We start from the raw sequence: 57,671 nt of genomic DNA, 5'->3' as shown, positions 1-57,671 counted from the left end.
AACCAACCCCGCACCGGCCCCTCGGCGGGGTTCCGCGTCCTCGTTACGGGTTCTCGTTCTGCGTTCTCGTTCCGCGTTCTCGTGCCGCGCCTGTCAGGGCGTCACGATCCGTGCCAGATCCTCCGGTACGCCTCCCGGTAGCCCTCCGGGTCCCAGGAGGTGGCCCCGCCGCTGTTCCGCGCCGTCACCACGTGCACCGGGGCCACGTACCCGCTGGCGGGCCGCCCGGCGAAGGCGCGGTTGAACTCGTCGACGATCTGCCAGCCCTGCTGGTTCAGCGGCTCTGGGACCGTGGCCGCCTGGAAGCCGCGGCTGTTGATGCGCTGGAAGGCGGACGGGTCCCCGTCGCCCGCCCCGATGTTGAAGGGCGGGCCCCCGCCGGGCCGCCCGGCGGCGCGCAGCGCCGGGGCCGCGTCGGCGAAGTAGAGGTCGTTGATGGCGACGGAGTCGGTCCAGCGGTCCCCGAACCGGGCGAGGAGCGAGGAGACCTCCTGGGGGGTGCGCTGGCCGGCGTCCGGGATGGGGATGTTCTCGGTGGCGAGCAGGGCGACGCCCGGGCACTCGGCGAGGCGCCGCCGGATCAGCTCCGCCTTGGTACGGGCGAACGGGATGGAGTCGTCGGTGAAGACCACCGCCCCGCCGGACCCGCCGGAGCGGGCGACGACCCAGTCCGCGCTGATCCCCGCCACCTCCTCCAGCCGCGTGGTGATGTTGGTGAAGAGCCGGGGGTCCGTGCTCGGGCCGGGGGAGCCGACGGCGTGCCAGCCGATCAGGGGGATGCCGTCGGCCTGCGCGTGAGCCGTCTCCCGCTCGGTGAGCCGCGGGTCGAACCCGCCGATGACGATGCCGTCGGGCTTGAGGGTGACCGCCTGGCCCAGCGCGGCCTGGATCCCGGCCGGGGTGCCCTCCCCGTCGATCACCCGGACGTTCCAGCCGATGTCCGCCGCGGCCTCCCGCACCCCCTCCGCGACCTTGGCGACCCCGGGGTTGGTCATCGTCTGGGCGACGTAGACCAGGGTCTTGCCGGGGACCGCCGCCGGGCCGGTGGTGGGGCCCTTCCAGGCGGTGTCGGTCCGCTCGGCCTGCGCCACGGCCGCCCGGGCCTTCGCGAGCGCGGCCGCGCAGCCGGTCGCCGAGGGCGCGGCGGGGGTGCGCCCGGGGTGGCCCGCCCCGCAGCCGGGGGCGAGGACGGAGGCGGCCGCCCACAGGGCGGCGGCCGCGAGGAGGCGCTTGCGGGTCGGGTACACGGTGCTCCTGATCAGGGGTGCGCGGGCGGCTGGTGCGCGGGCGGGGTGCCGCCGGCGGGGGAGGGCGGCCCGTCCTGCGCGGCCCGCGGGCGCAGCCGCCGCCGCGCCGCGTAGCCGGCCAGGCCGACCGCCACCAGCAGGGTGCAGCCGTTGAACAGCGGGGTGGCCCAGAACGCGGCGCCGAGCTGTCCGATCCCGGCGAGCCCGACGGCGAGCACGCCGACGGCCACCAGGGTCCCGGGGGCGTTGGCGCGTCCCGGTGTGACGGTGGTGGAGCCCAGCAGCGCCCCGACGAACGCGGGCAGCAGGTACTCCAGGCCGACGCTGGGGTTGCCGATCTGCTGCTGCGCGGCCAGCAGCACCCCGGCCGTACCGGTGACCAGGCCCGCCGTGGCGAAGGCGTAGACCGAGTACCGGCGGGTGGGGATGCCGAGGACGGCGGCGGCCCGGGGGCTGGAGCCGGCGACGTACAGGCAGCGGCCGAAGGGCAGCCGCTCCAGCACCACCCACAGGACCAGGGCGACGGCGAGGACGTAGAAGGCGGGCAGCGGCAGGCCCAGGAACACGGTGTCGTAGAGGGCGGTGAAGGCGGACGGCAGCCCCTCCGGCCCCGGCACGATCCGGCTGCCCTCGGTGAGCCATCCGGTGAGGGCGTACATGATGCTGCCGGTGCCGAGCGTGGCGATGAAGGAGTCGATGCGGGCGAACTCGACCACGATCCCGTTCACGGCGCCGGCCAGGCCCCCGCCCACGACCACGGCGAGGCAGGCGAGCGGCCAGGGCGTCCCCCCGTCCACGATCAGGTGGATCACCAGGACGTGGGCCAGGCCCAGGCCGTAGCCGAGCGACAGGTCGAACTTGCCGGCGGCGATGGGCACCGTCGCCCCGAGCGCCAGCAGGGCGGGGATGGACTGGTTGGACAGGATCGCGGACACGTTGTCGCGGGTGGGGAAGGTGTCCGGCAGGGCGAGGGAGAACGCCGCGAAGAGCAGCACGGCCAGGGCCGGCAGGCCGTAGCTTCCGACGAGGTGCCCGTGCGGGGGCCGGTGGGTCACGGAGCCCCCGTGCTGCCGGTGATCGGGGGCATGGCCGAGGCGGTGCGGGTGAGTTCGGCCGGGGTCAGGCGGGCCCCGGACAGTTCGGCCGCGACCGCTCCGCGGACGAAGACCAGTGCGCGGTGGCACAGGTCCGCGACCTCCTCGAAGTCGGTGGACACCAGCAGGATCCCCGTCCCTCGGGCGGCCGCCCCGTCGAGCATCCGGTGGACCGCCGCCTTGGCGCCGACGTCCACGCTCGCGGTCGGCTCCTCCAGGACCAGCAGCCGCGGGCGCCCGCGCAGCCACCGGCCCAGGACGACCTTCTGCTGGTTGCCGCCCGACAGGGTGGCGACGGGCGCCTCGGTGTCCCGGGGCCGCACCGAGAACCGGTCGAGGAGGGCGGCGGCCTCGCGCCGCTCGCGCCGGGGCCCGAGCCAGCGCCACGCGGGCACCCCGGCGGCCCGCGGATTGGCCAGCAGGTTCTCCCGGACCGTCAGATCGGGGGCGCACCCCTCCTCCTGGCGGTCGGCGGCCACGAACCCGACGCCCCGGCCGACGGCCCCGGCCGCGCCGCGCGGCCGGTACGGCCGGCCGTCGAGCAGCACCCGTCCGCCGCGCAGCGGCAGGACGCCGGCGAGGGCCCGCCCCAGGTGCGCGTGGCCGGCGCCGGTCAGCCCGACCATGCCCAGGATCTCCCCGGGCGCCAACTCCAGGCTGACGGGCCCGCTGCGGTCGGTCGTCACGGCGTCGAGGCGCAGCACGGGGGGCCGCCCGGGCGCCGGCCCGCCGGGGGCCGCCGGCCCGTGCTCCGCCGGGACCCCGCCGGTGATGTCCCGGACCAGCCGGCCGGGGTCGTAGCCGGGGAGGGCGCCCCCGGCGGCCAGGCGGCCGTCGCGCAGGACGGCGAAGGCGTCGGCGACCCGGTACACCTCGTCGAGGCGGTGGCTGACGTAGAGGATGCCGTGGCCCCGGTCGCGCAGCGCGTGCAGCACGTCGAAGAGCCGGGCGCAGTCGGCGGCGGGGAGGGTGGCGGTGGGCTCGTCGAGGACGAGGAGCCGGGTGTCCCGTGCGAGGCCCCGGGCGATGGCCACCAGGGAGCGCTCGGCGGGCGCGAGGTCGGCGAGGCGGGCGTCGGCGTCGAGGTGCCCGGCGACGGCCGCCAGGGCCTCGGCGCACCGCTCCCGGGTGCGCCGCCAGGAGATCAGGCCGTGGCGGCGCGGGTAGCCGGTGCCCAGGGCGATGTTCTCGGCGACGGTCATCCAGTCGACGAGGCCCGGGTCCTGGTGGATGAAGGACATGGCCGCGGAGGCGGCCTCGGAGCCGAGCGGGTGCCCGGCCACGGCCACCTCGCCCGTGTCGGCCCGGTGGACCCCGGCGAGCACCTTGATCAGCGTGGACTTGCCGGCGCCGTTGGGGCCGAGGAGGGCGAGGACGCTGCCGCCGTGCAGGTCGAGGTCCACCCCGTCCAGGGCCACGGTGCCGCCGAACCGCTTGCCGAGACCCCGGATCCGCACGAGCGGCTCCGCGCCCGGAGTGCGGGGCGGGCGGCCCGGTGGGGCGTCGTTCTCGTCATGGGCGTCGTGCACGGACGTCTCCGGGGCCGGCCTCGGATCCCGCGGGAGGGCGGGACAGGGGGATGCTACTGGCCGTCGGCGCCCTTTTCCGGATATGACGGACGTTATGCGGCATCCAGGGCGCATTCGGCCCAGATCACCTTGCCCCGCGGGGTGTAGCGGGTGCCCCAGGCCTGGGCCAGCTGTGCGACGAGGAACAGGCCGCGGCCGCCCTCGTCCGTGCTGGCCGCCCGCCGCAGGTGCGGGGCGGTGCTGCTGCCGTCCGAGACCTCGCAGATCAGGGCGCGGTCGTGGATGAGGCGGACCTGGATGGGCTCGCCCCCGTAGCGGATCGCGTTGGTGACCAGCTCGCTCAGCAGCAGCTCGGCGGCGAACGCGAGCTCGTCCAGCCCCCAGTCGGTCAGGCGCCGGGTGGCGGCGGCGCGGATGTCGCCGACCTTGGAGGGGTCGGCCGGCAGGTCCCACGCGGCGATCCGGTCCGGGGGCAGGGTGTGGGCGCGGGCGACCAGGAGGGCGATGTCGTCGTCGGGGTGCTCGGGGGCCATGGCGTCCATGACGGCCTGGCAGGTCTCCTCGGGGCCCCGGTCCGGGTGGGCCAGCACGCCGCGCAGCCGGTCGAAGGCGACGTCGATGTCGCGGTGGCGGTCCTCGACGAGCCCGTCGGTGTAGAGGACCAGCGTGCCGTCCTCCGGCAGCTCGATCTCGGCGGTCTCGAAGGGCAGGCCGCCCAGGCCCAGCGGCGGTCCGGCGGGCAGGTCGGGGAAGGTGACGCGGCCGTCGGGGTGGACCAGGGCGGGCGGGAGGTGGCCGGCCCGGGCCATGGTGCACTGGCGGGTGGTGGGGTCGTAGACCGCGTACAGGCAGGTGGCGCCGACGATGCCGGTGCTGCCCGGGGCCTCGTCGCCGCCCTCCTCCCGGTCGAGGCGGACCATGAGGTTGTCGAGGTGGGTGAGGAGCTCGTCGGGGGCGAGTTCCAGCTCGGCGAAGTTGCGCGCGGCGGTCCGCAGCCGGCCCATGGTGGCGGCGGCGTGCAGCCCGTGGCCCACGACGTCGCCGACGAGGAGGGCGACGCGGGTGCCGGACAGGGGGATGACGTCGAACCAGTCCCCGCCGACCCCGGACTCGGCCGGCAGGTAGCGGTGGGCGACCTCGACGGCGCCCTGTTCGGGCAGGCCGCGCGGCAGCAGGCTGCGCTGGAGGGCCAGGGCCAGGTTGTGCTCCCGGGTGTAGCGGCGGGCGTTGTCGATGGACAGGGCGGCGCGGGCGGCGAGCTCCCGGGCCAGCCGGGTGTCGTCGTCGCCGAAGGGGGCGGGGTCCTGGGAGCGGTAGAAGCTCGCGATGCCCAGGAGCACGCCGCGCGCCAGCAGCGGGACGACGATCAGGGAGTGCACGCCGTGGTCGAGCAGGTTGCGGGCCCGCTCGGGGTTCTGCGCGATCCAGCCCGCCGCGGAGGCCAGCTCGGGCTCCAGGACGGCCTGCCCGCCGGTGAGGCAGCGCATGTGGGGGGTGCCGGCGAGCAGCTCCACGTTCTGCCCGGCCGGGTAGAAGGGGCAGTCGTCGCGGATCCCGTGGACCACGGTGCGGTGCAGTTCGGCTCCGGGGGCGGCGGACTCGTCGCCGCGCAGCACCGATTCGGGCAGGTCGACGGTGACGTAGTCGGCCAGGCGCGGGACCGCCGTCTCGGCGAGCTCCCGGGCGGTGCGGCCGACGTCCAGGGTGGTGCCGATGAGGGTGCTGGCCTCGGCCAGCAGCTCCAGGCGCCGCCGGGCCTCGACGGCGTACCGGCCCACCTCGGGCTCGCCGACCAGCACCAGGCCCCGGACGGGGCCTGCGGGCCGGTCGGGCCGGTCGGGCGGCGGGTTCGGCGGCGGCGGGCCGTCGCCGCCGATGACGGCCTCGACGACCATGCCGTCCACCCCGGTGCCGCTGGTGAGGGGACGGCTGAGCAGGGTGGCCTCGCCGCCGTGGCGGAGGGTCACGCCGAAGGCGCCGGGGCGGCCCGAGGAGATCAGCTCCGTGGCCCGCTCCTTGAGGACCGCCCGGTCGTGCGGGTCCAGTCCGAGGCCGGCCGGAGCGGGGAGCCCGTCCGGCGGCTGCGCCCCGTCCGGCCCGTGCGGCCCGTCGGGCCCGGCCGCGGCCGGGCCCGCGCTGCGTTCGGCGTCGAGGTAGGCGTGCAGCAGCCCGCGCTCGCGCGCCGAGCTCTGGGCCATCAGCCGCCGCTCGATCGTCCCGACCGCGCGGCCGAGCACGCCGGCCAGGTCCGGGTGCTCGTAGGCGTACGGGTACCCGAAGCAGAGCACGCCGACGATGTGCCCGCTGAGCTGGTCGCGGATCGGGGCGGCGCAGCAGGCGTTCGACTGCGCCCGCTCGGCGAAGTGCTCGGCGCGGTAGACCTGGACGGGGCGCCGCTCGGCCAGCGCGAGACCGATGCCGTTGGTCCCGCCGTACCGCTCGGCGAAGACGAAGCCGGGCACGGTCTGGATCGGGGCGAGGCTGCGGGCCAGGGAGGGGTCGCCGAAGCGGCGTTGCAGCACCATGCCGTCCGCGTCGGTGACCGCGATGTTCATCCGGCTGCCGGAGAACCGGTTCTGCAGCTGGTCGAGGACCGGTCCGGCGGCCCGTACGAGCCGGCTGTCGGGGTCGAAGTCGTCCCGGTAGGGCAGCTCGGCCTGGTCGGGGGAGAGCCCCAGCAGGCGGCAGCGCAGCCAGGAGTTCAGGATGGGGCCGCGCACCCCCGTCTCGACCGGCCCGCCCTCCAGGAACCGCTCACGGGAGCGTGCGGGGCCGGTCTGGTCGCCCGTGAGCCCCATCTGCATCACTTCCCCTTGCCGGTGTGGCCCGTGCGGTGAAAGTTGAATAGGTGCTTTTTGAGTATATTCCGGGTGTTTTGCAGCTTCACAGGACGGCGACCGGATTGACCGGAGACCCCGTCCCGCCGGGGACGTCGAGGGGCGTCACGACGAGCAGGAACTCGTGGCGCCCGGCCGCGGCGCACGCCGCGGACAGCCCCTCCAGGTCCAGGTTGTCCAGCAGGGGCACCCCCATGGCCGTGATGGCGAGGGTGTGGACGGGGGAGTGCAGGCCCTCGACCGGCGAGGGGCGCAGGTCGTTGTCCCCATCGGAGCCGAGCAGGCCGACGCCCCGCTCGGCCAGCAGGGGCACCGCGTCCACGTGGAAGCCCGCGCTCGCGGCGTCGAGGTCCCAGGGGCCCAGCTCCCGGCGGCGCCGGAACCGGCCGGTGCGCAGCAGCACCGCGCAGCCCTCGTCGATCCGGGCGCCCAGCTCCCGCTCGGCGGCCAGGACGTCACCGGCCCGCACCGCCCGCCCGGGCTCCAGCCAGTCCGTCCCGAGGACGGCCGGCAGGTCCAGCAGCACCCCCCGGGTGACGAGCGGGCCCAGGGCGGCCACCGAGCCGAAGCGGACGCCGCCCGCCCCGACGGCCTCCCGGGCCGGCACGCCTCCGTAGAGCTCCCCCCGGTAGGCGATGTGCGACAGCGCGTCGAGGTGGCTGACGGCCTTGCCGTGGTAGTCGGCGCCGAGGAAGTCCTTGTGCGCGGAGGGCTCGGGGGGCTCCACGTCGCCCGGGTCGGTCATGTGGTGCAGGGCGGGCCGGGGGTTGTCGGGGCCGGGCCGGGTGTCCCACGGCCGGCCGAGGGCGACCGGAGTGCCGTCGCGGACCAGGGCGGCGGCCCGGCGCACGTGGCCGGGGGCGACCCGGTTCCAGGCCCCCCGGTCGGCCGGGTCCCAGCGGCCCCAGGTGCGGACCGCGGCGAAGAGGGCGTCGAACTCCCGGCGGGAGACCCGGGGGACGTCCGCGGGGTCGGTGCTCATGGGGCGCTCCAGGGTCGCGGGGCCGGCCGACGGGCCGCTCCCGCATCCCTACCCGGTCCGGGCGGCACCCGGGCGGCGCCCGGGGGCGACGCGCCGTACGAAGTGGCGGCCGTACGCCCGGGCGAGGCAGGCTGTAGTCATGAGAGCGCCCCTGCGCTCGCCCCCGGGAGCGGGAGACGGCGGCCGCCACCAGGTCCTCTTCGTCCTCGCGGAGGCCCTGCCCTTCGCGATCGCCCTCGTGGTGCTCGTCATCGAGTTCAGCCCCGCGCACGTCGTCTACACCGGCCCGCTGCTGGTCGCCACGCCCGCCCTGGCGGCCGTGACCATGGGCCCCGCGGGCACCCTCGCGGCGGCCGGACTGGCCCTGGGCGTCAGCATCGCCACCGCCACGTACAACCACGCCTGGGGCGGCCAGCAGGTCTACACGAACTTCCTGGCCCTCTTCCTGGTGTCCGCCGCGAGCCTCATGACCAGCCGCGCCGTCCGCACCCGCCGGGACATCGAGCTGGGCCAGGTCCGCCGGATCGCCGAGGCCGCCCAGGAGGTGCTGCTGCGGCCCGTGCCGGCCCGGCTGGGACCCGTACGGGCGGCCAGCATGTACCTGGCGGCCGAGACGGGAGCGCAGATCGGCGGGGACCTGTACGACGCGGTCCAGACCCGGTACGGGGTGCGGCTCATCGTCGGGGACGTGCGCGGCAAGGGGCTGCCCGCCGTGCGGGCCGCCGCCGTCGTCCTGGGCGCCTTCCGGGAGTCCGTGCACTACGAGCGCGACCTGGTGGAGGTCGTCGACCACTGCGGAGCGGCCCTGCGGCGGGACGCGGCCACCGCGAGCGCGGGCCTGGCCGCCGGCGACGACGCGCTCCTGGAGGGGTTCGTGACCGCGCTCGTGGCGCAGATCCCCGACACCCTCCACGTCCAGGTCGTCAACCGGGGCCACCCGCCCCCGCTGCTGCTGCACGAAGGCGGCGTCCGGCCCCTGATGCCCACCGCCCCCCTGCCCCCGCTCGGCCTGGAGGAGTTCATCAGCGGCCCGCCGGGCAGGACGGACAGCTATCCGTTCGCGCCGGGGGACCGGCTGCTGCTGCACACCGACGGGGTCATCGAGGCACGCGACGGCGACAACGCCTTCTTCGACCTCGCCGCGGCCGCCGAGACCCTGCGCGACCGCACCAGGCAGTCCTTCCTGGAGGGGCTGCGCCAAGCGCTGCTGCGCCATGCGCGGGGCCGTCTGGCCGACGACGTGGCGGTCGTCCTCGTCGACCGGCTCGGCTGAGAGCCGGCTTTTATCCGCAGTCCGCGGTGCTGTCAAGTCCCGACTTTCCGGAACGTGACCCTGCCGTGCGCGCTGGGGCTTACTTGAGGTGCGGAAAGGAAACGAGGAAACAGGAAAGAGAAGGAAATCCTCCCCGAGGAATTCCCGCTCGATCCCCCTCGCCGCACCGCCCCGAAATTCCGGGGCCCCTCGATAAATCCCATGCACAGTCAGGAGAAAGTCATGAACCGCAAGTTTGACACCACCGCCGTTCGTCCGCAGCGCCGGGGCTTCCGCCTCGCGACCCTCGCCGCCGCGGCGGCCATCGTCACCGGAGGCGTCGTCCTCCCGGCCTCGGCGGCCATGGCGGCCCCCGCTCCGGCCCACGTGGTCACCGCCCTCCCCGACGGCGGCGGCAAGGGCGGAGACGGCGGTGCGGGCGGCGGCGGTCTCGTCGGCGGCGGCGGCGGCTCGGGCGGCTCCGGCGGCGGCAGCGTCTTCGGCGTCGGTGGAGACGGCGGCAAGGGCGGCAACGGCGGCAACGGCGTCCTCTCGGGCGGCGGCGGCGGTGGCGGCGGTGGCGGCGGTGACGGCGTCATCGGCGGCAACGGCGGCGGCGGCGGCAAGGGCGGCTCGGGCCTCTTCGGCGGGAACGGCGGCGGCGGCGGTGGCGGCGGCGACGGCATCCTCAAGGGCGGCAACGGCGGCAAGGGCGGCGGCGGCGGGTTCGGCGTCTTCCAGGGCGGCGACGGAGGCAAGGGCGGCATCGGCGGCCTCGGCATCTTCGGCGGCTCCGGCGGTGGCGGCGGCGAGGGCGGCGGCAGCATCTTCTGACCGCGGCCCGACGTGACGGGGCGGAGGCCTCCGGGCCTCCGCCCCACCCCCCCTCGACCCCATCCACACCTCTGACACGAACGTTCTCTGAAACGGAGAAACCCCCATGTTCACGATCCCCTTCCAGCGTCCGCTCATCCTGGCCGCGGCCTCCCTGGCCCTCGTCACCGGTACCGCCTGCGCCGCGCAGGCCGCGGTGTCCCACGTCCCGGCGGCCACCAGCGCCTCGGTCCCGGGCCTCCAGGCCACGAACTGCGCGGCGGGCGGCGCGGGTGGCGAAGGCGGCAAGGGCGGCGAGGGCGGTCAGCCCGGTCAGCCGGGCGAGCCCGGGAAGCCCGGCGGCACGGCCTGCCTCGGTTTCGCCGACCTGCCCGACAAGCCGAAGTCGGAGCTGACGGTGGTGGACAGGGTGCGCATCGCGCTCACGGTGATCGCCGACGACTCGAAGGAGCTGAAGGACAAGATCGCCGACAAGTACAAGATCACCCCCGAGCAGATCGACACCTGGAAGAAGCAGTACATGGACGGCGACTGGCTCGGCCTGATGACCGGTCCCGTCAGCTGATCCGGCGAGGCGGCGAGCGGAGACGGAAAGGCTCCCGGGCGCCCCGGCTCGAAGAGAGGCCGGGGCGCCCCCGCACATCCGAACGGAAAAAGAATTCCCACCCGTACTGGAAACCATTCCCCAGCAAGGAAGAAATGCCATGCGTGTACGTTCTTGGAAGCTGCGTCTCGGTCTCGTCGTCTCGACCACCCTGCTCGGCGCCGGCGCCCTCGCGCCCGTCGCCTCCGCCGCCCCGGCCGCCCCGGCCGGCCACACGGCACAGGTCCTCACCGGACACCACGGCTCCGGCTCCGGCTCCGGCAGCCGGATCGGAAAACTCCTGGGCAGCGGATCCGGACTCGGCGCCGGGGGAGTGAACATCGGCAACGGAAGCGTCCGCGTCGGCGACAACGTCTGCGCCGGCCGCTGCAACGGAACGGTCAACGGCACCAACGGCAGCAACGGCGGCGTCTGCGCCGGCCTCTGCAACGGCAGCGCCAACGGCGGCGACGGCACCGACGGCACGCTCGGCGGCAACGGCAGCAACGGAGGCAAGGGCGGCGTCTGCGCCGGGGTCTGCGGCGGCAGCGCCAACGGCGGCGACGGCGGCAACGGCGGGGCCGCGCCGGCCGGGGGCGACGGCGGCGACGGCGGCCGGGGCGGCGACGGCGGCATCTGCGTCGGCGTCGGCTGCGAGACCAGTGGAGGCGGCGGGCGCGGTGGCGACGGCGGCTCCGACTGACCCCCGCCGGCCACCCCTCGGACGCCCTCCGGAGCACCCCGCCCCGGAGGGCGCTGCGCGCGTACGGACCGCCGTCGCCGACGAGGGGCACCCGTGTCGATCACTGGATAGACTTTCGATGAGCGAAGAGCGGCCCGCCGCACCCCCTGTGCGTCCGCGGCGGCCGGGTGAGGGCGGCGCCTGATGGGCACGGCATCCAATCTGCACCTGTACGCGGGCCGGGCCTCCGGGCTCATCGGCCGGCAGATCGCGGGCTACCTGGTCGAGCGCATGATCGGCCGCGGCGGCATGGCCGTCGTCTACCAGGCCAGGGACCTGCGGCTGGACCGCGCGGTCGCGCTGAAGCTGATCGCCCCCGAACGCGCCCGCGACGAGACCTTCCGGCGCCGCTTCACCCACGAATCACGGGTGGCCGCCTCCATCGACCACCCCCACATCGTGCCGGTGTTCGAAGCGGGCGAGACCGACGGCGTCCTCTACATCGCCATGCGCTACGTCTCCGGCCTGGACCTGCGGGCCCTGCTGGACCGGGAGGGCCCGCTCCCCGTCACCACCGCCCTGCGCATCGCCGGCCAGGTGGCCTCCGCGCTCGACGCGGCCCACGACCACGACCTGGTCCACCGGGACGTCAAGCCCGGGAACATCCTGGTCGCCGCGGGCACCGACAGCGACCACCCCGAGCACATCTACCTCACCGACTTCGGGCTCACGAAGAAGAGGCTGGCCCCCACCGGGTTCACCACCGCGGGGGAGTTCGTCGGCACGGTCGACTACATGGCGCCCGAGCAGATCTCCGGCCGCCCGGTGGACGGCAGGTGCGACCTCTACAGCCTCGCCTGCGTGGTCTACGAGACCCTCGCGGGCGGGCCGCCCTTCGGACGCGACGCCGATCCGGCCGCCCTGCTGTGGGCGCACCAGTACGACCAGCCGCCTCCCCTCACCGGGAAGCGGCCGGACATCGCCCCCGCCGTCTCCGAGGTACTGGCCAAGGGCCTGGCCAAGGTGCCCGAGGACCGGTACGCCACCTGCCTGGAGTTCGTCGCCGCCCTGCGCGCCGCGACCGGGACGCCCGCCCGGCGCGTCGACCCGGAACCCGCGGGTGGTCCCCCGCGGACCGCGGGGGACCACCCGGCCACCGAGGTCTCGGCGGTCCCCGAGCCGCCGCAGGAGCCCCCCGCCTGGGCCCTGCCCGTCTTCCGGGCGCAGCAGGACGGCCCGTACGGCGCGATGCCGTACGGGCCGTAGGGCCGGGTTGCGTGGTTCGGGTTCCGGGGTCGGGGCTGCGCGTCAGAGGCCCATCGAGATGGCGAGGCGGGTCAGCTCCGCGGTGGTGTTGACACCGAACTTGGCGCGGATGCGGCGCAGGTAGGCGTCGACCGTGTGCTTGGAGAGGCCCATGTTGCGGGCGGCCTGGAGGTAGGTGCACCCGGCGGCGATGTGGCGCAGCGCCTCCTGCTCACGCGGGGCCAGAGAGGCGGTGGTCGAGGGGGCTTCGACGTGCTCCATGACGAGGGTGAGGCTCATGGGATTTCCTCCGCCGTGTCGGCTCGGTCATCGCTGCTGCTCACACCCTTGGAAGCAGGGGGACATATGTCGGAATATCGCTGTATGTCCTTGATAAAGAGCCTGAAGGCGCCACTTCATGGAGTTGTCCGTCGACTGTCACAGGCGCGTCACAGGGGGTCGGACGGGGGAACCCGCGCCCCGGGCCTCAGAACCCCACGAGGGACTGCTCGGCCCAGATGGTCTTGCCGGTGGGGGCGTGCCGGGTGCCCCAGCGCTGCGCCAGCTGCGCCACCAGCAGCAGGCCCCGCCCGCCCTCGTCGAAGGTCCGCGCGCGCCGCATGTGCGGGGCGGTGCTGCTGGCGTCGGAGACCTCGCAGATCAGCGTGTTGCCCTCGTGGATCAGCCGCAGCTGGATGGGCGGCCGGCCGTATCGGATGGCGTTCGTGACCAGCTCGCTGACCACCAGCTCCGCGACGAACGAGGCCTCGTCCAGCTCCCACGCCGTCAGCTGTTCGGTGGTGTACCGGCGGGCGTCCGCGACGACCGAGGGGTCGGACGCCAGGTCCCAGGCCACGACCTTGTCGGCGTGCAGGGCCCGTGTCCGGGCGATCAGCAGCGCCACGTCGTCGTCGGGACGATGGGTCAGCAGGGCCGTCAGCACCCGGTCGCAGACCGTGTCCAGGGTCGAGGCGGGCCGGGTCAGGGCCCCGAAGAGGGTGTCCAGGGCCTCGTCCAGGTCGTGCTCGCGGGCCTGGAGCAGGCCGTCCGTGTACAGGGCCAGGAGGCTGCCCTCGGGCAGTTCCACCTCCACCGTCTCGAACGGCAGGCCCCCCAGGCCCAGCGGCGGGCCCGCCGGTACGTCGAGCAGGTACACCGAGCCCTCCGGCGACACCACCGCGGGCGGCGGGTGCCCCGCCCGCGCCACCGTGCAGCGGCGGGTCACCGGGTCGTAGACCACGTACAGGCAGGTCGTGCCGATGCCCCCGGCGGACTCCTCGGGCACCTCCGGGTCGGCCTCGTCGGCCGACAGGTGGATGATCAGGTCGTCGAGGTGGGTGAGCAGCTCGTCGGGCGGCAGGTCGACGTCCGCCAGGGTGCGTACGGCGGTGCGCAGCCGGCCCATGGTCGCCGAGGCGCGGATGCCGTGCCCGACCACGTCGCCCACCACCAGCGCCACCCGCGCCCCGGACAGCGGGATCACGTCGAACCAGTCGCCGCCCACGCCCGCCTCCCCGCCGGCGGGCAGGTAGCGCGAGGCGATCTCCAGCGCCCCCTGCTCGGGCAGCGTGTGCGGGAGCAGGCTCCGTTGCAGCGTCATGGTGGTGGTGTGCTCGCGCTGCTCCCGGGCGTGCGGCTGCGCCTCCGCGGCGTCGTGCGCCGGCCCGGCCGTGAGCTCCTGGGCCAGCCGCAGGTGCTCCGGGTGCGGGGTGCCCTCGGCCCCGCGGCGGTCGTGCGCGGCCAGGCACACGGCCCGCACCCGGCCGTCCCGGTCGCGCAGCGGGGCCAGCGAGGTCTCCCAGGCCTGCTCCCGGTCCTCGCCCGCCGGGGGGACGAAGGCGGTCAGCCGCTGGGACTCGCCGGTCTCCACCACGAGCCGCATCCTGCGCTCCGTCTCGTCGCTCACGGGGTCCGGGGCGATCTCCGGCAGCCGCAGCCCGCGCATCTGCTCCTCCGTGAGGGAGAGCGTGCGCTGCATGCCGGCGTTCGCCCGCAGCAGCCGCAGGTCCGCGTCGAAGACCGCCAGGAAACAGGGCGACTGGGCGAAGGCCCACTCGTTCAGCGGAGCGTCCCAGGGCTCCTCGGCCGGACCCGCCACGGCGGACACCACGCTCCATTTGACGGTCCCGCCCGTGGACGTCCAGCGGTGCGCCAGCAGCGGTACCTCGACGCGCCGGCCGTCCCGGTGCCGCAGCGCCACCGTGCCGCTCCACCGGTCCTGCTCCGGACCGATCCGCGTGCCGGCCCCGCCCTCCTCGGCCAGCAGCCGGGCGGCGGGCCGTCCCACGACCTCCGAGGGCGCGTAGCCGAGGAGCCGGGCGGCGCCCTCGCCCCAGTCGGTCACGACGCCGTCGTCACCGATCGTGGCCGTGGCGGTGTACGCCGCCCCGCCCGGGGCGCTCGTCTGCTGCGGCCGCTCACCGGGAAAGGTGGGAAGTTGCGCCATCGCCGCTCATCTCGCCCTCGCTAGTCCGGCCAGGGTGCTCCACTGACAAGGATGATCCGGCCGGGCGGGGAGCACCAACGCAGTACCGCCCGCCGCGTCACGGGTGCGCGAGGACGAGGGCCACGACCGCGTCCCCGGCCCGCCAGGCCATCGCCCGGCGCGGGCCGCCGAGCGCGGGCGGCCGCAGCCCCAGGAGCGGGATCCGGCGCGGGGCCCCGCCGAAAACCCCGCTGCGGTCGGCCTTGACGGCGGCCTCCTTCAGGGCCCAGGCGCCGGCCAGGGCCTCGTCGCGGTCCGTGCCGACGAGGGCGAGCTCCCCGGGGGAGAAGGCGTGGCCCGCGACCCGGCGCACGGTGTCCGCCGAGGCCGTCTCGCACAGGTCCACGCCCACCGGCTCCGGTGCCAGGGCCGCGGCGGCGTGGCGGGGGGTGTGGCTGACGGAGACGTGCAGGGAGGGCAGCGGACGGCCGCCGACCAGCAGGTGCGGGCTGCCGTCGTCGCGGGGGAGGACCTCCACCTCCCGCGCCCGCGCCCCGACGAGCTCGCCGGCCAGGCGCTTGGCGAGCAGCCGGCCGGCCATCCACTCGGACCGCCGCCAGGCAGGGAGGGCGCGGGCCACCCGCTGTTCGGCCGCCGAGAGGCACAGCGGCAGGTGGGTGAGGTCGGGGCGGCGGGCCACGAGGAGCCCCGCGCCGCCCCAGCGGTGGACGAGGCCCGGTGCGAGCGTCCGGAAGACGGTGTCCATGGCGGACCCCCGTTCAGGCGGCGGCCGGGGCCGCGTCGGGGGCGTCGGGGGCGTCGGCGCCCGCCGCGTCCGGCCGGCGCAGCTCCTGCGCCAGCGCGGCCACCGCCCGGCGGATCTGGTCGGGCGTGTGGTCGCGGGTGACGAAGAACCGCAGCCGGGCCAGCTCCTCCGGGACGGCCGGATGGAGGATGGGGTTGACGCTGATGCCCCGCCGGAAGAGGGCCTGCGCCAGGCGCAGGGTCCTCACCGAATCCCCGACGACGCACGGGACGACGGGCGTGTCGTGGCTGTCCCCGATGTCGACGCCCGCCTCGCGCGCGAGGCGGGCGAACAGGGAGGCGTTCGCCGCGAGCCGGGTCACGCGCTGCGGCTCGGCCCGCAGCAGGCGCACCGCGGCCAGGGCGGCGGCCGTGTCGGCCGGGGTCATGCCGGCGCTGTAGACGAACCCCGGAACGGTGTAGCGCAGGTAGTCGACCACCTGCCGGCTGCCCGCGACGTAGCCGCCGCAGCTGCCCAGCGCCTTGGACAGGGTGCCCGCCCAGAGGTCGACGTCCTCGCGGTCGACGCCGTGGTACTCGCCGATGCCGCCGCCCGCCGGGCCGATCGTGCCGACGCTGTGGGCCTCGTCGACCATCAGCAGCGCACCGTGCCGCCGCTTGACCTCGATGAGGGCGGGCAGGTCGGCGATGTCGCCGTCCATGCTGTAGACGCCCTCGACGACGACGAGCACCCGCCGGTACCCGTGTCGGACCTGCCCGAGGAGGGCGTCCAGGGCGGCCGCGTCGTCGTGCGGGAACGGCCGTCGCGTGGCGCCGGAGAGCCGGCAGCCCTGGAGGATGCTGTCGTGGGCGAGGGCGTCGTGGACCACGAGGTCCCCGGGGCCGATGAGGTGCCCGATGGTCGTGACGTTCGTGGCGTGGCCGTTGGCCAGGGTGAGGGAGGCCGCGCAGCCGAGCAGGTCGGCCAGTTCCGCCTCCAGTTCCAGGTGGAGGGGGCGGCTGCCGGAGAGCAGCCGGCTGGCCGACACGGAGGTGCCGAAGCGTTCCACGGCCTCCCGGGCGGCGGCCGTGACCCGCGGGTCCGTGGCCATGCCGAGGTAGTTGTAGCCGGAGAAGGAGAGGAGCTCCCGGCCCCCGACCACGGTGGTGTCGGTCATGCCGCCCTCGTGGACGAGGAAGTACGGGTTGGCCAGCCCGGTCCGGGCGAGCAGGGCGAAGCGCTCTCCGTGGGCGACGACCTCGGGGAAGCGCTCGATCCGCGTGTGCGCCTCGGGTACCGGGCCGGGGTCCGGGTCCGGCGCCGCTTCGGCGGCCGGGCGCACGGGTGCGGGTGCCGGTGCCGGTGCGGGGGTCGGGGCGGCGTCCGGCACGGGGGTCGGGGCGTCGTCCGGTGCGGGGCCCGGGGCCGCGTCCGCGATCATCGCGGCCAGGCCGGCGACGGTCGGCCGGTCCGCGGCCGTCTCGTCGAACGCCCACTGCGGCCATTCCCGGGCGAGGGCGGTGAACAGGTCGGTCAGCATCAGCGAGTCGAAGCCGAGGTCGTCGACCAGCAGCTGGTCCCCGCGCAGATGGTCGACGGGGAAGGCGCTGATCCGGGCCACCTGCGCGAGCACGGACGCGGTGGCCGCGTCGACCCCGCCGGCCGGTGCGGAAGCGGGGTCCCCCGGCGCCGGCGCGCGGGCTCCGGACGGGGCCACGCTCCCCGCCGGGGCGGGCACGGGCTCCTCGCGGACCGGTTCCGGGGCGGGCGCCGCGGGCGGGGCGGAGGGCGCCGCCGGTACGGGACCGGACGCGGCCGCCCTGCGGTCCGGTGACGGGGCGTTCCGGGTCGCGGCTGCGGGGTCCGGTGACGGGGCCTCCCGGGTCGCGGCCGGGGCGTCCGGTGCGGGGGGCGGCGCGGGGGTGGCCGCCGCCCGCCGCGTCTGAGCCCGGGGAGCCGGTGCGGGGCCGACCGGAGCCGGTGCGGGGCCGGTCGCGGCCCGGGGCTCCGGGGTGGTCCCGGGGGTGCGGGGCGGGGCGGGGAGGGCGCCGGTGAGGTGGGTCAGGAGGGCGACCTGCTGGCGGATCAGCCCGAGGAGCTCGTACGGGGTGTCGTCCGTCGGCCTCCCCCCGGTGGGAGCGGGCCGCGGCGGCGGGACGGGGGCCTCGGCGCGGCCGTCCTCGGCGGGTGCCCCGGGCACCCAGTACGACCGGGTGTCCAGACCCGCCGGGGGCAGGTCCAGCAGACGGCGCTCCTCGGCGGGGACCAGGCCCCGCGGGTCCACCGGAACGCCCAGGACCGCGAGCCGGGCCAGGGTGCGCACGAAGCCGCGCCCGTCGTCCCCCGCCGCGGCCGCCTCGTCGGCGGCGAGGACGTGGACGTCGTCGTGGTGGTAGAGCGTGCGGCGGACCGGGGTGAGCAGCGAGCCGCCGCCGCTCACCTGGAGGAAGACGCGGGCACCCCGGTCGTAGGCGGTGCGGACGGCGTCGGCGAAGCGGACCGGCGCCGAGGCGTGCCGGACCCACAGTCCGCGCAGGACGGCGGGGTCCGTGCAGGGCTCCGCGTCCACCGTCGACACGAACGTCAGGGCGGGAGGGGCGACCCGCAGCCCGGCGAGGGCCGCGCGCACCTCCTCCTCGGCCGGGGCCACCAGCGGGGAGTGGAAGGCCCCCGCCACCTCCAGCGCCGCCGTGACCACCCCGGCCCCGGCGCAGGCCCGCCGCAGGGCGGCCAGGCCCTCCGCGGTGCCGCTGACCACGGTCTGCCGCTGTTCGTTGAAGCAGGCGAGCCACACGCCGCCGATGCCCTCGACCAGCCGCCGGCAGGTCTCCTCGTCCGTCTGCACGGCGAGCATCCCGCCCGGCGGACCGCTCCGCGCGGCCCGCCGCAGGGCCGCGCCCCGGGCCGCCAGCAGCCGTACGGCGTCCTCGCCGGTCAGGGCCCCGGCCGCGGCGGCCGCCGCGAACTCGCCGACGCTGTGGCCCAGGGTGAGGTCGGGGACGACGCCGCAGTCGGCGAGGAGGCCGGTGGCGGCGAGCTGCACGGTGCCGAGCACCGGCTGGCAGACATCGGTGGCGGTGAGCCGCCGCGCTGCCTCCCCGGCCCCGCCGCGGGAGCCGGCCGTCCCGTACAGCAGGGCGGCCGCGTGGTGTCCGGCCACGGCGCCCAGGGTGTCGACGGCCGCGCGGAAGGCGGCGTACCCCTCGTACAGGCCCCGCATCATGCCGGGCCGCTGGCTGCCCTGGCCGGGGTAGAGGAGGGCGATCCGGCGCCGGGCCGCCGGCAGCGGGGCCCCGGCGGCGAAGGCGTCGTCGCCGAGGTCGCCGAGGGCGCCGTCCTCCAGCTGCCGCCGGGCCCGGCGCAGGCGCTGCGTGAACTCCGCCGTGTCGGCGGCCACGATCGCGAGCCGGGCCTTGAGCGGCTCCCGCGCGCCCAGGGTGTGGGCCAGAGCCCCGAGCGGGGGCCGGTCCGCCGGGTCGAGGGCCTCCAGGGTGTCGAGCACCTCGCCGATGTGCCGGTCCAGCAGTCGCACGCTGCCGGCCGACAGCAGGACGAGCTGGGGCGCCGGGCCCGCGGCGCCCCCGGCCCGCACGGCCGGGCGGACCGGGGCCGGCTCGGGCCGCTCCTCCAATACCACGTGGACGTTGGTGCCGCCGAAGCCGAACGAGCTGACGGCGGCCCGGCGCGGGGCGTCCCCGTCCGACCACGGCAGGGCGGTCCCCGCGAAGCGCAGCCCGGCCGCGGCGACGCCCAGGTCCGGGTGCGGGGCGGTGCGCGGCTGCGGGACGATCGTGCGGTGGTGGACGACGAGGGCCGTCTTGATCAGGCCCGCGATGCCCGCCGCCGACAGGGAGTGCCCGATGAGGGCCTTGCCCGAGCCGAGGTAGCACAGGCCGGGGTCGTCGTCCGGCCACTCGGTGCGCAGCCGCCGCAGCGCCTCGATCTCCGCCCGGTCCCCGGCGGCGGTGCCGGTGCCGTGCGCCTCCAGGAAGCCCACCGCGGACGGGGGGAGCCCCGCGTCCTCGTAGGCCCGGCGCAGGGCGCGCAGCTGGCCCTCGGCGGTGGGGACCAGGGGCCCGGGGGAGGCCCCGTCGTTGGCGGAGCCGATGCCCTTGATCACGGCGTAGACCCGGTCCCCGGCGGCGAGCGCGTCGGCGAGGGGCCGCACGACGACGGTCCCGGCGCCCTCGCCGAGGACGAAGCCGTCGGCCTCCTCGTCGAAGGGGCGGCACACCCCGGTGGCGGACAGCGCCCGCAGCCGGGAGAAGCCGACCAGGCTGTCGGGCGTGAGGCTGAGGTAGACGCCGCCGACGACGGCGATCCGGCAGGTGCCCCGGTGCAGCTGGGCGATCGCCTGGTCGAGGGCGACCAGCGAGCCGGAGCAGGCGGCGTCGACGGCGAGGCTGGGCCCGCCGAGGTCGAACTGTCGGCTCACCGTCCCGGACGCCATGTTGAGCAGGCTCCCCGGGAGGCCGAAGGACTGCACCGCGCCGGAGCGCGGCGCCCGCCCCTCCGCGGCCGGGGAGGCGGTGCGCAGGGGCGCCGCCATCAGGTCCTTGTAGTCGGACACCGAGATGCCGAAGAAGACCCCGGTGTTCTCGCGGTCGAAGTCGCCGCGCCCCATCCCCGCGTCGTCGAGGGCCTCGCGGGTGACGTCGAGCATCAGCCGGTGCTGCGGGTCCATGGCCCGGGCGCGTGCGGGGGGCACCCCGTAGTGGAGGGCGTCGAAGCGGTTCACCCCGTCCAGGAAGGCGACCTGGTCGGTGTACGCGGCGCGGGGGGCGGAGCGGTCGCCGGGCGCGTGGAAGTCCCGGTGGTCCCAGCGTTCCGCGGGGACGGCGGAGAACTGGCGTTCTCCGCTGATCAGGAGCTTCCAGTAGGCGCGGGCGTCGCGGGCGCCCGGGAAGCGGCAGCCGAGTCCGGTGATGGCGATGTCGGTCATGGCGGTCTTCCTTCGGTCTTCCGTGTCGTGGTCACGGGGCGGGGTGTGCGGGGGGTCAGGGCAGTGCGGGTCGCGGGGGCGCGGCCAGGAGGGCCCGGGTGGGGCACCGGCCGGCCGTCGGTGGCGGCCGCGGCGGTGGGCGGGACGCCGGGCGCGCCGCGGTGACGGGCCAGGGAGCCCACCAGTTCCAGGCGCCCGCCAGCCGCATCAGGGCCGGTACGAGCACGCCCCGCACGAGGGTGGCGTCGAGGAGGACGCCGAGGCCGGCGCCGATCCCGAAGAACTGGAGGAGGGAGACCCGCGAGGTGCCGAAGCCGAGCAGGGTGAAGGCGAGCAGGGCGCCGGCGGTGGTGACGATGCCGCCGGTGCGGGCGATGCCCGAGACGATCGAGGCGGAGTTCCCCTCCCCGGCCTCGTGCGCCTCCTTGATGCGCGCGAGGACGAACACCTCGTAGTCCACCGAGAGTCCGAAGACGATGCAGAACAGCAGCACCGGCATCGTGGTGCTGAGCGGACCGGGGGTGAAGCCGAGCAGGCTCCGCAGATGGCCCGACTGGAAGACCCACACCATCGCGCCGAGGACGGCCGCGAGGCTCAGGGCGTTCAGCGCGATCGCCTTCAGCGGCAGGAGCAGGCTGCGCGTGAAGCCGAGCAGCAGGGCGAACGTGGTGAGGGAGATCAGGTAGAGCGCGAGCGGGAGCCGCGCCCCGACCGTGGCCTTGGCGTCGACCAGGACGGCGCTCGGCCCGCCGACGAGGACGGAGGCGCCCGCCGGGGCCGGAGTGGCGCGGACGTCGTGCACGAGCCGCTGGGCGGCGCTCGACCGGGGGTCCGACAGCGGCACCACGGAGAGCCGTTCCGGGCCCCCGCCGACGGCGCCGACCCCGCCGGACCCGGAGCCCGGTCGGGAGGCCGGCCCGGTATCGGGCCCGGAGGCGGCCCCTGGGGCGGGTTCCGGCAGGCCCTGCCGGAACCCGCCCCAGGGCCCCACCACCCGGGCCGCCTGCGGCAGCCGCGACAGCCTCAGCGCGTAGTCGGCCCGCTCCGACGGGGACACCGCGCCCGTCAGCACCACCGTCAGCGCGCTCGCGCCCTGCGGGTCGAACCCCTCGCGCACCAGGTCGCCGGTCTGCCGGGCGGACGAGCCCGCCGGCAGCGCCCGGTCGTCCGGAGTGGCGAAACCGGCGTGCGCGAAGGGCGCGGCGAGCACCATCAGCAGGCCGATCACCGGCAGCGCCGCCAGCAGCGGCCGGCGCACGACGAACCGCGCCAGCCCCTCCCACAGGCGCGAGCGCGACCCGGAGCGCACCCGCCGGCGCCAGGGCACCGGCCAGGCGTTGACCCGCCCGCCGAGCAGTGTGAGCAGCGCCGGCAGCACCGTCACGGCACTGACCGCCGCGATCGCCACCACGGCGATGCCCGCGTACGCGAAGGAACGCAGGAAGTACGGGGGGAAGACCAGCAGCGTCGCGAGCGCGGCCGCGACCGTCGCGGCACTGAACCCGATGGTGTGTCCGGCCGTCCGCACCGTCCGCACCGCAGCCTCGCGCGGGGCGTGTCCGGCGGCCAGCTCCTCGCGGAACCGGGAGACGACCAGCAGCCCGTAGTCGATGCCCAGCCCCAGGCCGAGCGCCGTGGTGAGGTTCAGCGCGAACACGGACACGTCGGTGACCGAGCCCAGCAGGCCCAGCACGAGCAGCGTCCCGGCGATCGCCAGCACCCCGATCAGCAGGGGGAGCGCCGCGGCCACCACACTGCCGAACACCAGCACCAGCAGGACCAGCGTTCCCGGCAGGACGACGGCCTCGGCCCGCTTCAGGTCGGACTCCGAGACGTCCTGGAGCTCGGCGTCCACGACGGCCGCACCGCCGACCCGGACCGTCAGGGGCGATCCGGCCCCGCCGGGGCGGGTGCCCAGCTCCCCGGCCAGCCGCCGGGTGTGCTCCGCGAGCCGCTCCCCCTCACCGTCCAGGTGCGCCACCAGCATGGCCGCGCGGCCGTCCCGGCCGCGCAGTTGCGGCGCCCCCGCGGACCGGGACCAGTACGAGGACACGCCGCTCACATCGGGCTCGGCGGCGAGCCGCGCGGTGAGCGCCTCGCCGGCGCCGCGGGCCGCCGGGCCGTCGACGGAGCCGGAGGCGACCCGGGCGACGAGGACCAGGTTCGGGGCGGCTCCCGCCCGCCCGGCCGCCACCCGGGCGGCGCGGCTGGACTCGGAGTGCGGGTCGTCGTACCCCTGGCTCTTGAGCCGGCCGGCCGCTCCGGCGCCGAACACGGCGGACAGGACGAGGAAGACCAGCGCGGCGAGGAGGACGAGTCGGGGACGGCGGGTCACGCGGTCCCCCGCACGACGGAACATGAGGCCTCCGGTCCGGACGGTCGCTCCGGCACCCGCACGGGTGCTCGGGGCGGTGGATTTCCACCGTGCCCGGGGGAGGGACGGGGCCGTAGCCCCGGCTGTTCGTTACTTGACAGGCCCGCGGAGGTAGGCCTCCAGCTCCGCGGCCCCCGCCAGCAGGGCCCGTCCGCGCGCCGACAGCCGGGCGCGCCAGTCGCCCAGCGCGGCCTCCAGCGGCTCCAGTCCGCCGGCCCCCCGCACCCGTTCGAGCAGGGGGGCGATCTGCTCCAGCGGGTAGCCGCCCCGCCGGAGCTGGTGCGCGAGCCGGGCGTCCCGTACGGCGGCCCCGTCGTAGACGCGGTACCCGGTCAGCGGGTCGCGGCCGGGGCGCACCAGTCCCGCCGCCTCCCACGCGCGCAGCGTCGCGGGCCGGATCCCGAGCTCCCTGGCCAGCGGCCCGATGAACCGGCCTCCCGCCGCGCCCGCCGCGCCCGCCGCGGTGCCGGCCGCCGTGTGCCCCGCCGCCGCTTCCTCCGGCGCGCCCGCCGCCGTACCCGGCGCGGACGCCAGATCGCGTACGGCCCGCTCCACGGCCTCGAGGGTCCTGCGGTCCTCCAGCAGCTGGGCGTGGCTCTGGTCGATGAGGCGGAACGCCTCGTCGACCGCGCGCCGGTTCACCGCCCGCATCACCGCCGACGCCGTCGCGTGGCCGTGGCCGGGGACCAGCGCCAGGAACGCGGACAGGGCCAGGGCGTGCACGGGGGTGTAGGCGCGGTAGCCGGCGGGGGTGCGGGCGGCGGCCGGGAGGACCCCGGCCTCCTCGTAGTTCCTGACGGCCTGCGTGGACAGACCGTGCGCCCGCGCCAGATCGACCGGCCTGAGCTTCCTACCCGTTTGAAGGTTCTCTTCCACACGGCCGAAGATAGCAGGGGCACGACCGGCAAAAGTTTCCACCGAAGCTTCAACGATAGCGTTGAAGGCATGGCAAACGGCATCAAGGACACCACGCACCCCGTCGAGGCCGCCGCCCTCCTGCGGCTGCTCGGCACCCGGCCCCGGCTGCTCGCCCTGGGCGAGCCCACCCACGGCGAGGACGCCCTCCTCGACCTGCGCAACGAGCTCTTCCGGCAGCTCGTCGGAGAGGAGGGCTACCGGACGGTCGCGATCGAGAGCGACTGCCTGAAGGGCCTGGCCGTGGACGCGTACGTCACCGGGGGCGCCGGCGCCCTCGACGAGGTCATGGAACACGGGTTCAGCCACGGGTTCGGGGCCTCCCCCGCCAACCGCGAGCTCGTACGGTGGATGCGGGAGTACAACGAGGGCCGCCGAGCCTGCGACCGGGTGCGCTTCGCCGGGTTCGACGGCCCGCTGGAGATCACCGGCGCCGCGAGCCCGCGGGAGGCCCTCACCGCGCTGCACGGCTTCCTCGCGGCGTCGGTGGACCCCTCGCTGCTCCCCTGTACGGCCGGCACGCTCGACCGCCTTCTCGGGTCCGACGGACGCTGGACCGACGAGGGGGTGATGTGGGACCCGGCGCTGTCCGTGGGGCGGTCGGCCGAGGCCCGGGAGCTGCGGCTGCTCGCCGACGACCTGGTGGAGCTGCTCGACGAACAGACCCCGCACCTGATCGCGGCCGGCTCGCGGGACGACTGGCACCGGGCCCGCCTGCACGGCCGCACCGCCACCGGCCTGCTGCGCTACCACCACGCCATGGCCGACGGGTCGCCGGCCCGGATGACCCGGCTGCTGGGCGTGCGCGGCCGGATGATGGCCGGCAACCTCCTCGCGCTCGCCGACCGGGGCCCGGTCCTGGCCTTCGCGCACAACGCCCACCTCCAGCGGGAGAAGAGCGCGATGAGGATGGGCGGGGCGCCGCTGGAGTGGTGGAGCGCCGGCGCGCTGGTGAGCGCCCGTCTCGGCCGGGAGTACGCCTTCGTGGCCACGGCCGTCGGCACGATCCGCCGGCACGGGGTGGACGTCCCGGCGCCGGACACCGTCGAGGGTCTCCTGTACGCGCTCCCCGAGGACCGCTGCCTGGTGGACGCCCGCCGGCTGGTCGCCGCCCTGGACGGTACGCCGCCCGTACCGCGCGTCTCGCCCTGGTTCGGCTACGCCCCGCTGGACCCGGACCGCCTGGCCGGGAGCGACGGACTCGCCTTCGTCAGGGACCTCCCGCCGCAGGCCGGGCCGCGGCGGGAGGTCTGACGGACGGGCTAGTAGCCGTTCTGGTTCTGGTTCTGGTCGTTCTGGTTCTGCTGGTTGTTCTGGTTCTGGTCGCGCTGCTGGTTCTGCTGGTTCTGCTGGTTCTGCTGGTTCTGCTGGTTCTGGTCAGGGGCGGGCGGTTGGGTCGGCGGGGCCTCCGTGGCGGGCGCGCGGGTGGCCGGCGGCGGAGTGGGCGGTGCCTGGGTCGGCGCCGGTGCCTGCGTCGTGGGCCGTTCCGTGGCCGGCGGCTGGGTGGCCGGGGGCTTGACGGCCGGCGGCTCGGTCGCCGTCTTCGGGGTGGTCGGGGCCTCGGTGGCCGAGGGCACCGGGGCGGGGGCGGTCGGGGTCGGGGTCGGCTTCAGGGCCGGCGGGGTCTCGGTCGCCGGGGTCGGCTTCGGGGCCGGTGTCTCCTTGGTCCCGGTGGTCGGGGTGGGAGTGGCCGGGGTCTCGGTCGCCGGCGAGGGGCCCGTGGGCGTCGGCGTGGCCTTCGGCGGCTTCGCGCCGGGCGTCTGCGTCGACGGGGGCTCGGTGGTCGGCGGCTTGGTCGACGGCGGCTTCGTGCCGGGGGACTGCGTGGTCGGCGGCCGGGTTCCCGGGGACTGGGTTCCGGGCGTCTGCGTTCCGGGCGGGTACGTTCCCGGCGTCCGCGTTCCGGGCGGGTACGTTCCGGGCGGGTACGTCGTCGGCGGGGGCGGCGGGGTCGTCGGCCAGTGCCGGGGCGGGGGAGGGGCCGGCTTGTCGTGGTGGACCTGGTCACCCGTGTACCGGTGGACCCACTGCTTCTCGTTCTGGTCGTAGAGGACGAAGACGTTGACCGGCCGGGGCGCGCGGTTGACGACCACGACGTTCTGCGGCTGGTACCCCGCCCATCGGTGCCCCGTCTGCCGCGGCGTGCCCGGTTGCGGCACCACCCGGCTCAGCGGGTTCCCGCAGGCGCACCGCACCTTCGGCTCCCCGTACTTGTCCACCAGCACGGCCGTTCCGGCCTGGAGCACGGACTGGTAGCTGGTGGCCACGCCGTCGCGGTAGCCGTGGTTGGTGACCCGGGTGTCCGAACGCAGCTGCACGGGCGTCAGCGACCGCAGGTAGCTCGGTACCGCGGACTCCTGCACCCCCACGACGGAGGCGAAGCTGCGGTTCTTGGCCGGGTCGGCCGACAGGTAGCGGATCTGCTTCTCCACGTCGCAGGCCGCCGTGTTGCGGGTGCCGCCGTAGAGTCCGGGCTCCGAGCCCGCCACGCTCGCGAGGGTGTCCTTCCGGGCCGGAGCCGTACTGGGCGCCGCCGCCGGCATGGACGCGGTCGTGTTCGCCGTGGACGGGGTGTACGGGTCGACGCCCGCGTCGTCCGTGGGCTGGAGGATGACCTCGCCGGCGCTCGCCGTCTGGCCGCCCGGGCGGCCGAGGACGACGGCCAGGACGACCGCGACGACCACGGCGGCGGTGATCGCCGCGATCCGCGGCACGGAACGCCACCAGGGGCGGTGGCCGTCGCCGCCGGAGGGCGGCGTCGGGCCGCCACCCCCGCCCCCGCCCCCGCCCCCGCCGGACGACGGACCGCCCGGGCCGGACGGGATTCCCCCGCCGCTCGTGGGCTGGGGCGGCGGGGGGCCGGCCTGGTCGCCGGACTGGCGGCCGGAGAGGGGGCCGGAGGGCGGACCGGTGGGGCGCTCTGACAGCGGTTCGGAACTCACATTCCCCTCCCACCGGGCGGGTGCAGGAAAGGCGAAACCCGAATGAGGTGCATGGTTTATGCAATTTCATTCGGTTTTCACACCGTTAGCGCCCATTGTGCCCTCCGGTCCCGTGGAGTCCGCAAGCCGAACGGCCTAGACCCAGGACCCGGCCACCAGGGACCGCCGTGCCGCCGTCAGGTGTGTCGAGGCCGCCAGCCAGGCCCAGGCGTACCCGTCGGCCGAGGGGTCGGTGAGCCGGCCGAAGGCGTCCCGGGGCCGCCGCTGTGCCTCGGCCACCAGGTCGGCGGCCAGATCGGCCGCCGCCGTGAACCCGGCCCGGCGCAGCGGCGCGTACGCGGCCGCCGGCTCGGGTGACCGAGCCGACTCCGCCACTGCCCGGCGCCCGCCCGCGACCCCCGCCTCCAGCAGCCGGCCCACCCGCCACAGCGGCGAGTCGGCCAGTACGTCGGGACCCGGCTCGACGGGGCCGACCGGGGGCGCGGGGGCCTCGGTGACATGGCCGCCCTGGAGGCGGTCGTAGCCGAGGTCCGCCCGGTCCCGCCACTCGGGCGGCAGCCGCAGCGTGTACGCCGCCCCCGGCACCGGCCCCACGGCGAGCGGCAGCAGCGTGGCCGCCCGGTCCGGGTCCGGGCGGCCCACGACCCGCAGGGCCAGACCCGGCCGACCGGCCAGGCGGCGCAGGTTGGCGGTGTGCGCCAGCTCCGGGTGCGGGTGAGCCGGGCGCAGCCGCAGCAGCGGTGCGCCCGCCCGTACCGTGCCGTCCGCCGACAGCTCCCGTACCAGGAGGTGGTCGCCGGCCGCGCCCACGACCTGCACGGCGCAGCCCAGCAGGCCCGGTTCCGCGTCCCCTGCGAGCAGTGCGGCGACGGCCTCGGCCGCCGGACGGGAGAACAGCGCGGCGAGCGGCTCGCCGTCCCAGGAGACACCCGGGACCGGTGTGGCCCGGACCCCGCGTCCGGAACCGAGCCGCCCGTCGGCGGAGACCGTCGCCCCGGCGATGCGCAGGCCCCCGCGCGCGAGCCCGGCATGGTCGAGGGCTCCCCCGCCCAGGGCCACGGAGGCGGACCCCGCCCCCTTGGCGCGGCCGGGCCCGCCGGGGCGGACGTCCGACAGCGTGTAGGGGACGCCGTCCGCGCCCAGCAGGTGGGTGACCACGCCCCCGTATCCGGTCGCGGTCAGCACGGGCTCCCGGCACAGGCCGTGGACCCTCAGCGAGCCCCCCGACGCGTAGCCACGGCGGCCGGCCCCGGTCACCCCGGGGCCGCCCGTACCCGACGCCAGCAGGGCGGCGGTGCGCAGCAGCGTCTCGAAGGCCGCGGCGAGGTCGGCCAGCCGCTGCCCGGCCGCGCGTTCGCGCGCGGCCCGCAGGCCCCGCACCACCCGCAGGGCGCCGGCCTCGGCGGCGGGCAGCCCGGCGACCCGCGCGGTGTGCGCGGCCCGCAGCAGCTCGGCCTGCACCACGGCACCCCCGGCGGCGACCCCGGCGGCCAGCGCCTCGGCCCCGACGGCCCACAGCGCGGCACCGGCCCGCACCTGGGCGGCCGTGGGCGCCGCGGAGTCCCCGGCCACGGAGCCCCCGGCCGTGCCGGTCCGGCCCGTGCCGGCCGGTCCCGCGGCGCCGCCGCCGGAGGCACCGGCGCCGGCCGGGCCACCGGATCCGGCCGCGCCGGTCCCCTCGGCGGTGACCGGCGCGCCCGGCCCGCCGGCCGCGCCGTCCCGGCCGGGACCCGTTCCCGGCGCGGTTCCCCGCCCGGGAGCGGGCCCGCCGGGCTCCCCGGCCGGGGCCGCCGGGGAGGCGTCCTCCGGCCCGGCACCCGACGGTGCGTGCGGACCGGTAGCGGCAGCCGGGCCCGGCCCGTCCTCCACCCCCTCGCCCCCGCCCGCACCGGGCCAGGGGAGCGGGTCCGCCACCGGGGCCGCCGTCAGGACCGCCGCGCGGTGCAGACAGCGCGGGGACAGCAGGCAGGTGCAGGAGGCCTCGGCGGCTTCCGCGACCACCCCCGAGGCACCCGGCCGCAGGGTGACCACCGCGTCCTCGCCGAACCGGACGGTGACGCCCCCGTCCGCGCCGGCCTCCGCGCGCTCGCCGCAGCCCTCCACGGCGGCGTCGAGCTTCTTGCGCAGCCGGGCGGTCAGGGCCTCCACGGCCTCCGCCGTCACCTCGGCGGCGACGGGCGGCAACAGCGGGCTGGTCATCAGGGCTCCCCACGGAGTCGGTCGCCCACCCAGCGGGCGAGGGCGAGAGGGCTGAGCGCGGCCACCGGCATCCCGGCCGCGACGAGCTGCCGCGCCACCGGGACGGAGTACCGGGGCGCGCCGGAATCGTCGAGCGCCGCGCAGCCCAGCAGGTGGGCGCCGGACGCGGCCAGTGCGCGGACCTCCCCGAGCAGGCCGCCGACCGGGCCGCCCTCCTCGAAGTCGCTGACGACGACGACCAGGGTGCGGCTCGGCACCGTGATCAGGGTCCGGGCGTGCGCGAGGCCCGCCGCGATGTGCGTACCGCCGCCGACCCGGACCTCCAGCAGCAGCGAGAGCGGGTCGGCGACCCGGCCGGTGAGGTCCACGACCTGGGTGGAGAAGGCCAGGAAGTGCGTGGACAGGGTCGGGACCCCGCCCAGCACGGCCGCCGTCAGCGCCGACCAGACCACCGACGCCTCCATGGAGCCGGAGACGTCCACCACCAGGATCAGCCGCCAGTCCGCCTCGCGGGACGCGCGGGTGCGGAACACCGGGCGCTCCGGGACCACCACCACCCGCCCGTCGGCGTGGCGGCGGGCGTGCGCCAGGTTGGCCCGCAGGGTGCGCGCCAGGTCGAGCCGGCCGCCGGGGCGGCGGGTCGGGCGCGGGGTGGACAGGCCGGACAGGGCCGGCCGCATCCGGTTGGCCAGCTGCGCCGTCAGCTCGTCGACCAGCCGTTTGACCAGCGGCCGCAGCCGGGCGAGCTGCTGCTCGGGCATGCCGCCGGCCAGGGAGAGCACGGAGCTCAGCAGGTCCACGGAGGGCCGCACGGACGCCGGGTCGAGCTGGGCCAGTACGTCGGTACGGCCCGCACCCGCCGCGTCCGCGAGCACCTCCTCCCGTACGTCGGAGCCGAACAGCGACTCCAGCTCCTGCGACCACTCCCGGGCCGTCGGGAAGGACGCCCCGTCGCCGCCTCCGGAACCGGACCGGCCCACGTCGCCCGAGCCCTCGCCGCGCCCCGCGCCGTACAGCTCGTCGAGGGCGCGGGCGTAGCGGTGCGCCCCGGACGGCAGCCGGTCGCGCTGGCGGCCCAGCAGCAGCCGCCACCGGTCGGCGGCGGCCAGACGCCGCCCGTCGCCCGGCCCGTCCCGCACCACCTCGACGGCGGGATGCCGCTCCGTGCGCGCGGGCACCGCGGCTCCGGTGGCCGCGCCCGTCTGCTGGTACGGGTCCGCGGACGGGAGGGCTGCTCCGGACGCCCCGGGCGTCCGCCGTGCCCGGCCGGCGGAGGCCGTAGACCCGGCGGCCGTGTCCTGCGGCCGCCCCGGAGGCGTGGACGCCCCCGCCTCGGCCGCCCGGTCCGCGGACCGCCCGACCGCCCCCGCGCCGGCCGCCGGCTCCGTCGGGCGCGCGGGCAGCGGGAGTTCCTTGAGCGCGCCCAGGCCGGCCGCGTCGGCGGCGGCCCAGAGGGCGAGCAGGGCGGGCGGGGCGTCGAGCGTGAGGTCGAGCCGGTCGCCGAGCCGCTCGGTCACCGTGTCCAGCAGCCGGTCCCGTGCCGCCGGGGAGAGCGCCTCGAACCCGGCGCGCAGCGCGGGCAGCCGCTCCAGGAACGCCGCGTCGGCCAGGCCGTCCACCCGGTCCAGCAGCGGGGTCAGCGCGGCGGGAGAGGTCTCCAGCAGCGGTCCGGCGGCGGTGAGCAGCCCGGCGAGGCGGCGGGCCAGCGCCCGGCGGCCGTCGGCCGTGGCGGCCCCGTCCACCCAGGCGGCCGCGCGGGCACCGAGCCCGGCCGCCTCGTCGAGGTCCAGCAGCACCCGTACGGCCAGGGCCGCACCGCGCATCAACGGACTCCCCTCCGCGGCCAGTTCCGACAGGCCGGAGTCCATCCGCAGCCCCAGCCGACGGGCGGCGGCCCGGTCGGCGAGGGCCACCAGGGCGGCCGCGTCGGCGGGGTCGTCGCTCCCCGCCAGGCCGGGCAGCGAACGCACCGCGGTGTCCAGCAGATCACCGCACAGGGCCTCGGCGACCGCCCGGGCGGCGGCGGAGGTGCCGGGCAGGTGGCCGCGCCGCAGCCCCTCCAACAGGTCGACGGCCTCCAGGAGTTCCGCCACGCCGGCGGTCTCCGGCAGCACGGCGGCCGCCTCCTCCAGTCGTACGTCGACCAGTTCGGGCAGGTCGCAGCGCGCGGCGGCGGCGAGCCCGGTCAGTACCTGCGCCGCCGTCGGGCCGCCCGCGGCGGCCTGGCGGCGTGCGAGGTCGCGCAGCGTTCCCGCGGCCGCCTGGGCGGCGGTGACGCCGCGGACGCCCGCCAGGTCCAGGCGGGCCGGGACCGAAGGGGTCCAGGACAGCCGCCACTTGCTCCCCAGGGCGGTGCCGTCGCCGGTGGCGGCCACGTCCACGGGCTCACCGTAGGAGGCCCCGCACACCAGCAGGCGCCGGAGCAGCACCTCGCGGCGCCCGTCGAGCTCGGAGCGCAGCGGGTCGAGGCGCACCTCGCGCGGGTCCGGGTCCTGCGGGGACGGAAGCCGCAGCGAGGCCAGCTCCGCCTCCACGGACGGACCGAGCCCGGAACGCGGGGCGTGCGGGGTGGTCCGGCCACGGGCCGCGCCGACGAACACGGCCTCCAGGGCGCGGGCCAGCGCCCGCCCCCGGCCCAGGGGTTCGCCCTGCCCGAGCACCGTGGTGACGGCCTCCAGCAGCTCCCCCCGGCCGGGCGCGGGCAGCCCGCGCAGCACCGCCAGGTCGCAGGCGAGCCTCAGGGTCTCGGCGGCCTCCCCGGTCCCGGCGGTGTGCCCGTCGCGGCGCAGCTCCCGGCACAGCCGGGTGACGGCGGCCGAGGCCGCCTCCCGCAGCCGCTGCGGATCCCCGCCCGCCTCGAAGACGGCCTGCTGCCACAGCGGGTCCCGGATCCCGGCGGGATACCCGGAGCGGGAGTCGAGCAGGTCGTGGGAGTACGCGACGAACGAGGTCACGACCCCGTCCCCCACCTCCGCCCCAACGTCCCCGTCCCGAGCCCCGCCACCGCCGGCGGATCCGCCGGCGCCGACAGCGTCCTCGGTGCCGACCACCGCCGCGCCCCCGCGCGGCCCCGGAACCGGGGCGTCCATGAAGAGCGCCGGGGCGTGGAAGGCGCCGATCACCGCCGCCACCCGGCGGCCGCCCTCGGCCGCCGCCCTGAGGACGCGTCGCATGTGGGACTCCCGCGCCAGGTCCGCCGCCGGGACGGTGCCGGCGTCCGTGCGCAGGGCCCAGCCGACGCCCAGGGCGGCGCGGCGGACGGCCTCCGGGGAGCAGCCCGGAGCCAGCACCTCGACGGCCCGGTCCCACAGGTCGTCCCCGTCACGCCCGGTGCCGGACGCGGCGAGCGCGTCCGCGTAGGACCGCCGCCCGACGGCAGGCCCGGGCGCGGCCGGGTCGGTGGGGGACCAGCCCGCGTCCGCGAGCGGGAGGTCGCAGCACCGCACCTCCACGCCGCGCTCGCGCGCCCAGCGCAGCGCCGCGAGTTCCGGGGAGAAGTCCGCGAACGGGTAGAAGGCCAGCCGGCCCTCGCTCCCCAGGCCCGCCAGGGCCACCGGGGCGACCGTCTCCGGGTCGGCCAGGTGCGTCAGCCACGGCTGGAAGTCGGCCGGCAGCTCCACGCAGACCACCTCCGGGTCCGCGGCGTCCAGCAGCGCCGGCACCACCGCGGCCAGCGCGGGACTGTGGTGCCGTACGCCCAGCAGGTACGGCGCGCGCGAGGCGGCCAGGGCCTCCACGGCCTCCCGCGGGTCGGCAGTGGGCGTCAACGCAGGCTCCCGCGCAGGTCCCAGAGTCGGCGCCACATCGCCGAGCCGTCCTCGGCCCGGCGGCGCACCGGACCGTCCCAGTAGCCCAGCAGCCGCCCGTGGTCGGCCGGGTCGTCCTTGCGGACCACGCCCAGCAGATGGCCCGGCAGCAGGTCCAGCACGTCACCGCCCGGCAGGTACGCGGCGGCGACCCCCAGCGAGGCCGCCACCTGCACGGCCTCCGCCGTGGACATGACCGTGCCGGGCCGCTCCACGTCCCAGCCCTCCGCGCTGCGTCCCGAGCGCAGGTCCCGGAAGACGGTGACGAGCGCGTCGAGCACGCTGTCGTCCACCCCGAACGCCGCCCCGGCCCGCTCCACGGCGGCGACGGCCTGCCGGCGGATCAGCGCGGCCTCCGCGTCCGGGTCCGCGATCGGTCCGACCGTCTCGAAGTTGAAGCGCCGCTTGAGCGCCGCCGACATCTCCGAGACGCCCCGGTCGCGCAGGTTGGCGGTGGCGATGACCGTGAAACCGGGGGCCGCCGAGACCACCGAGTCCTCGGTCGCCGTCAGCTCCGGCACGCTCACCCGCCGGTCGGACAGGATCGACACCAGCGCGTCCTGCACCTCGGGCAGGCAGCGCGTGATCTCCTCGACCCGCACCACCCGCCCGGCGCGCATCGCCGCGAGCACGGGGGAATCGACCAGGGCCTGCCGGGTCGGTCCCTGGGCGAGGAGCAGCGCGTAGTTCCAGCCGTACCGGAACGCGTCCTCCGTGGTGCCCGCCGTGCCCTGCACGGTGAGCGCGCTGGTGCCGCACACGGCGGCGGACAGCAGCTCGGACAGCATCGACTTGGCGGTGCCGGGCTCGCCCGTGAGCAGCAGCCCGCGCTCACCGGCCAGGGTCACCACGCAGCGCTCCACCAGGGCGCGTTCGCCGACGAACTTCGGCGCGACCACCAGCTTGGACGGCAGTCCGGCGCGCCGCTTGGGCAGGGCCAGCTCCTCACCGCCGCTGCCGCACACGAAGGTCACCACCGCGCGCGGGGTGAGCGCCCAGCCCGGCGGGCGGGGGCCGGTGTCCTGGGCGGCGAGGAAGGCCAGTTCGGCGGCGTACCGCTCCTCGGCGGGCACGACCTGCCGTGCGGGAGCGGACGGTTCGGTGACGGTCATCGGGAAGTCCTCGTGTTCTGGAGAGCCATACGGAAAGAAGAAGGGGGCGGGCCCGCCCGGCGGGGGCGCGGCCTCGCGGCACGCGCCCCGCCGGGCCCGGTCGGCGACGGGCGGATCAGCGCCGCCGGCCCGCGGTGCGCTTGACCTTGAGCTCCTCGAAGCGCGGTACGTCGCCCGCGCGGACCCGCGCCCACGCCCGGCGGTACAGCTCCGCAGCCGGTTCGCCGGGCACCAGCACGCCCAGCACCGGCCCGCCGCCCGGCGCCAGGGCGTACATCGGCAGCTTCCACTGCTCGACGGGCAGCGCGGGCGACCCCGGCTCGGCCCAGGGGCCGGGCAGGAACAGGGAGCGCCCGGCCCGCGTGCGGGTGGCCGACACCACCAGGTCGGTGGCGGCCAGCTCCGCCCGGGCGGCCTTCAGCCGGGCCGGCTTCCAGCCCGTCCAGCGGGCCGTGTTGCGGTCGGTCGGGTCGGGCATGGCGAGCAGCGCCAGGTACAGGACGGCCGCGTCCGCGCCGAGCCCGTACTCCGCGGACACCTCCGCCACCAGGTCCGGCACGCTGCGGCCCGGGTCCTGCGGCCACCAGGTGCCCTCCTTGTCCACCTCGCCCGCCACCGGGGCCCCCGGGTCGGCGAGCAGCGCGGCGAACACCGGGTCGTGGGCCAGGCGCAGCGCCGTCTCGGCCGCGGAGGGCTGCTGCTCGGTGCCGCGCAGCAGCGGCAGGTACGGGTCGGACCCGGTCGAGTCCAGCAGTGCGGTGCGCAGCGCGGGGAGGGGGCGGCCGTCGTGCGTGGCGAGGACCACCGCGCCGTACCGCTCGTACCCCTCGGCGGTCTCGGTCGGGGTGCCGGCCGCCTTCCGGAAGGCGGCCCGGTCGACGTAGTGCCCGACGCCGAGCAGCAGTTCCGGCGAGGCCAGCCGCTGCCGTACGGCGGTCAGCGCCGGAGGCAGGCAGGACCGTACCGGGTGCCCGGCGGGCAGCCGGTGCGCGAGCCAGGCCGCGAAGCCCACCGCGCCCGTGAGCACGGAGGAGTCGAACGGCCGCCCGCCGGGGACCACCGGCTCCGCGCGGTCGCCCTTGACCGCCCAGGCGGTGTCGAGGGACAGCACCGGGGAGGCCGCGGCGTCCAGCAGCGCGGGCAGCGCGCGGTGCGCCCCCCAGGCCCCGCGCACCTCCTTGGCGGCGTCGGCGAGCAGCCACTCGGGCACCGGCGTACGGCGGCCCGCGCGCAGGTTCCACACCCGCGCGGCGGCCTCCGCGTCCGGGCCGTCGGTCCACAGCCGCGCCGGGTCGGCCGGCAGCAGCGCCGCGACCAGCTCGCGCCGTACCTCCGGGGAGAGGTCCCGCAGGTCGTTGCGGGCGTGCGCGGCCTCGGTGGCCTTGACCCCGAGGACCTGGCGCAGCTCGGCGGGCAGGAACCCGCTCTCGTGCGTCTCCAGGTGCGGCAGACCGGCCAGCACCAGGCGGGCCATGGCCGCCGACACCCCGGTCAGCCGGCCGAACTCCTCGGCCGCCTCGGGGAACCAGGGCGCCGGGCCGCGCTCGGCGGCCTCCTTCAGGAACGCCGCCAGCCAGCCGGCCCCGCGCCCGCGGTCGCCGACGGTCACCGGCTCCCGGGCGCCGGTGTACGGGGCGGGCACCGCGAAGGCGCCCGCCGGGTCGTGGAGCAAAGCGTCGAACTCCCGGCCCCGCTCGTACTCCCGGACCTGCTCGTTCAGCGCGAGCACCGCCCCGCCGCCGAGCGGCACCACCGCGCGGTGCCGGCCGCCGCGGCCCCGTTCCCGGCCGTCGGCGCCCAGCAGAGTGCCCGTGTCGATCCGCACCGACAGGCGCCGCCAGTGGGCGGCGGAGGTCTCGGCCGAGGCCAGGCCCAGGGCGTCGACCGCTGACAGCGCCCGGCACAGGACGGCCCGCTGCTCCTCGGTGGTGCCGGGGGCGACCGCGCGGTAGGCGACCGAGGCGGGCGCCTCCAGGAACAGCTGCGCCCAGGGGAAGGAGGACTGCGCCAGCTTCGGCAGGTCCACGTGCAGCCGCCCGGGCACCGCCTCGGCGGAGGTGTCGGCGACGGCCGCCCCGAGGCGCCGCAGGAAGGCGAAGGTGGCGTCGGCCTCACCGCCGTGGGAGTGGTGGGAGGGGGCGCCCGTCAGCCCGTGCAGGGCGCCGGCGAGCAGCTGGTCGGAGGGCCCCCGGTCCACGGCCTGCTTCGGCCGGGCCTCCCGGCGGGCGGTCAGGGACTCGGCCACCCGGGCCAGGGCCTTGCGCTGGACCAGCGCGGCGCGGACCGCGTCGACGACCCCGGCGATCAGCACGGGCGCGCCGACCGCGGGCAGGGCCGCGCGGACCAGCGCGGGCAGCTCCTCGCGCTTCTCCGCCCCGGCGGCCGCCTTCAGGAGTGCTCCGGCGGTCTCGGCGTCCAGGGCGCGCAGGGCCGCCGAGCCCTCCGGGTCGCGGGGGCGCAGGCAGTACCAGTAGGCGAGGGGCGGGAGTTCCGCGTCGCCGGCCGCGTGCGGGCCGCCGTGGTGGTGGGAGGTGGTCCGGGCGGTGACGGCCCCCTCGGGGTCGCTGAGGGAGAGCGTCCGCCAGTCGTTGGTCACGGCGCGGGGCCGCTCGTCGCCGGGCAGGCGGACGGCCGCGCGCGGCTGGTTGCCGCCTTCGGGGACGGTGACCCGGGCGCCGGAGGTGTCGGAGCCGTGCCAGCCCCGGCCCGGCACGCGCACGGCGCGCCAGCCCAGCAGGCCGTCCGCGGGGGCGCCCAGCACGGAGCCCTCGACGGTGGGCGCGGGCCGCAGCCAGTTCTGGCCCACGTTGTCGGGCAGGGTGCTGCCGGACGGGTGGCCGTGCAGGGCGTCGGCGAGGAAGCCGGGCATCGAGCGCCGCCCCGTCGCCCCGGTCGCCGGGTCGTACTCGGCCCAGCCCGGGCCGCCGGAGCCGGCGTCGGAGTCCCACGCCCAGTACGAGGTCCCGTCGCCGATGACGGGCCGCTCGGCCGGGACCAGGCTGTCGCCGCGGCGCAGCACGCCGTGGCCGGTGGTGCGGCCGCCGCCGGGCAGCGGCAGGGAGGCGTGCCCGGATCGGATCGACCAGTAGGTGGCCGAGGAGTCCAGGGTGAGGACCTCGTCGGGGGCGCTCAGCCAGTAGCCCTCGACGGGGCCGTTGTAGGTGGCCCAGAAGACGAGCAGGTCCCCGTCGGTGTAGTGGAAGCCGATCTGCCGGTTGTTGACGGAGGGGGTTCGCAGGTCGTGCGTGAGCACGGTGGAGTCGGCGTCGATGACCCGCACCTGCGTGGAGTTGGCGACGATGACGTACGGCCAGGCGTCCATCACGGTCAGGTGGCCGCGGCCGCGGCCGGGCGTCAGCTCGCGGACGGCGCTCTCCCAGGCGGGCCAGACCAGTTCCTCGAACAGGCCGCCGCGCAGGGTGCGGGCGAGGACCTCGTTCAGGTCGGCGGCGGCCGCCCGCGCCACCTCCTCGGGCGCCAGCGCCAGGGCCTCGGAGGGGAGCCAGGTCAGCCTGCGGATCGCCTCGGGCAGGTCGGGCAGGGCCGAGGCCGTGGACTCGGCGGCCACCGTGCGGACCCACTCGGCGACCAGGGGGCTGCTGCCGGGGGTGACCGCGAGCAGGCGTACGGTCTCCCGGCCTCCCGACATGTGGCTGTTGAACCGGTCGAGGGTGCGCAGGAAGGCCGGGCGCATCCGCTCGTCGGCGCACAGGGCCCGCAGGTCGCGCGGTTCCTGGGAGCGGCTCCACTCCTCCAGGCCCAGGACCGTGCCGCTCCCCTTCCCGGGGGCGGCCACCGGCAGGTCCAGGGAGAGCAGCAGGTCGAGCAGGTTCACGTCCTGGAGGCCCAGGCGGAGCCCCTGTTCGCGGCCCGGCAGGGCGAGTTCGGCGCGCAGCCGGCCGGCGCAGCGGGCGACGAGCGCGAGCAGGGCCGGCACGGCGGGCGGGGTGCCCCAGCCCGCGTACCGGGCGGTGTGGAAGCGCTCCAGCCAGCCGGCGGTGCCGTCGGGGGAGCGTTCGGCCTCGGGCAGGCCGCCGTCGGCCAGTCCGGCGGCGGCGCCGGACTCCTCCAGCACCTCCAGCCACAGTCCGGCCAGTTCGCCGGCCTCGCCGGTGCCGCCCGGCACCATGCCGAGCAGGGTGCCCCGTACGGACGGGACCCGCCGGGCCAGGGCGATGAGGGCGGTGCGGTGGGACTTCCACCAGCCGGCCGCCGCCCGCAGGGTGGCGGGCAGCGGCAGCAGCTCGGCCAGGTACTCCTGCTCGGGCACGCCGCCGCCCAGTCCGGCCGCGCGGGCCAGGCGGCGCAGCTCGGTCGTGGCCTGCGCGGACGGCGGGAGTCCGCCGGCGGTGCGGCGCACGCACAGGCGGCGGAAGCGGGTGAAGGCATCGGCGGGGGAGACCCGCTGGGCGAGCTCCTTGCCGTAGCCGGTGAGCACCTTGACCGGCAGGGCGCCGGCCAGGGCGAACTCCAGGAAGACGGCGTCGAGGCGGTCCTCGTCGACGGTGAGGCCGTAGCGGGCCTCGGCGGCGCGGGCCCGGCCGAACAGCTGGGCGGCGTAGGTGGTGTTCTCGACGGCGAGGAAGACCCGGGCGGCCTGTTCGAGGAAGACGGGCAGGAAGTGCGGGAGGGAGGCGGCGAGCCGCTCGGCCAGCTCCGTGCAGGCGTCGAGGGCGGCCTTGGGCTTGGTCTTCGCCTGCCGGGCCAGCCGGTCCAGCTCCGGGACCAGGGCGAGGGCGTGGTGGCCGTCCTCGGGGTGGTGCACGAGCACCCATTCGGGGAAGCCGAGGGCCTGGCGGCGGCCGAGGCCGACGACGGCGGGCTCGGCGTCCGGGACCAGGCCCAGGAAGCCGGCCGCGAGGTCCTCGGCGGCGCCCAGTTCGGCCGCGGCGAGGCGGACGACGACCCGGCCGTCCCCGAGGGCCGGGTGGCGGTACGTCCGCGCGGTCAGCGGGACGGCCCCGGGGCCGGCGTCGGCGGTGTCGGCGGGCAGGACCGCGCCGGCGGAGAGCAGTTCGGCGCTCGCCGTCCGCGCGGCGGCGTCGCCGCCGGTGTCCGTGCCGGCCTGGGCCGCGGTGGTTTCGGTGCTCATGCGTTCCCGCCCTCCTCGATCTTGCGCCCGGCGTGGAGCGCCGCGGCCATCCGCATCCCCTCGGACCAGGCGACCGGTCCGACCTCGCCGAGCCGTACGGCCCGGCCCTCCTCGTCGTGCCAGCTCAGGGCGCCGGTCTCCGACTCGTCCTCCCAGTAGGGCTCGCCGATCCACACGGCCGCCTCCACCGTCCGGCCGCCGTCGCGGACCCGGGAGGTGGCGTAGCCGCCGGAGACCCGGTAGCCGAGGCCGGTGGCGCGGGCCGCGAGGCTGAAGCGGGAGGGGAACTTCCCGCCCGCGTAGTCCCGTACCTCGGTCGCGGCGGCCTTGACGTCCTCGGGCCGGGTCCAGGTCGCCCGGTGGATCTGCTCCACGCGCTGGGTGATGTCCAGCTCGGCCGCGAACTCCCGTACGTCGTCCAGGTCGGGCAGCAGCACGGGGTGCGGCAGGGTCACGGTGCGGGGGGAGAGGCGCAGGGTCTCGCCGTCGAGGTTGACCACCTTGAGCTCGCCCGCGTCGGTGGCGTCGCGCAGGAAGCCCACCTCGTCGGGGTCGCCGTCGCCCACCACGGCCAGGTCGCGCAGGGCGGCCTGCCAGGCCTCGTCGCGCCAGACCCGGGCGAGGAGAGCGGTCGGGACCGGCAGCGAGGAGACCATCCAGGCGTCCACCTGGGCCACGCAGGCCGCCTCGTGCCGGTCGAGCCATTCGGCGAGCCGGCGCAGCCGCTCGACCTCGGGATGGTCGCGCAGCGCCTTCGGGACCGTCTTCAACTGCCGTCCCGCGGGCCGTCGTACCGCGACCCGCCCCTCCACGAGGGAGACCTCGTACCCCTCGTCCAACGCCAGCCACGCCATCAGCAGTGCCCCTCCGACTGTCCGAAAACCCTCTTGCGCAGCCCGAAGGAAGGCTCCAACGCCTGCTGGGCTGCGGTATGTCGGGAGACTAGCGAGCCCCACTGACAACGCCGGGTGCGGGTCCGTCCGGGGGCCGTCCCGGACCCGGGAACACCACCGCCCCCGGTCCGTGGGGACCGGGGGCGGCAGCGGGAGCGTACGGCGGGCGTACGGGGATCAGCGGGCGGCGGCGGTGTCCGCGGCCTTCTCCGGCGCGGGGCTCGTGGCGGCCGCCTGGACGACGCGCGGGCCGTGGCCGGAGCGCAGTCCCAGCCAGCTGATGAGGGCGACCAGGGCGAAGGCGCCGGCCCCGATCCAGAAGGTGAGGGTGAATCCGGACTCGGCGGGCAGGGGCGGCACGCCCGGAGGGAGGTGCTCGATCGTCTTGGACGCCAGGATCGTGGTGACGATGGCGCTGCCGATCGCGCTGCCGGTGGAGCGGGAGATCGAGTTGATGCCGTTGGCGATGCCGCTCTGGTGGTGCGGGACGCTGGACATGATCACGGCGGGCATGGCCGCGTAGCCGAAGCTGACGGCCGCGCCGACGACGACGCCCGCGCCGATGACCGAGGCGGTGTGGCCGTGGTCGAGTGCCAGCCAGCCGAAGCCGGCGGCGCCGAGCGCGGCGGCGACGGCGAGGGCCAGGCGCGGGCCGCGGTGGCGCACCAGCTGGCCGCCGACGGGGGAGGCGAGCAGGGAGACGATGGCGCCGGGCAGCAGGAACTGGACGGAGGCGCGCAGGATGGAGGCGTCGAAGCCGTAGCCGGTGAGCTTCTCCGGCATCTGGACCAGGTAGGAGACGCCGAGGAAGTTCGCGAACATGCCGAACCCGACGAGGATGCCGGCCAGGTTGGCCATCAGGACCGGGCGGTGCACGAACATCTTCATGTCGACGAGGGGTTCGGCGACCTTGCGCTCGACCAGCACCCACACGGCCGTCATGACGGCGGCGCCGGCGAAGCTGCCGAGGGTGCGGGCGGAGGACCAGCCCCACTCGTGGCCCTGGGAGATGGGCAGCAGGAGCAGCAGCAGGGCGATGCCCAGGGTCAGCGCCCCGAGGAAGTCGGTGCGGCCGCCGGTCTTGTGGCGGGTCGCCGGGACCAGGAACAGCACGGCGAGCAGGGCCAGCGTGGCGAAGCCGGTGGCCATCCAGAAGGCGTTGCGGTAGTCGGCGCCCTCACCGGAGGTCAGCAGGCCGGTGGCGACCAGCGCCAGCCCGCTGCCGAACGCGAGCGTGCCGCTGACCAGCGCCATCGCGCCGGGCAGCTTCTGCGGGCGGACCTCCTCGCGCAGCACCGACAGGGCCAGCGGGAAGATCGCCGTGGCGGAGCCCTGGAGCACCCGGCCCAGGATGAGCAGCGGCAGCGAGCTCGCGAGCGCCGCGACCACGGATCCCGCGACCATCACGCCGAGGACGGCCACCAGGGTGGGCTTCTTGCCGTGCTGGTCGCCGAAGCGGCCGAGCAGCGGGGTGAAGACGGCGGCGGACAGCAGGGTGGCGGTGGTCACCCAGCTGACGTTGGCGGTGGAGGTGCCGAGGTCGTTGCGGATCAGGCCCAGGATCGGTACGGGCAGGGTCTGCATCATCGACACGACCATGGCGGCGAGGCTCAGGGCGAAGACGATGACCGTCTCGTTGCCCTTCCTGCCTTCTGCGGGGGCGGATGCGGCGGAGCTCATGGGTGGAGGGACCTTCTCAGTGCTTCGGAGTCCTGCGTCGGAGTGCTTGAGGACGCAGATGTTTTATGTCATCAAGTACTTTCCGAAGGTAGCCAGAGATACTTAAGGTGGTCAAGTAAAAGGTTGATAATGTCAACGATCCTCGAGTAGGGTCCGAGGCATGAGCACCACCGCGCCGCACCGCCCCACCAAGCTGGAACTGCTGGAACTGCTGGCCGCCATCGGCACCGCCCAGTGGCGGGACTTCGCCGCCGCGGCCGCCCGGTACGGGCTGACCTCCACCCAGGCCAAGGTCCTGGCCCAGCTCGAGGGCCCGGTCCCGATGCGCGGCCTGGCCTCCCTGCTGGCCTGCGACGCCTCGAACGTCACCGGGATCGTGGACCGGCTGGAGGCGCGCGGGCTGGTGCGGCGCGAGCCGGAGCCCAGGGACCGCCGGGTCAAGAACGTCGTGGCGACCGCCGAGGGCCGCGAGACCATGCGGCGGGTGCGCGAGGAGATGCAGGCCACCCACGGCGCGCTGGACACGCTGGACGAGGCCGAGGGCGCGATGCTCCACGCCCTGCTGGAGCGCCTGCGCCCGGCGATGGAGCGCCGGCCGGAGGCCTGAGGCGGGGTCGCCGGCCGGAGGCCTGAGGTGCGGCCGTGGGCCCCGGCGCCGACGGGGTCGCCGGCCGGGGGCGGGGTGTCCGGGCCGGAGGTCCGGATCCGGGTTCCGGGTCAGTGCTGCCCGACGGAGTCGACGGCGGCGTCGAGGGCTGCGGTCAGGCGGCCCAGGCGCTCCTGGAGCTCGCGGATCTCGCCCAGCTCGAAACCGGTGGCCCGCGCGATCCGCCGCGGCACCTCCACCGCGCGCTCCCGCAGGGCGGCGCCCTCCTCCGTGAGCACCGCGTGCACGGACCGCTCGTCCTCGGCGCTGCGCTCGCGGCGGATCAGGCCGGCCGCCTCCAGGCGCTTGAGCAGGGGGGAGAGCGTGCCCGAGTCGAGCCGCAGGTGCTGCCCCAGCTGCTTGACCGGCATCGTCCCGTGCTCCCAGAGGACCAGCATCACCAGGTACTGGGGGTAGGTCAGCCCCAGGTCCTTGAGGACCACCCGGTAGAGCCCGCCGAAGGCGCGGTTCGCGGCGCCCAGCGCGAAGCAGATCTGTCCGTCGAGGCGGAGGAAGTCCTGGTCGCGGAGGGTGTCGCCGGGCTGCTCGGTCATGGGGGCCAGTCTACCCGAGCCGACTTGCGAGCCATTGAGTTGTGCACAACTGAATTGTGTGCTCTATTTATGGCCGAGGGTCGGCCACCGGCCGCCCCGCCCCTCCGAAAGGACCTCCCGATGGACGCGCTGTACACCGCCGTCGCCACCGCCAACGGCCGCGAGGGCCGCGCCGTCAGCTCCGACGGCCAGATCGACCTCGCGCTCGCCATGCCCCCGGCGCTCGGCGGCAACGGCCAGGGCACCAACCCCGAGCAGCTCTTCGCCGCCGGCTACGCCGCCTGCTTCGCCAGCGCGCTCGGCCTGGTCGGCCGCCAGGCCAAGGTCGACACGGGCGACATCTCCGTCACCGCCGAGACCTCCATCGGCCAGGACGCGAGCGGCTTCGGCCTCGCCGTGACCCTGCGCATCGAGCTGCCCGAGTCCCTGGAGGGCGAGACCGGCGCGCTGCTCGTCAAGCAGGCGCACGAGGTGTGCCCGTACTCCAAGGCCACCCGGGGCAACATCCCCGTCGAGCTCGTCATCGAGTAGATCGAGCAGTACGGCGGGCCCCGCCGCTCAGGCGGTGCGCCGCGCGGCCACCACCGCGCAGGCCACCGCCAGCGGCAGCTCCGCCCCGGCCGCCAGCAGCAGCGCCAGACCCTGCCCGCCCGTGCCCATCGAGGTGGTCACGTCGAACCAGGCGTCCATCGCCAGCAGCGCCGCCGTCGCCGCCGCCACCGGGGCCACCCGCGGATCGCCCTTGCGCAGCAGCAGCCCCGTCCCCGCGAGCCCGGCGGCCAGCGCCGCGTCGAGGCCGATCCAGGCGGCGGACCAGTTCGACACCTCGGCCGTCCGCGGCATCGTCCTCGCCAGCACCGCCATCCACGGCAGCAGCGCCATCCCGCACCCGGTGAGCACCGTCGCGAGCCGGGGGAGGCGCGGCCCCGCCCCCAGGGACCCCGGCCGTCCGGCCGCCGTGCGCACGGCGGCGGTGTCGCGGCGGGCCTGGAACTGCGGGGCGGCGAGGGCCATGGCTGCGGATCTCCTTCCGGGCCGGCGGTCCGTCCGCCGGGCACACCACCACTCTGTCCGCCCGCGCGGCCGGGATCAGTAGCCCCACCGACCGAACCCGGGGTGGTGCCAGGTACACCCCCCACCGGGCACCAGGGTGGTGGCGGCCCCCCTGACCTGTGCGATTACCGTACGGGTATGGCAACTTGGGGCGCGCTGAAGCGCTCGTACACCTGGACCGCGGCGCACGCCCCGTGGTCGGCCTGGGCCTGGCGCAACACGGCCTTCAGCGTCGCGGCGATCCCGCCCGCGCTGCCGGTCGCCACCGGCATCCTCCTGCTGACCGTCGCCGCCCCCGGCCGCACCGCCCTGCCGCTCCTGCTCTGCCTGGTGCTCTCCCCGCTGCTGACGAAGCTCCAGCGCAGCCGCTTCCGGACGCTGCTCGGCCTCGACCTGCCGCCCGTCGCGCACGCCCACCCCTGGCGGACCGCACGCGGCCTGGCCGAACGGCTGCGCTCCGAGGCCACCCGGCGGCAGTACGCCTACCACCTCGCCGTCAGCCCGCTCGCCGCCCTCGGCGCCGTCCTCCTCGTCCTCACCTGGGCCGGCGGCCTCGTCGGCGCCTCCGCCTACGGCTGGGTCTGGCTGCTCCCCTCCGACGGCGGACTCCCCGACTACGGCTGGACCGGCCAGTACGACCTCCTCACCGTCGGCGGCGTCCTCATGCTGCTCGCCGCGCCCTGGCTGGCCGCCGCCCTGACCCGGCTCGACGCCCACGCCGCCGCCTCCCTCCTCGGCCCCAACCGGGCCCGCGAACTCCAGCGCCGCGTCGAGGACCTCGCCGAGAGCCGCGCCGGCGTCCTGGACGCGGCCGACATCGAACGCCGCCGCATCGAACGCGACCTGCACGACGGCGCCCAACAGCGCCTCGTCTCCCTCGCCATGAACCTCGGCATCGCCCGCGCCACCCTCACCGGCCTCCCGCCCGAGGCCAAGGCCGTCATCGACGAGGCCCACCGCGAGGCGAAGGAGGCCATCGAGGAACTCGGCAACCTCGTACGGGGCCTGCACCCGGCCGTCCTGGAGGACCGCGGCCTCGACGCCGCCCTCTCCGGGATCGCCGCCCGCGCCCCCCTGCCCGTCGAACTCACCGTGGACCTCGCCGAACGGCCCGGCCCCACCGTCGAGGCCGTCGCCTACTTCGTCGTCTCCGAGACCCTCGCCAACGTCGCCAAGCACGCCCGCGCCCGCCGCTGTTCGGTCACCGTCGCCCGCGTCCCCGGCGGACCCCGCGGCGAGGTGCTGCGCGTGGTCGTCACCGACGACGGGGTCGGCGGCGCCGACCCGGCCGGCGGCACCGGCCTGACCGGCCTGCGCAAGCGCGTAGGGTCGGTCGACGGAACCATCCTGATCAACAGCCCCCTCGGGGGCCCGACCGTCGTCACCGTGGAGCTGCCGTGCGGGCTGTGATCGCGGAGGACTCCGTCCTCCTGCGCATAGGTCTTGTCAAAGTCCTGGAAATGGCCGGATTCGAGGTGGCCGCCGAGACCGGCGACGCCGAGGGGCTGCTGGCCGCCGTCGAGGAGCACCGGCCCGACCTGGCCCTCGTCGACGTCCGGATGCCGCCCGGCTTCACCGACGAGGGCGTCCGGGCCGCCCTGATGATCCGCAGCCAGAGCCCGCGGACCGCCGTGCTGCTGCTCTCCCAGTACGTCGAGGAGCGCTACGCGGCCGACCTGCTGTCCTCCCAGAGCGGCGCCGGCATCGGCTACCTGCTCAAGCAGCGCGTCGCCGACGTCGAGGAGTTCATCGACGCCCTGCGCCGCGTCGCGGCCGGCGGCACCGCCCTCGACCCCCAGGTCGTCGCCCAGCTGCTGCTGCGCCGCGGCGGCCCCGACCCCCTGGAGCGGCTCACCCCGCGCGAGCGCGAGGTCCTCGCCCTGATGGCCGAGGGCCGCTCCAACGCGGGCATCGCGGACGGACTCGTCGTGAGCGAGAGCGCCGTGGCCAAGCACATCAACAACATCTTCACCAAGCTCGACCTGCCCCCGGCCGCCGAGGCCCACCGGCGCGTCCTCGCGGTCCTGAGGTTCCTGGACGGCGCCTCGTGAGCGGTTCCGCCGCACCGGCCGGGACCGCCCTGCGCCTCGCCTGGTACACGGCCGCGGCGCTGAGCGCCGTCCTCGTGGTGGCGGCGGCCGGCTGGCAGGTGGGGGCGGACACCGGCGCGCAGACCTCCACGGTGGTCCGCGACAGCGCCGGGCGGTCCGTGACCGCGCTGGAGGTCGACGGCGGCGAGGCGGACGTGACCATCACCCCGCGCGGGGACCGGACGGTCGGCTACCGGGCCGAGATGACCTGGTCCTTCGGGAAGCCGGACGTCGAGGAGAGCTGGCTCGGCGACACCCTCAGGCTGACCCCGCGCTGCCCCGGCGACGGGATCGGGGTCACCAGCGGCGTCGGGTGCTCCGTCAGCCTCCAGGTGACCGTGCCCGCCGGCGTCCCGGTCAAGGTCTCCGGCGGCTCCGGCCGGGTCACCGTCAGCGGCCTCGACGGGTCCGTGGACGCCGACATGGGATCGGGCGGCCTGGTCCTGGCCGATCTGCGCGGCCCCCTGCGGGCGCGCGTCGCCTCCGGCACCCTGCGCGCCACCGGCCTCACCGCCCCGCAGGCCGACGTACGGGCCGACACCGGGAGTGCGGACGTCGCCTTCGCCGCCCCGCCGGACCGGGTCACCGGCCGTGTCGGCGCCGGCCGCCTGGAGATCACCCTCCCGACGGCCACCCGCTACCGCGTCACCTGCCGGGCGGGCGCGGGCCGTTGCGAGGCGGAGGACACCCTGCGCGACCCCGCGGCCACCCGCACCCTGGACCTGGAGGCGGGCGCGGGCCGGGCCGGCGCGGGCTTGCGGCCACCCGGCCACTGACCCGGGTGTTCAGCGCCGCTCCAGCAGCCCCCGGACGTAGGCCGCCTGGCCCGCGTGCTGGAGGTCGTCCGCGAGGACGCTGACCAGCCGGACCCCCAGGGTGACCGGGGGGTCCCAGCGTTCGTCGACGATCCGCTCCAGGTCGGCCGCGGCCAGGCCGCGGACGAAGCGCAGGGACTGCTCGTGCACGGCGTCGTAGTAGCCGAGGAGGAGGTCGGCCGAGTCGACGCGGACGCTGCCGGCCTGCTCGGCCGTGTGGCCGTAGCCGTGGTCGGCGGCGGGCAGCGGCAGGGCGAAGCGGTCGGCCCAGCCGGCGGACCGCCAGACCTGCTCCTGTCCGGCGACGTCGGCCACGTGGTCGTCCTGGATCCGGGTCAGGTGCCACACCAGCCAGGAGATCGAGTTGGCCTCCGGGTCGGGCCGGGCGTTGAGCTGCTCGGCGGCGAGCCCGCCGACCGCCTCGTGGACCGCCTCCCGGATCCGCCCGAAGCCGTCCGCGAGTACCTCCGTGGCCTTCATCCGCCGTCCCCAGCCGTAGTCCGTGGCGGTGTCCGTGGTGTTCCGCCGCCGGGAACCACCATGCAGGGCCCCGCCCCGCCGGGCGGGGCGACACTCCGTCAGCGGTGGCGGCGGGCGCGGCGCAGGAGGATGCCGGCGGCCGCGCCGAGCAGGGCGATGCCGGCCACGCCGGCGGTCGTCCACCAGCCCGTGCCGGTGCTCCCCGAGGACGGGTCCGCCGAGGCGGTGGAGGAGGAGGGGGGAACGGAGGAGGCGGGAGGCGCCGCTGCGGCGACCGGGGCCGGAGCGGCGGGGGAGGCCGGTGCCGGGGAAGACGGCGCGGGGGAGGCGACCGGGTCCGCGGGGTCCGCCACGGGTACGCCGACCTCCTTGCGGGCGTGCCCGAGCGAGGGGAAGCCCGCCTCCACGGTCACCGTCCAGGTTCCGGCCGGGAGCGTCTCGGCGGTGGTCCAGCCCGCCGCGCGGCCGGGGTCGCGCACCAGCTTCCAGGGGCCCTGCGTGCGGGTGCCGTCGGCGCTGACGGCGTTCACGGTGGCGGCCACGGCCTCGTCGACGGCGTCGCCGTCGTTCTCCCAGGTGACGTCGGCGGTGACGTGCCCGGCCCGCTGGCCGGTGATCACCACGTTCAGGTTGTCGCCATGGGCGTGGGCGGGGCCGGCGAGGGCGATGCCCGTCGCGGTGAGGGCCAGCGCGGTCAGGGGAGCCAGGGCGGCGCGTCGGATGCGGGCCGGCGCGGTGCTCGGAGTGCTCACGGTGCTCCAGATGAGGTGGAGTGCGGGAGGGGAGGACGAAGGGGGCGGGCGGCCCTAGGGGAGTAGGGCCGCCCGCCGGTCACCAGGGGTCAGGCGGCCTTGCGGGCCGTCCAGACCTGCGCCGGACGGCCGTCCGCGCGCTGGAGTTCGAGCAGCCAGTCGCCGTAGTAGGGCCGGTTGCTCACCGCGAGGGCGAACCCGCCGCTCGGGTCGGAGACGGTCACCGCGCCGTCGCGGGAGGAGACCTTCCACTGCTGGGCGGCCGAGCCGCCGCAGGGCTGCTGCGCGATCCACATGCCCGCGGCCGGGGCGCCGCCGGGCTGGAGGCACTTGCCGGAGACCGCCGAGCGGATCCGCACGAGGCCGTTGCCCGCGTCGTCGAAGTACCACTGCTGCTGCGCGTAGCCGTTGGAGCGGCCGGCGACGAGGACGGTCCCGTCGGCCGTGCGGCCGCCCCACAGCTCGGCGGCCATGCCGCTGCTGCCGTTGCCGAGCACGTAGCGGGTGCCCGGGGTGGTCGTGGCGCCGCCGCCGGAGCCGGCCGTGCGGAAGGACGCGGCCTTGCCGGGACCGCTGTCACGGCCGGAGGCGTCGCGGACCGAGACGGCCGCCGTGTACGCCGTGCCGGGACGGAGGTTGTAGACGCGCAGGGAGGTGGACTGGACCCAGGTCAGGTGCTTGTCGTTGAGCAGCACCTGGTACCAGGCGGCGCCGTCGACCTTGGGCCAGCTGAGCACCACCGAGTCCGACTGGATCTGGCCGGCCGTCACCGTCGGGGCCCCGGAGGGCTTCGTGGTGGGCGAGGGCGTCGGCTTCGGGGAGGGGTTCGGGTTGGGGTTCGGGTCGGTTCCGCCCCCGCCCTCCGTGCGCATCAGGAACTGGTTGTCGGCGATGTTCCAGTGCGTGGCCAGGTAGCTGCCGGCCTGGGGGTTGGTGTGGAAGTAGTCGTCGTGGTTGCAGTCGAGGATGTTCTCCTTCGCCTGGTTGTTGCAGACGTAGCGCATCTGCGGGTAGTACGGCGTGTCCGAGTAGCACATGACGTCGTACTCGTCCGTGCAGTGCGCGCCCCGGCTGGTGTTGGGCGCGCTGTTGTTGACCGCGCCCAGGTTGTGGCCGAGCTCGTGGGCGGCGGTGTGGCCGCCCCAGCAGCCGGAGTCGGTGCGCCCGTAGGAGGGGCCGAAGTTGCTCAGGTTGTCCTGGCCGTGGCGCTCGTCGCCGTTGAAGGTGCCGATGCCGCAGTAGACCTGGGCGTCCGCGAAGATCATGTACTTGCGGTCGCGGCGGTTGAGCCCCTTGCCGGCCAGCGCGTTGTTGGTGGCGCTGAACTCGGAGAGCGCGGAGTCGGGGAGCTCGACGTTGAGCACCGAGGGGGTGCAGTCGGCGGCCGTCACGTAGCGGATGTGGCGGATGCCGCCGGTCTCCTTGGCGCTGGCCGCGTAGATCATGTCGGCGTCGACGGCCCACTTGCGGAACGAGGCCGCGTACTCGGCGTACCGGTCGCGGCCGGGGCCGTGCACGTACACGACCTGGATGCGGTTGCCGGTGCTGCCGTCGCCGTCGCACTGGACGGTCTGTCCGGCCGGACCGGTGGCGACGGCCTGGCCGCCGGAGGGCGGGGCCGGGGCCTTCGCACTCGCGGCGACGCTGCGGGCGTCGGCGGCGGGCGCGTCCTGAGGACGCCCGCCGCCTTCCGTGGCGGCCGGGTCGGCGGAGGCGGGGGCGGCGGGATCGGCTGCCGCTGCCTTGGCCTTGACCACGGGCTCGACGTCGGCCTTGATGTCGACGTCCTTGGGCGGGGCGTCGGGGCCGTGGGTGCAGAGTCCGGCCTGCGTGCGGTAGACCCCGGCGCAGCGGTCGCCCTTGGGCGCCGTGTCGAGGCCGTCGTAGACCATGCCCTTGGCGTCCTCGTTCGCGGGCTTCTTCGCGAGCGGGGCCGGCTCCTCGTCCCGGGCCGGCGCGGCGGCCGGTTCGGCGGCGGCGGCCGGTGCGCCGGCCAGTGCGGGCGTGTTCGCCTCGGCGTCGGGGCCGAGGCGGGAGTACGCGAATCCGCCCGCGAGCAGCGCCGCCGACGCCGCCGCGGCGGTCAGGAGTATCAGTTTCCGCGGTGTGCGTCGCTGGTCGGTCCGGCGGCGCCGGCCCTTGGGTCGTGCTGTCATGCGCACCTCAAGTCCTGGTCAGGGGAGTGGGTGCGCAGAAGCGTGCCAGATGGGCGCCGTGGAGAATTCGGACAAACGGGAGCCGGGCCCGAGAAATCCATCCGTTACCTTCGGGCCTGATTTGATGAACTGTCAACTTGCAGCAAACTCAAGGCAGTTACGCGCGTCGCGCGACAAAGGTCCAGGCCTTTAAAGCGAGGTCGTTATCAAATCGAGATAAGAGGTGGAACCTTGTTGACGGCAATTCAGTCAGGTATTCATTCAAAAACTACCTGCCGAATTCCTTCCGTCACTGGCCGTGGGTGCCCAGGCCGCCCGGCGGTGCGGCGCAGGCTTGGGCACCCGTACGGACTACCGGGCGGCGTCCCGCTCCCAGACGTAGAACCGGTGGGCCATCGCGTCCTCGGGGCTGCGCCAGGTCTCCGGGTCGTGCGGGCTGACGTACGCCTGGAGCCGGTCGCTCAGGTCGCGGAACTCCGGGTGCCCGACGACCTTGGCGATGGCCGGGCCCGGGTCCGTGTCGCACTCGACCAGGTGCATGTACACCTCCCCGAACTGGAAGAGGCTGCGGCGCCGGACCCCGACCAGGTGCGGCAGCTCGCCGGCGTCCGAGGCGGCGAACAGGCCGGCGATGTCGGGCGCGGAACCGGGTGCCATCCGGGCCACGATGAGGGCTTGGTGCATCGGGAGTCGCCTTTCGGGTGGGGCGGGGAGGGGAGGGGTGGGGAGGGGCTCAGCGGCGCCGGCCCGCCGGGGACTTGGCCTTCGCCCGGTGCGCGCGCTCGATCTTGTCCCGGATCAGCTCCATCTGGATCCGGGAGTTGTGGTTGATGCGGTCGGTCATCCCCGCGTCGTCGATCGGGGCGTCCGGCTTCATCGCGAAGTCCTGCACCCACCGCATGCGGGTGCCGCCCGGCACCTCGCCGTACTCCCAGTGGATGTCCATGTGCGCGAACGGGCCGGTCTCCACCCGGCGCGCCTTCACCGTGAGCCCCGCGCGGTCCACGGTCCGCTCCGAGACCCAGCTCCACACCACCCCGTTCTCGTCGGGGTGCATGGCCAGGCGGAACCGGGTGGTGTTCCCGGCCTGCTCCAGGATCTCGATCGACGCGTACTCGCTGAAGAGCTCGGGCCAGTTCGGCAGGTCGTTCGTGACGTCCCACACGACGTCCACGGGCGCCTTGACGGTGATCTCGTTGTCGGTGTGGCCGGACATCTCAGGCTCCTGTCATGAGGCTGTTGTTGACGAGGTCGACGAACTCGCGCGGGCTCTTGCAGCGGTCGGCGTCCGTGGGCAGGGCCCGGCCGCGCCGGTTCTCCAGCTCGCCCACGATCCCGAGCAGGCCCAGCGAGTCGAGGCCGTAGTCGTCGAACCGCGAGTCCGGACGGTTCGTCAGCTCGGCGGGGTCGACGGTGATGCCGGCGCTCTTCATGAGCGTCGCCAGCTCTTCCATGGTCAGTCGTTCGGACATGGTGCCTTCTCTCTCTCCTGCTTCCGGGGGCCGGCCGGTCTCCCGCACGGCCCTGACGGACGGGGGTCGGATCCCTACGCGCCGGACTCGGGTCCCTTGCGCAGGACGAGTGCCGCGTTCGACCCCATCCGGCCGCGGCTCAGGACGAGCGCGGTCCGCAGGGGGGCGACGCGGGCGCTGCCGGTGACCACCTGGAGGTCGTGGCAGACGTCGAAGACGTTCGGCGTCGGCGGCAGGACACCGTGCTCCAGCGCCAGGACGGCGGCGGCCGCGTCGAGGGTGCCGGCCGCGCAGTAGGCCCGCCCCGTACCGGTCTTGGGCGCCGTCACCGGCACCTTCGACCCGTACGCGCCGAGCGCCTCCCGCAGCGCCGCCGCCTCGGCCGCGTCCGCCTCGGGCGTGCCCAGGGCGTCCGCGAAGACCACGTCCACCTCCTCCGGCGCGCAGCCGGCCTCACGCAGGGCCCCGCGGATGGCGTGCGCGAGCCCCTCGGAGTCCCGCGGCCGCCCCGGCGGCGTGAAGGTGGCGCTGTGCCCGGCCAGCAGGGCCCGTACGGGCGCGCCCCGCCGCGCGGCCCCGGCCGCGTCCTCGACGGTGAACATGGCCCCGCCCTCCGCCGGGACGAACCCGCAGGCCTTCGCGGTGAACGGGCGGTAGGCGCGCTCCGGGTCGTCCCCGGTGCTCAGCCCCTCGTATCCCACCTGGCAGACCACCGAGTACGGCGCGAGCGGGGCCTCCGTCGCGCCGACGAGCATGGCCCGGCTGCCCTGCCGGATCGCGCGGGCGGCGTGCGCGAAGGCGTCCAGCCCGCCCGCCTCGTCGCTCGCCACCACCCCGCACGGGCCCTTGAACCCGCGCCGGATGGAGATCTGGCCGGTGCTCGCCGCGTAGAACCAGGCGATCGACTGGTACGGGCCGACGTAGCGGGGGCCCTGCCCCCACAGCCGCTGGAGCTCGCGCTGCCCGAACTCGCCGCCGCCCGAGCCGGCCGCCGTCACCACGCCCACCGCGTACGGGTCGTCCGCGTAGTCGGCGCGGCCCAGCCGGGCGTGCTCCAGCGCCAGGTCGGCCGCGGCCAGCGCGTAGTGGCTGAAGCGGTCGGTCTGGACGAGGAACCGGTCCTCCACCAGCGTGCCCGGGTCGAAGCCCCGCACCTCGCCCGCCACCCGGACGGGAAGGTGCTCGCAGCCCTGCCGGGTCACCCGGTCCAGAACGCTGTCGCCGGCCTGGGTCGCCTTCCAGAAGGCCTCCGCGCCGATCCCGTTCGGCGCGACGACACCGATACCGGTGACGGCCGCCACGGGGCCGGCAGTGGGTCTCTTCACGCGCGTACCTCCTTGGGCTGGGTCAGGACCACGGCGGACTGGAAGCCGCCGAAGCCGCTCCCCACCGACAGCACGTTGCGCAGGGTGTGCCCGCGCGCGGTGCGCGGCACGTAGTCCAGGTCGCATTCCGGGTCGGGGGTCTCGTAGTTCGCGGTCGGCGGGACCACCTGGTGGGTCATCGCCAGGACGCAGGCCGCGAGCTCGATCGCCCCGATGGCGCCGAGCGAGTGCCCCACCATGGACTTGATGGAGGTCATCGGCGTCTTGTAGGCGTGGTCCCCGAGCACCCGCTTGACGGCCGCCGTCTCGTGGCGGTCGTTCTGCTTGGTGCCGGAGCCGTGCGCGTTGACGTAGTCGATCTCCCGGGCGTCGACCCGGGCCTGGGCCAGCGCGGTCTCGATCGCCCGCGCCATCTCCAGGCCCTCGGCGGTCAGCCCGGTCATGTGGTGGGCGTTGCCGAAGGTGGCGTAGCCGCCGATCTCGCAGTAGATCCGCGCGCCGCGGGCCCGCGCCCGCTCCAGCTCCTCCAGGACCAGGACGGCGCCGCCCTCGCCGAGGACGAACCCGTCCCGGTCGGCGTCGAAGGGCCGGGAGGCGTGCGCCGGGTCCTCGTTGTTCGCCGAGGTCGCCTTGATGGCGTCGAAGCAGGCCACGGTGATGGGGGAGACCGGGGAGTCGGAGGCGCCCGCGATGCAGACGTCCATCCGGCCCTCCTGGATGGAGTGCACCGCGTACCCGACGGCGTCGAGCCCGGAGGTGCAGCCGGTGGACACGGTCTGTACGGGACCGCGCGCCCCCGTCTGCTCCGCCACCGCCGAGGCGAGGGTGGCGGGGGTGAAGGCCCGGTGCAGGAAGGGGGAGGAGAGGCGGTGGTCCACGTCCCACCACGCGCCCCGCTGGCTGACGTCCACGTAGTCGTGTTCCAGCCGGGTCGTGCCGCCGACCGCCGTGCCCAGGGAGACGCCCGTGCGCCAGGCGCTCTCGCCGTCGAGCTCCAGGCCGGCGTCGGCCACCGCCTCGCGGGCGGCCACGAGGGCGAACTGGATGTACCGGTCCGCCCGCGCCGCCTCGTCCTCGGTGAAGCCGTGCTCGGAGGGGTCGAAGTCGACCTCGGCGGCTATCCGGGAGCGGAACCCGTCCGGGTCGAAGAGGGTGATGCCCCTGGTCGCCGTACGGCCGTTGGACAGCAGGTCCCAGAAGGCGGGGGCTCCGATGCCGCCGGGGGCCACGACCCCCACCCCCGTGACGGCCACCCGCCGCCCGGTCACGAGACCGCCCCCGTGCGCTCCGGCGGGCGCTCCGCCCAGGCGGTGGCGTCCGGGTTCCTGGCCTCCTCGGTGTCCACGTGCCCGAGCTTGGGGTCCGGGGCGAGGGGGCCGAGGTGGAAGACCATCCGGGCCTCGGTGCCGCCGACGTTGCGGAACCGGTGGCGGACGTTCAGCGGGACCAGGAGCCCCTGGTCGGTGCGCAGCGGGTGGGTGTCGCCGTCGAGGTCGACCTCCAGCGTGCCGGCGACCACGTACACGAACTCCTCGGAGTACGGGTGGTAGTGCTCGGCGATCGACTCGCCCGGAGCCATCACCGCCAGGCCCATGAAACCGCTGGTCGAGCCCACCGAGGTCGGGGTGAGGACCGCGCGCAGATCACCTCCGCGCCTGCGGTTGGGCTGGGTCTCGCTGAGGTCGACGATGCGCGGGTGATGTCTGGTCATGACGGACTTCCTCCTGGCGGACGGGAGCCTTCTCATGGGCTGCCGGTGGGGGTGGGGGTGGTACGGGCCGGGGGAGGCACCCTCGCGGGTGCCGCTCCCGTCCGGGTCAGGACTGCTCCGGAGCCCGGCGGTCGGTGATCGGTTCCATGGGGTGCGGGGCGTGCGGGGCCCCGGCCAGCAGCCGGTCCAGCACCGCCGCCTGACGCGGCCCGTCCAGGCCGAAGCCGCCCGCGAAGCGGCCGTCGGCCGGCCCGGTGACGTCGAGCAGGCGGACCACCACGTCGTCGCGCTGGAAGATGCTGCTGCTCAGCACGGGACTGGTGGGGATCTTCGCGGCCGCCTCGTCCTGCTGGGCGAGGAACCGGGCGACCATCGGGCCGCAGCCCGGCTTGGCCGGGTAGAACAGCGCGTGCCGGGTCACCCGGTCCGGCTGCGGGCCGTGCGCCTCGACGTGGTGGACCGCCGGGAGGCCCGCGCGCATGAAGAACATCCGGGCGGACTCCGGGTCGGACAGGTCCCGGTCCTGTTCGAGGTACGGGTTGATGGCGTGCTCCACGGCCCGTACCTCGGGCTGCTCCGACACGTGCCGCAGGGCCGCCGTCAGGTCGCCCTGGACCTCCACGGCCCGCACCACCCGGTTGCCGTGCATGAACAGGGAGGTGCGCAGGAGCCGGGTGTGGTCGTCGACGCGGGCGGCCGGGGAGTCGTACGAGGACAGGATCTCGGCGACCTTCCCCTCGCTGCCCGGCTTGACCGTGAAGGTCAGGGCGTGCCGGACGATCCCCTCACCGAGCCGGGGACCGTCCTGGAGCCGCGCACCGAACCGCCCCTGCGGCGCGTCGTAGCGCCGGCCGGTCTCGCGCAGCACCGTGAACTTCAGCGGGCGCATCGAGCGGGCGCAGGCGCCCAGCGGCTTGACCTGTTCGGCGTGCGCCTCGCTGTTGACCCACGCGAGGTACTGCGGCGCGCTCTCCCACTCGCTGGTGATCAGCCACTGCGAGGGGTTCTCGAAGGACTGGCAGAGCTGGTCGCCCAGGTGCCCGGGCACCGAGGCGATGTCGTGCCGCAGCCGCTCGTAGGCCTCGAAGAACCTCTGCTGGGCGCCCTCGTGGAGGTCCATCAGCAGGACGACCCGGAGCATGGAGCCGTCGAAGGCGGACTGCGACACCCGTTCGGACAGGGTGGTGGTCATCTGTTCACTCCTTCGTGAGGGCGCGGACGCCGGCGCCTACGCGCTCCCCTGCGTCATCCGGCGGCAACGGCCCGGGCACGCGGGGCCCCGTGGCCCCCGGTCACCGGACGCGGGCGGTCCGGTCGAGAGGGGCCGCCGCTGTCGCTCATCGTCATCCGCCCGGGTACGGATCGCGACATCTCCGGATCAAGCGGGTGACAAGAGGCGACTCGCCCGGACAAGAAGGCTGATCGGGGGCATAAGCCGTCCACTGCCCCTGCACAGCCCCCACACGAAACAGGAGCCCGCAGCCGATGGAAGAGCATGCCGATGTCCGCGTACCGGTCCTCGTCGTGGGCGGTTCCCTCGTGGGCCTCTCCACCTCGCTGTTCCTGAGCCGCCACGGCATCAGGCACATGGTGGTCGAGAAGCACGCCGGAACCTCCGTCCACCCGCGCGGACGGGGGATCAACGCACGCACGATGGAGCTGTTCCGGACGGCCGGGGTCGAGCCCGCCATCCGCAAGGAGGCCTCCGCCCTGGAGGCCAACCAGGGCATCCTGCAGACGCAGGCGCTCATCGGCGGCGAGCACAAGTGGCTCATCAAGGCCGTCGACCCCACCGGGGTGCTGGCCCGCTTCAGCCCCACCGGCTGGTGCCTGTGCAGCCAGAACAACATCGAGCCGGTCCTGGCCGCGCAGAGCCGCGCCCAGGGCGCCGACGTGCGCTTCTCCACCGAGCTGATGAGCTTCGACCAGGACGCCCACGGGGTCAGCGCCCTCGTGAAGAACCGGGACACCGGCGAGCACCTCACCGTCCGCGCCGACTACCTGATCGCCGCCGACGGGCCGCGCAGCCCCGTCCGCGAGGCCCTGGGCATCCGCCAGGCCGGCAGCGGCGAGCTGTTCCACAACGTCAGCATCGTCTTCCGCTCCGAACGCCTCGCCGAACTCCTGGGCGACCTGCGCTTCATCGTCTGCTACCTGATGCGCCCGGGCGCCGACGGGGCGCTGCTGCCGGTGGACAACGAGACCCAGTGGGTCTTCCACGCCCCCTGGCACCCGGAGACGGGCGAGACGCTGGAGGACTTCACCGAGGAGCGCTGCATCGCCCAGATCCGGGGCGCCATCGGCGTGCCCGACCTGGACGTGGAGATCGGCGGCAAGGCCCCCTGGCACGCCGCCGAGCGCGTGGCGCAGCAGTACTCGGTCGGCCGGGTCTTCGTCGTCGGCGACGCCGCCCACGAGATGTCCCCCACCGGCGCCTTCGGCTCCAACACCGGAATCCAGGACGCGCACAACCTCGCCTGGAAGATCGCCGCCGTGCTGAACGGCTCCGCCGGACCCGGCCTGCTGCACACCTACGAGGACGAGCGTCTCCCCGTCGCCCTCGCCACCAGCGAGCGCGCCTCGGCCCGTTCGGCCGAACACAGCCACCCCGGGTACGTGCCGCCCCCCACCATGGGCGGCGGCCCCGGCAGCGGCGTCCTGACCACCGCCATGGGCTACTGCTACCCCCGGGGCGCCGTCATCGGCGGCGACCCCGGCCGGCCGATCATCCCCGAGACCATGCGGCTCAAGGGCGACGTCGGCACCCGCGCCCCGCACATGTGGCTGATGCGGGCGGGGCAGCGGATCTCCCTGCTCGACCTGTACGAGACCTCCTTCGTGCTGCTCAGCTCGCCGGGCACGCCCTGGCAGGAGGCCGCCGGCCAGGTCGCCCGCGAGCTGGGGGCGCACCTGGACGCCTACACCGTCGGCTCCGCCCCGGACGCCGACCTGGTCCAGCCGGACGGCGCCGACTGGGCGGAGCTCCACGAACTGCCCGCCGCGGGAGCGGTCCTCGTACGCCCGGACGGGTTCGTCGCCTGGCGCTCCGAGGGCGGCGCGGCCGACCCGCGCGGGGCGCTCCTGGACGCGATGACGCAGCTGCTGCGGCGCGCCTAGTGATCCGGTTCGGAGATCCTGTCGCAGTAGCGGCAGATGCGGTCGAGGATCTGGTCGGCGGTCTTGGCCCACTTGAAGGGCCGGGCTTCG

At 76.0% G+C, this 57,671-nt stretch carries 41 protein-coding genes and 1 pseudogene; 12 read left to right on the top strand and 30 right to left on the bottom strand.

All coding sequences use genetic code 11. The features are described from left to right. Positions 1-101: 101 nt before the first annotated feature. From ACIRBY_RS25970 to ACIRBY_RS25950, 5 genes are all read right to left on the bottom strand, one after another. On the bottom strand, positions 102-1,247 hold the full coding sequence (locus ACIRBY_RS25970; protein WP_403904560.1) for a substrate-binding domain-containing protein: 1,146 nt from the start codon (positions 1,245-1,247) through the stop codon (positions 102-104). Between the two features lie 11 nt (positions 1,248-1,258). Continuing rightward, a complete protein-coding gene (locus ACIRBY_RS25965; RefSeq protein ID WP_403904557.1) occupies positions 1,259-2,302 on the bottom strand; it encodes an ABC transporter permease in 1,044 nt (347 codons plus the stop codon). Then, complete coding sequence (locus ACIRBY_RS25960; RefSeq protein WP_403904554.1) at positions 2,299-3,870, bottom strand: sugar ABC transporter ATP-binding protein; 1,572 nt, start codon at positions 3,868-3,870, stop codon at positions 2,299-2,301. The genes ACIRBY_RS25965 and ACIRBY_RS25960 overlap by 4 nt, the downstream gene beginning before the upstream one ends. 92 nt (positions 3,871-3,962) lie before the next feature. Then, the gene (locus ACIRBY_RS25955) at positions 3,963-6,668 is read right to left on the bottom strand and encodes a SpoIIE family protein phosphatase (protein ID WP_403904855.1); all 2,706 of its coding nucleotides are present in this window, start codon (positions 6,666-6,668) and stop codon (positions 3,963-3,965) included. 85 nt (positions 6,669-6,753) lie between these two features. Further along, a complete protein-coding gene (locus ACIRBY_RS25950) occupies positions 6,754-7,689 on the bottom strand; it encodes a cyclase family protein (protein WP_403904551.1) in 936 nt (311 codons plus the stop codon). 139 nt (positions 7,690-7,828) lie between these two features. Here ACIRBY_RS25950 and ACIRBY_RS25945 point away from each other — a divergent pair, with 139 nt between their 5' ends. The 5 genes from ACIRBY_RS25945 to ACIRBY_RS25925 all read left to right on the top strand — a co-directional run bounded on the left by ACIRBY_RS25945 (position 7,829) and on the right by ACIRBY_RS25925 (position 12,306). Next, the gene (locus tag ACIRBY_RS25945; protein WP_403904548.1) at positions 7,829-8,962 is read left to right on the top strand and encodes a PP2C family protein-serine/threonine phosphatase; all 1,134 of its coding nucleotides are present in this window, start codon (positions 7,829-7,831) and stop codon (positions 8,960-8,962) included. A gap of 222 nt (positions 8,963-9,184) precedes the next feature. Beyond that, positions 9,185-9,775 (top strand): hypothetical protein, encoded by a 591-nt coding sequence (locus ACIRBY_RS25940; protein WP_403904545.1) that lies wholly within the window; start codon positions 9,185-9,187, stop codon positions 9,773-9,775. Between the two features lie 106 nt (positions 9,776-9,881). Next, positions 9,882-10,340 (top strand): hypothetical protein, encoded by a 459-nt coding sequence (locus ACIRBY_RS25935; protein ID WP_403904542.1) that lies wholly within the window; start codon positions 9,882-9,884, stop codon positions 10,338-10,340. A 139-nt stretch (positions 10,341-10,479) separates the two neighbouring features. Continuing rightward, a complete protein-coding gene (locus tag ACIRBY_RS25930; protein ID WP_403904540.1) occupies positions 10,480-11,061 on the top strand; it encodes a hypothetical protein in 582 nt (193 codons plus the stop codon). Between the two features lie 183 nt (positions 11,062-11,244). After that, positions 11,245-12,306 carry a serine/threonine-protein kinase gene (locus ACIRBY_RS25925; RefSeq protein ID WP_403904537.1) on the top strand — a complete coding sequence of 354 codons (1,062 nt, stop codon included), beginning with the start codon at positions 11,245-11,247 and terminating at the stop codon, positions 12,304-12,306. 42 nt (positions 12,307-12,348) lie between these two features. Here ACIRBY_RS25925 and ACIRBY_RS25920 read toward each other — a convergent pair whose 3' ends face one another. From ACIRBY_RS25920 to ACIRBY_RS25895, 6 genes are all read right to left on the bottom strand, one after another. After that, complete coding sequence (locus ACIRBY_RS25920; protein WP_403904535.1) at positions 12,349-12,585, bottom strand: response regulator transcription factor; 237 nt, start codon at positions 12,583-12,585, stop codon at positions 12,349-12,351. 187 nt (positions 12,586-12,772) lie between these two features. Continuing rightward, positions 12,773-14,731, bottom strand: a complete 1,959-nt coding sequence (locus ACIRBY_RS25915) for a SpoIIE family protein phosphatase (RefSeq protein WP_403904533.1) — start codon at positions 14,729-14,731, stop codon at positions 12,773-12,775. A gap of 97 nt (positions 14,732-14,828) precedes the next feature. Continuing rightward, positions 14,829-15,476: a 4'-phosphopantetheinyl transferase family protein gene (locus tag ACIRBY_RS25910; protein ID WP_403904530.1), complete on the bottom strand. Its 648-nt coding sequence runs from the start codon at positions 15,474-15,476 to the stop codon at positions 14,829-14,831. A gap of 13 nt (positions 15,477-15,489) precedes the next feature. Then, positions 15,490-20,397, bottom strand: a complete 4,908-nt coding sequence (locus tag ACIRBY_RS25905; protein ID WP_403904528.1) for an aminotransferase class I/II-fold pyridoxal phosphate-dependent enzyme — start codon at positions 20,395-20,397, stop codon at positions 15,490-15,492. Positions 20,398-20,452: 55 nt separating this feature from the next. Beyond that, complete coding sequence (locus ACIRBY_RS25900; protein ID WP_403904526.1) at positions 20,453-22,732, bottom strand: MMPL family transporter; 2,280 nt, start codon at positions 22,730-22,732, stop codon at positions 20,453-20,455. Positions 22,733-22,861: 129 nt separating this feature from the next. After that, positions 22,862-23,647: a TioE family transcriptional regulator gene (locus ACIRBY_RS25895; protein WP_403904523.1), complete on the bottom strand. Its 786-nt coding sequence runs from the start codon at positions 23,645-23,647 to the stop codon at positions 22,862-22,864. Positions 23,648-23,716: 69 nt separating this feature from the next. Here ACIRBY_RS25895 and ACIRBY_RS25890 point away from each other — a divergent pair, with 69 nt between their 5' ends. Next, entirely contained in the window at positions 23,717-24,940 is a 1,224-nt protein-coding gene (locus ACIRBY_RS25890) for an erythromycin esterase family protein (RefSeq protein WP_403904521.1), read from the top strand. 431 nt (positions 24,941-25,371) lie between these two features. Here the strand turns inward: ACIRBY_RS25890 and ACIRBY_RS25885 are convergent. The 7 genes and pseudogenes from ACIRBY_RS25885 to ACIRBY_RS25855 all read right to left on the bottom strand — a co-directional run. Then, positions 25,372-26,628 (bottom strand): annotated as a pseudogene (locus tag ACIRBY_RS25885) (DUF6777 domain-containing protein); the annotation flags it as partial. A 135-nt stretch (positions 26,629-26,763) separates the two neighbouring features. Then, on the bottom strand, positions 26,764-28,827 hold the full coding sequence (locus ACIRBY_RS25880; RefSeq protein ID WP_403904518.1) for a hypothetical protein: 2,064 nt from the start codon (positions 28,825-28,827) through the stop codon (positions 26,764-26,766). Beyond that, positions 28,827-32,594, bottom strand: a complete 3,768-nt coding sequence (locus ACIRBY_RS25875; protein ID WP_403904516.1) for a DUF5682 family protein — start codon at positions 32,592-32,594, stop codon at positions 28,827-28,829. The genes ACIRBY_RS25880 and ACIRBY_RS25875 overlap by 1 nt, the downstream gene beginning before the upstream one ends. Next, complete coding sequence (locus tag ACIRBY_RS25870; RefSeq protein WP_403904513.1) at positions 32,591-33,745, bottom strand: AAA family ATPase; 1,155 nt, start codon at positions 33,743-33,745, stop codon at positions 32,591-32,593. The genes ACIRBY_RS25875 and ACIRBY_RS25870 overlap by 4 nt, the downstream gene beginning before the upstream one ends. Before the next feature lie 115 nt (positions 33,746-33,860). Next, on the bottom strand, positions 33,861-38,837 hold the full coding sequence (locus ACIRBY_RS25865) for a DNA-binding protein (RefSeq protein ID WP_403904510.1): 4,977 nt from the start codon (positions 38,835-38,837) through the stop codon (positions 33,861-33,863). Next, positions 38,834-39,691, bottom strand: a complete 858-nt coding sequence (locus tag ACIRBY_RS25860) for a DUF4132 domain-containing protein (RefSeq protein WP_403904508.1) — start codon at positions 39,689-39,691, stop codon at positions 38,834-38,836. Before ACIRBY_RS25860 ends, ACIRBY_RS25865 begins: the two co-directional genes overlap by 4 nt. Before the next feature lie 216 nt (positions 39,692-39,907). After that, positions 39,908-41,410 (bottom strand): MFS transporter, encoded by a 1,503-nt coding sequence (locus ACIRBY_RS25855; RefSeq protein WP_403904505.1) that lies wholly within the window; start codon positions 41,408-41,410, stop codon positions 39,908-39,910. Between the two features lie 160 nt (positions 41,411-41,570). On the opposite strand from ACIRBY_RS25855, the gene ACIRBY_RS25850 reads away from it, so the two are divergent. Then, complete coding sequence (locus ACIRBY_RS25850) at positions 41,571-42,017, top strand: MarR family winged helix-turn-helix transcriptional regulator (protein ID WP_403904502.1); 447 nt, start codon at positions 41,571-41,573, stop codon at positions 42,015-42,017. A 110-nt stretch (positions 42,018-42,127) separates the two neighbouring features. Here ACIRBY_RS25850 and ACIRBY_RS25845 read toward each other — a convergent pair whose 3' ends face one another. After that, positions 42,128-42,610: a MarR family winged helix-turn-helix transcriptional regulator gene (locus tag ACIRBY_RS25845; protein ID WP_403904499.1), complete on the bottom strand. Its 483-nt coding sequence runs from the start codon at positions 42,608-42,610 to the stop codon at positions 42,128-42,130. A gap of 120 nt (positions 42,611-42,730) precedes the next feature. On the opposite strand from ACIRBY_RS25845, the gene ACIRBY_RS25840 reads away from it, so the two are divergent. Continuing rightward, positions 42,731-43,141, top strand: coding sequence for an organic hydroperoxide resistance protein (locus tag ACIRBY_RS25840; RefSeq protein WP_042815907.1), 411 nt, complete (start codon positions 42,731-42,733; stop codon positions 43,139-43,141). 27 nt (positions 43,142-43,168) lie between these two features. Here ACIRBY_RS25840 and ACIRBY_RS25835 read toward each other — a convergent pair whose 3' ends face one another. Next, positions 43,169-43,624, bottom strand: coding sequence for a hypothetical protein (locus ACIRBY_RS25835; protein ID WP_403904496.1), 456 nt, complete (start codon positions 43,622-43,624; stop codon positions 43,169-43,171). Between the two features lie 177 nt (positions 43,625-43,801). Here ACIRBY_RS25835 and ACIRBY_RS25830 point away from each other — a divergent pair, with 177 nt between their 5' ends. Genes ACIRBY_RS25830 through ACIRBY_RS25820 form a run of 3 tightly spaced genes read left to right on the top strand, consistent with a single transcriptional unit; the run spans position 43,802 to position 46,529 of the window. After that, the gene (locus tag ACIRBY_RS25830; protein ID WP_403904494.1) at positions 43,802-45,073 is read left to right on the top strand and encodes a histidine kinase; all 1,272 of its coding nucleotides are present in this window, start codon (positions 43,802-43,804) and stop codon (positions 45,071-45,073) included. Beyond that, positions 45,061-45,714 carry a response regulator gene (locus ACIRBY_RS25825; RefSeq protein ID WP_403904493.1) on the top strand — a complete coding sequence of 218 codons (654 nt, stop codon included), beginning with the start codon at positions 45,061-45,063 and terminating at the stop codon, positions 45,712-45,714. Before ACIRBY_RS25830 ends, ACIRBY_RS25825 begins: the two co-directional genes overlap by 13 nt. Continuing rightward, a complete protein-coding gene (locus ACIRBY_RS25820; RefSeq protein WP_403904492.1) occupies positions 45,711-46,529 on the top strand; it encodes a hypothetical protein in 819 nt (272 codons plus the stop codon). The genes ACIRBY_RS25825 and ACIRBY_RS25820 overlap by 4 nt, the downstream gene beginning before the upstream one ends. 9 nt (positions 46,530-46,538) lie before the next feature. Here the strand turns inward: ACIRBY_RS25820 and ACIRBY_RS25815 are convergent, their stop codons facing one another. The 10 genes from ACIRBY_RS25815 to ACIRBY_RS25770 form a co-directional block, all read right to left on the bottom strand. Continuing rightward, positions 46,539-47,048, bottom strand: coding sequence for a DUF664 domain-containing protein (locus ACIRBY_RS25815; RefSeq protein ID WP_403904491.1), 510 nt, complete (start codon positions 47,046-47,048; stop codon positions 46,539-46,541). 98 nt (positions 47,049-47,146) lie between these two features. Next, positions 47,147-47,800 (bottom strand): LPXTG cell wall anchor domain-containing protein, encoded by a 654-nt coding sequence (locus ACIRBY_RS25810; protein ID WP_403904489.1) that lies wholly within the window; start codon positions 47,798-47,800, stop codon positions 47,147-47,149. A gap of 89 nt (positions 47,801-47,889) precedes the next feature. Continuing rightward, positions 47,890-49,956, bottom strand: coding sequence for an RICIN domain-containing protein (locus tag ACIRBY_RS25805; RefSeq protein WP_403904488.1), 2,067 nt, complete (start codon positions 49,954-49,956; stop codon positions 47,890-47,892). A gap of 351 nt (positions 49,957-50,307) precedes the next feature. Beyond that, on the bottom strand, positions 50,308-50,640 hold the full coding sequence (locus tag ACIRBY_RS25800; protein ID WP_403904485.1) for a TcmI family type II polyketide cyclase: 333 nt from the start codon (positions 50,638-50,640) through the stop codon (positions 50,308-50,310). A 49-nt stretch (positions 50,641-50,689) separates the two neighbouring features. After that, positions 50,690-51,172: an SRPBCC family protein gene (locus tag ACIRBY_RS25795; protein ID WP_403904483.1), complete on the bottom strand. Its 483-nt coding sequence runs from the start codon at positions 51,170-51,172 to the stop codon at positions 50,690-50,692. Between the two features lies 1 nt (position 51,173). Beyond that, positions 51,174-51,428 carry an acyl carrier protein gene (locus tag ACIRBY_RS25790; protein WP_403904481.1) on the bottom strand — a complete coding sequence of 85 codons (255 nt, stop codon included), beginning with the start codon at positions 51,426-51,428 and terminating at the stop codon, positions 51,174-51,176. A 74-nt stretch (positions 51,429-51,502) separates the two neighbouring features. Further along, the gene (locus tag ACIRBY_RS25785) at positions 51,503-52,753 is read right to left on the bottom strand and encodes a beta-ketoacyl synthase N-terminal-like domain-containing protein (RefSeq protein WP_403904479.1); all 1,251 of its coding nucleotides are present in this window, start codon (positions 52,751-52,753) and stop codon (positions 51,503-51,505) included. Further along, positions 52,750-54,021 (bottom strand): beta-ketoacyl-[acyl-carrier-protein] synthase family protein, encoded by a 1,272-nt coding sequence (locus ACIRBY_RS25780; RefSeq protein WP_366450648.1) that lies wholly within the window; start codon positions 54,019-54,021, stop codon positions 52,750-52,752. The genes ACIRBY_RS25785 and ACIRBY_RS25780 overlap by 4 nt, the downstream gene beginning before the upstream one ends. Continuing rightward, entirely contained in the window at positions 54,018-54,464 is a 447-nt protein-coding gene (locus tag ACIRBY_RS25775; protein WP_403904476.1) for a cupin domain-containing protein, read from the bottom strand. The genes ACIRBY_RS25780 and ACIRBY_RS25775 overlap by 4 nt, the downstream gene beginning before the upstream one ends. Positions 54,465-54,570: 106 nt before the next feature. Continuing rightward, positions 54,571-55,656, bottom strand: coding sequence for a SchA/CurD-like domain-containing protein (locus ACIRBY_RS25770; RefSeq protein WP_403904474.1), 1,086 nt, complete (start codon positions 55,654-55,656; stop codon positions 54,571-54,573). A gap of 293 nt (positions 55,657-55,949) precedes the next feature. Here ACIRBY_RS25770 and ACIRBY_RS25765 point away from each other — a divergent pair, with 293 nt between their 5' ends. Continuing rightward, a complete protein-coding gene (locus ACIRBY_RS25765) occupies positions 55,950-57,581 on the top strand; it encodes an FAD-dependent oxidoreductase (protein WP_403904472.1) in 1,632 nt (543 codons plus the stop codon). Positions 57,582-57,671 lie beyond the last annotated feature (90 nt).

Origin of the sequence: Streptomyces sp. NPDC096136 (genome assembly GCF_044763325.1) — a bacterium.
Taxonomy (GTDB): Bacteria; Actinomycetota; Actinomycetes; order Streptomycetales; family Streptomycetaceae; genus Streptomyces.
Note: the sequence above shows the minus strand (reverse complement) of the source record. Positions and strands in the feature narration are given on the sequence as shown.

What these genes read in the sequence shown, in the direction of transcription:
- ACIRBY_RS25955 (WP_403904855.1), bottom strand. Translation starts at nt 6,668, where the DNA reads ATGGGGCTCACGGGCGACCAGACCGGCCCCGCACGCTCCCGTGAGCGG.
- ACIRBY_RS25950 (WP_403904551.1), bottom strand. Translation starts at nt 7,689, where the DNA reads ATGAGCACCGACCCCGCGGACGTCCCCCGGGTCTCCCGCCGGGAGTTC.
- ACIRBY_RS25945 (WP_403904548.1), top strand. Translation starts at nt 7,829, where the DNA reads ATGAGAGCGCCCCTGCGCTCGCCCCCGGGAGCGGGAGACGGCGGCCGC.
- ACIRBY_RS25940 (WP_403904545.1), top strand. Translation starts at nt 9,185, where the DNA reads ATGAACCGCAAGTTTGACACCACCGCCGTTCGTCCGCAGCGCCGGGGC.
- ACIRBY_RS25935 (WP_403904542.1), top strand. Translation starts at nt 9,882, where the DNA reads ATGTTCACGATCCCCTTCCAGCGTCCGCTCATCCTGGCCGCGGCCTCC.
- ACIRBY_RS25930 (WP_403904540.1), top strand. Translation starts at nt 10,480, where the DNA reads ATGCGTGTACGTTCTTGGAAGCTGCGTCTCGGTCTCGTCGTCTCGACC.
- ACIRBY_RS25925 (WP_403904537.1), top strand. Translation starts at nt 11,245, where the DNA reads ATGGGCACGGCATCCAATCTGCACCTGTACGCGGGCCGGGCCTCCGGG.
- ACIRBY_RS25920 (WP_403904535.1), bottom strand. Translation starts at nt 12,585, where the DNA reads ATGAGCCTCACCCTCGTCATGGAGCACGTCGAAGCCCCCTCGACCACC.
- ACIRBY_RS25915 (WP_403904533.1), bottom strand. Translation starts at nt 14,731, where the DNA reads ATGGCGCAACTTCCCACCTTTCCCGGTGAGCGGCCGCAGCAGACGAGC.
- ACIRBY_RS25910 (WP_403904530.1), bottom strand. Translation starts at nt 15,476, where the DNA reads ATGGACACCGTCTTCCGGACGCTCGCACCGGGCCTCGTCCACCGCTGG.
- ACIRBY_RS25905 (WP_403904528.1), bottom strand. Translation starts at nt 20,397, where the DNA reads ATGACCGACATCGCCATCACCGGACTCGGCTGCCGCTTCCCGGGCGCC.
- ACIRBY_RS25890 (WP_403904521.1), top strand. Translation starts at nt 23,717, where the DNA reads ATGGCAAACGGCATCAAGGACACCACGCACCCCGTCGAGGCCGCCGCC.
- ACIRBY_RS25880 (WP_403904518.1), bottom strand. Translation starts at nt 28,827, where the DNA reads ATGACCAGCCCGCTGTTGCCGCCCGTCGCCGCCGAGGTGACGGCGGAG.
- ACIRBY_RS25870 (WP_403904513.1), bottom strand. Translation starts at nt 33,745, where the DNA reads ATGACCGTCACCGAACCGTCCGCTCCCGCACGGCAGGTCGTGCCCGCC.
- ACIRBY_RS25865 (WP_403904510.1), bottom strand. Translation starts at nt 38,837, where the DNA reads ATGAGCACCGAAACCACCGCGGCCCAGGCCGGCACGGACACCGGCGGC.
- ACIRBY_RS25860 (WP_403904508.1), bottom strand. Translation starts at nt 39,691, where the DNA reads ATGGCGTGGCTGGCGTTGGACGAGGGGTACGAGGTCTCCCTCGTGGAG.
- ACIRBY_RS25855 (WP_403904505.1), bottom strand. Translation starts at nt 41,410, where the DNA reads ATGAGCTCCGCCGCATCCGCCCCCGCAGAAGGCAGGAAGGGCAACGAG.
- ACIRBY_RS25850 (WP_403904502.1), top strand. Translation starts at nt 41,571, where the DNA reads ATGAGCACCACCGCGCCGCACCGCCCCACCAAGCTGGAACTGCTGGAA.
- ACIRBY_RS25845 (WP_403904499.1), bottom strand. Translation starts at nt 42,610, where the DNA reads ATGACCGAGCAGCCCGGCGACACCCTCCGCGACCAGGACTTCCTCCGC.
- ACIRBY_RS25840 (WP_042815907.1), top strand. Translation starts at nt 42,731, where the DNA reads ATGGACGCGCTGTACACCGCCGTCGCCACCGCCAACGGCCGCGAGGGC.
- ACIRBY_RS25835 (WP_403904496.1), bottom strand. Translation starts at nt 43,624, where the DNA reads ATGGCCCTCGCCGCCCCGCAGTTCCAGGCCCGCCGCGACACCGCCGCC.
- ACIRBY_RS25830 (WP_403904494.1), top strand. Translation starts at nt 43,802, where the DNA reads ATGGCAACTTGGGGCGCGCTGAAGCGCTCGTACACCTGGACCGCGGCG.
- ACIRBY_RS25815 (WP_403904491.1), bottom strand. Translation starts at nt 47,048, where the DNA reads ATGAAGGCCACGGAGGTACTCGCGGACGGCTTCGGGCGGATCCGGGAG.
- ACIRBY_RS25805 (WP_403904488.1), bottom strand. Translation starts at nt 49,956, where the DNA reads ATGACAGCACGACCCAAGGGCCGGCGCCGCCGGACCGACCAGCGACGC.
- ACIRBY_RS25800 (WP_403904485.1), bottom strand. Translation starts at nt 50,640, where the DNA reads ATGCACCAAGCCCTCATCGTGGCCCGGATGGCACCCGGTTCCGCGCCC.
- ACIRBY_RS25795 (WP_403904483.1), bottom strand. Translation starts at nt 51,172, where the DNA reads ATGTCCGGCCACACCGACAACGAGATCACCGTCAAGGCGCCCGTGGAC.
- ACIRBY_RS25790 (WP_403904481.1), bottom strand. Translation starts at nt 51,428, where the DNA reads ATGTCCGAACGACTGACCATGGAAGAGCTGGCGACGCTCATGAAGAGC.
- ACIRBY_RS25775 (WP_403904476.1), bottom strand. Translation starts at nt 54,464, where the DNA reads ATGACCAGACATCACCCGCGCATCGTCGACCTCAGCGAGACCCAGCCC.
- ACIRBY_RS25770 (WP_403904474.1), bottom strand. Translation starts at nt 55,656, where the DNA reads ATGACCACCACCCTGTCCGAACGGGTGTCGCAGTCCGCCTTCGACGGC.
- ACIRBY_RS25765 (WP_403904472.1), top strand. Translation starts at nt 55,950, where the DNA reads ATGGAAGAGCATGCCGATGTCCGCGTACCGGTCCTCGTCGTGGGCGGT.